General features: G+C 72.3%; 37 protein-coding genes and 1 pseudogene. 14 read left to right on the top strand and 24 right to left on the bottom strand.

The features are described 5' to 3' along the window. Positions 1 to 390 (bottom strand): glutamine synthetase beta-grasp domain-containing protein (locus DMB66_RS18310; protein ID WP_199752462.1); only part of this gene is annotated, 390 nt, incomplete at its 3' end. Between the two features lie 314 nt (positions 391 to 704). Here DMB66_RS18310 and DMB66_RS18305 point away from each other — a divergent pair. Further along, positions 705 to 1,073, top strand: a complete 369-nt coding sequence (locus tag DMB66_RS18305; RefSeq protein ID WP_199752464.1) for an RDD family protein — start codon at positions 705 to 707, stop codon at positions 1,071 to 1,073. Between the two features lie 48 nt (positions 1,074 to 1,121). Here DMB66_RS18305 and DMB66_RS18300 read toward each other — a convergent pair whose 3' ends face one another. Further along, on the bottom strand, positions 1,122 to 1,814 hold the full coding sequence (locus DMB66_RS18300; protein WP_125805304.1) for a pentapeptide repeat-containing protein: 693 nt from the start codon (positions 1,812 to 1,814) through the stop codon (positions 1,122 to 1,124). Between the two features lie 96 nt (positions 1,815 to 1,910). Between DMB66_RS18300 and DMB66_RS18295 the strand changes: the two genes are divergently transcribed. Next, positions 1,911 to 4,994: a BTAD domain-containing putative transcriptional regulator gene (locus tag DMB66_RS18295; protein ID WP_125805303.1), complete on the top strand. Its 3,084-nt coding sequence runs from the start codon at positions 1,911 to 1,913 to the stop codon at positions 4,992 to 4,994. On the opposite strand, the gene DMB66_RS18290 is transcribed toward DMB66_RS18295, so the two are convergent. The 7 genes and pseudogenes from DMB66_RS18290 to DMB66_RS18260 form a co-directional block, all read right to left on the bottom strand. Then, positions 4,925 to 6,166: a glycosyltransferase 87 family protein gene (locus DMB66_RS18290; protein WP_233624665.1), complete on the bottom strand. Its 1,242-nt coding sequence runs from the start codon at positions 6,164 to 6,166 to the stop codon at positions 4,925 to 4,927. The two genes, DMB66_RS18295 and DMB66_RS18290, sit on opposite strands and share 70 nt — an antisense overlap. Further along, the gene (gene mptB / locus DMB66_RS18285) at positions 6,163 to 7,572 is read right to left on the bottom strand and encodes a polyprenol phosphomannose-dependent alpha 1,6 mannosyltransferase MptB (RefSeq protein WP_199752463.1); all 1,410 of its coding nucleotides are present in this window, start codon (positions 7,570 to 7,572) and stop codon (positions 6,163 to 6,165) included. The genes DMB66_RS18290 and mptB (DMB66_RS18285) overlap by 4 nt, the downstream gene beginning before the upstream one ends. Before the next feature lie 32 nt (positions 7,573 to 7,604). After that, positions 7,605 to 9,299, bottom strand: a pseudogene (gene mptB, locus DMB66_RS18280) (polyprenol phosphomannose-dependent alpha 1,6 mannosyltransferase MptB); the annotation flags it as partial. Between the two features lie 42 nt (positions 9,300 to 9,341). Then, on the bottom strand, positions 9,342 to 10,967 hold the full coding sequence (locus tag DMB66_RS18275; protein ID WP_125805301.1) for a hypothetical protein: 1,626 nt from the start codon (positions 10,965 to 10,967) through the stop codon (positions 9,342 to 9,344). Then, entirely contained in the window at positions 10,960 to 13,995 is a 3,036-nt protein-coding gene (locus DMB66_RS18270) for a bifunctional [glutamine synthetase] adenylyltransferase/[glutamine synthetase]-adenylyl-L-tyrosine phosphorylase (RefSeq protein WP_125805300.1), read from the bottom strand. The genes DMB66_RS18275 and DMB66_RS18270 overlap by 8 nt, the downstream gene beginning before the upstream one ends. Then, entirely contained in the window at positions 13,996 to 14,781 is a 786-nt protein-coding gene (locus DMB66_RS18265; RefSeq protein WP_125805299.1) for a type 1 glutamine amidotransferase, read from the bottom strand. 65 nt (positions 14,782 to 14,846) lie between these two features. Next, positions 14,847 to 15,284: an N-acetyltransferase gene (locus DMB66_RS18260; RefSeq protein WP_233624660.1), complete on the bottom strand. Its 438-nt coding sequence runs from the start codon at positions 15,282 to 15,284 to the stop codon at positions 14,847 to 14,849. A gap of 106 nt (positions 15,285 to 15,390) precedes the next feature. On the opposite strand from DMB66_RS18260, the gene DMB66_RS18255 reads away from it, so the two are divergent. Beyond that, entirely contained in the window at positions 15,391 to 16,560 is a 1,170-nt protein-coding gene (locus DMB66_RS18255; protein ID WP_125805297.1) for a low temperature requirement protein A, read from the top strand. Here DMB66_RS18255 and DMB66_RS18250 read toward each other — a convergent pair. From DMB66_RS18250 to DMB66_RS18240, 3 genes are all read right to left on the bottom strand, one after another. Continuing rightward, positions 16,529 to 16,858, bottom strand: coding sequence for a hypothetical protein (locus tag DMB66_RS18250; RefSeq protein ID WP_125805296.1), 330 nt, complete (start codon positions 16,856 to 16,858; stop codon positions 16,529 to 16,531). The genes DMB66_RS18255 and DMB66_RS18250 overlap by 32 nt on opposite strands. 31 nt (positions 16,859 to 16,889) lie before the next feature. Next, positions 16,890 to 17,315 (bottom strand): DUF350 domain-containing protein, encoded by a 426-nt coding sequence (locus tag DMB66_RS18245; RefSeq protein ID WP_125805295.1) that lies wholly within the window; start codon positions 17,313 to 17,315, stop codon positions 16,890 to 16,892. A gap of 83 nt (positions 17,316 to 17,398) precedes the next feature. Further along, the gene (locus tag DMB66_RS18240; protein WP_125805294.1) at positions 17,399 to 18,751 is read right to left on the bottom strand and encodes a glutamine synthetase family protein; all 1,353 of its coding nucleotides are present in this window, start codon (positions 18,749 to 18,751) and stop codon (positions 17,399 to 17,401) included. Positions 18,752 to 18,918: 167 nt separating this feature from the next. Here DMB66_RS18240 and DMB66_RS18235 point away from each other — a divergent pair, with 167 nt between their 5' ends. The 5 genes from DMB66_RS18235 to DMB66_RS18215 all read left to right on the top strand — a co-directional run bounded on the left by DMB66_RS18235 (position 18,919) and on the right by DMB66_RS18215 (position 25,022). Continuing rightward, complete coding sequence (locus DMB66_RS18235) at positions 18,919 to 20,718, top strand: NAD+ synthase (RefSeq protein ID WP_125805293.1); 1,800 nt, start codon at positions 18,919 to 18,921, stop codon at positions 20,716 to 20,718. A 98-nt stretch (positions 20,719 to 20,816) separates the two neighbouring features. Continuing rightward, a complete protein-coding gene (panB, locus tag DMB66_RS18230) occupies positions 20,817 to 21,647 on the top strand; it encodes a 3-methyl-2-oxobutanoate hydroxymethyltransferase (RefSeq protein ID WP_125805292.1) in 831 nt (276 codons plus the stop codon). A 56-nt stretch (positions 21,648 to 21,703) separates the two neighbouring features. Continuing rightward, a complete protein-coding gene (locus tag DMB66_RS18225) occupies positions 21,704 to 22,153 on the top strand; it encodes a VOC family protein (RefSeq protein ID WP_125805291.1) in 450 nt (149 codons plus the stop codon). 105 nt (positions 22,154 to 22,258) lie between these two features. After that, a complete protein-coding gene (locus DMB66_RS18220) occupies positions 22,259 to 22,696 on the top strand; it encodes a hypothetical protein (protein ID WP_125805290.1) in 438 nt (145 codons plus the stop codon). Between the two features lie 52 nt (positions 22,697 to 22,748). Continuing rightward, positions 22,749 to 25,022, top strand: a complete 2,274-nt coding sequence (locus tag DMB66_RS18215) for a tetratricopeptide repeat protein (RefSeq protein WP_125805289.1) — start codon at positions 22,749 to 22,751, stop codon at positions 25,020 to 25,022. 97 nt (positions 25,023 to 25,119) lie between these two features. Here DMB66_RS18215 and DMB66_RS18210 read toward each other — a convergent pair whose 3' ends face one another. From DMB66_RS18210 to DMB66_RS61215, 3 genes are all read right to left on the bottom strand, one after another. Then, positions 25,120 to 26,865 carry a S8 family serine peptidase gene (locus DMB66_RS18210; protein WP_125805288.1) on the bottom strand — a complete coding sequence of 582 codons (1,746 nt, stop codon included), beginning with the start codon at positions 26,863 to 26,865 and terminating at the stop codon, positions 25,120 to 25,122. A gap of 477 nt (positions 26,866 to 27,342) precedes the next feature. Next, entirely contained in the window at positions 27,343 to 28,815 is a 1,473-nt protein-coding gene (locus tag DMB66_RS18205) for an RNB domain-containing ribonuclease (protein WP_125805287.1), read from the bottom strand. 103 nt (positions 28,816 to 28,918) lie between these two features. Continuing rightward, on the bottom strand, positions 28,919 to 29,086 hold the full coding sequence (locus DMB66_RS61215) for a hypothetical protein (protein ID WP_158647267.1): 168 nt from the start codon (positions 29,084 to 29,086) through the stop codon (positions 28,919 to 28,921). Here DMB66_RS61215 and DMB66_RS18200 point away from each other — a divergent pair. Continuing rightward, positions 29,085 to 30,722, top strand: coding sequence for a hypothetical protein (locus DMB66_RS18200; protein ID WP_125805286.1), 1,638 nt, complete (start codon positions 29,085 to 29,087; stop codon positions 30,720 to 30,722). The two genes, DMB66_RS61215 and DMB66_RS18200, sit on opposite strands and share 2 nt — an antisense overlap. Here DMB66_RS18200 and DMB66_RS18195 read toward each other — a convergent pair. Then, positions 30,719 to 30,922, bottom strand: a complete 204-nt coding sequence (locus tag DMB66_RS18195; protein ID WP_125805285.1) for a hypothetical protein — start codon at positions 30,920 to 30,922, stop codon at positions 30,719 to 30,721. The two genes, DMB66_RS18200 and DMB66_RS18195, sit on opposite strands and share 4 nt — an antisense overlap. Positions 30,923 to 31,081: 159 nt before the next feature. Continuing rightward, positions 31,082 to 32,104: an aspartate-semialdehyde dehydrogenase gene (locus DMB66_RS18190; protein WP_125805284.1), complete on the bottom strand. Its 1,023-nt coding sequence runs from the start codon at positions 32,102 to 32,104 to the stop codon at positions 31,082 to 31,084. Between the two features lie 110 nt (positions 32,105 to 32,214). On the opposite strand from DMB66_RS18190, the gene DMB66_RS18185 reads away from it, so the two are divergent. Next, a complete protein-coding gene (locus DMB66_RS18185; RefSeq protein ID WP_125805283.1) occupies positions 32,215 to 33,006 on the top strand; it encodes a class I SAM-dependent methyltransferase in 792 nt (263 codons plus the stop codon). Here the strand turns inward: DMB66_RS18185 and DMB66_RS18180 are convergent. From DMB66_RS18180 to DMB66_RS18165, 4 genes are all read right to left on the bottom strand, one after another. Beyond that, on the bottom strand, positions 33,003 to 33,608 hold the full coding sequence (locus DMB66_RS18180) for a D-alanyl-D-alanine carboxypeptidase family protein (protein ID WP_125805282.1): 606 nt from the start codon (positions 33,606 to 33,608) through the stop codon (positions 33,003 to 33,005). The two genes, DMB66_RS18185 and DMB66_RS18180, sit on opposite strands and share 4 nt — an antisense overlap. A 79-nt stretch (positions 33,609 to 33,687) precedes the next feature. Continuing rightward, the gene (gene ribA, locus DMB66_RS18175; RefSeq protein ID WP_125805281.1) at positions 33,688 to 34,302 is read right to left on the bottom strand and encodes a GTP cyclohydrolase II; all 615 of its coding nucleotides are present in this window, start codon (positions 34,300 to 34,302) and stop codon (positions 33,688 to 33,690) included. A 94-nt stretch (positions 34,303 to 34,396) separates the two neighbouring features. Beyond that, positions 34,397 to 35,542 carry an ABC transporter permease gene (locus DMB66_RS18170; protein WP_125805280.1) on the bottom strand — a complete coding sequence of 382 codons (1,146 nt, stop codon included), beginning with the start codon at positions 35,540 to 35,542 and terminating at the stop codon, positions 34,397 to 34,399. Continuing rightward, entirely contained in the window at positions 35,543 to 36,454 is a 912-nt protein-coding gene (locus DMB66_RS18165) for a LysR family transcriptional regulator (RefSeq protein WP_125805279.1), read from the bottom strand. An 81-nt stretch (positions 36,455 to 36,535) separates the two neighbouring features. Here DMB66_RS18165 and DMB66_RS18160 point away from each other — a divergent pair, with 81 nt between their 5' ends. Then, positions 36,536 to 37,780: an MFS transporter gene (locus DMB66_RS18160; protein ID WP_125805278.1), complete on the top strand. Its 1,245-nt coding sequence runs from the start codon at positions 36,536 to 36,538 to the stop codon at positions 37,778 to 37,780. Positions 37,781 to 37,829: 49 nt separating this feature from the next. Here DMB66_RS18160 and DMB66_RS18155 read toward each other — a convergent pair whose 3' ends face one another. The 3 genes from DMB66_RS18155 to DMB66_RS18145 form a co-directional block, all read right to left on the bottom strand. Continuing rightward, a complete protein-coding gene (locus DMB66_RS18155; RefSeq protein ID WP_125805277.1) occupies positions 37,830 to 38,744 on the bottom strand; it encodes a serine/threonine dehydratase in 915 nt (304 codons plus the stop codon). Positions 38,745 to 38,753: 9 nt separating this feature from the next. Beyond that, a complete protein-coding gene (locus tag DMB66_RS18150; RefSeq protein WP_125805276.1) occupies positions 38,754 to 39,815 on the bottom strand; it encodes a type I glyceraldehyde-3-phosphate dehydrogenase in 1,062 nt (353 codons plus the stop codon). 654 nt (positions 39,816 to 40,469) lie between these two features. Further along, positions 40,470 to 41,105, bottom strand: a complete 636-nt coding sequence (locus tag DMB66_RS18145) for a hypothetical protein (protein ID WP_125805275.1) — start codon at positions 41,103 to 41,105, stop codon at positions 40,470 to 40,472. Positions 41,106 to 41,613: 508 nt separating this feature from the next. On the opposite strand from DMB66_RS18145, the gene DMB66_RS18140 reads away from it, so the two are divergent. The 3 genes from DMB66_RS18140 to DMB66_RS18130 all read left to right on the top strand — a co-directional run bounded on the left by DMB66_RS18140 (position 41,614) and on the right by DMB66_RS18130 (position 43,834). Then, positions 41,614 to 42,792, top strand: a complete 1,179-nt coding sequence (locus tag DMB66_RS18140; RefSeq protein ID WP_125805274.1) for a helix-turn-helix domain-containing protein — start codon at positions 41,614 to 41,616, stop codon at positions 42,790 to 42,792. A 178-nt stretch (positions 42,793 to 42,970) separates the two neighbouring features. Further along, complete coding sequence (locus DMB66_RS18135) at positions 42,971 to 43,186, top strand: DUF397 domain-containing protein (RefSeq protein ID WP_125805273.1); 216 nt, start codon at positions 42,971 to 42,973, stop codon at positions 43,184 to 43,186. Between the two features lie 99 nt (positions 43,187 to 43,285). Next, the gene (locus DMB66_RS18130; protein WP_125805272.1) at positions 43,286 to 43,834 is read left to right on the top strand and encodes a flavoprotein; all 549 of its coding nucleotides are present in this window, start codon (positions 43,286 to 43,288) and stop codon (positions 43,832 to 43,834) included. Positions 43,835 to 44,223: the final 389 nt, after the last annotated feature.

Raw genomic sequence — 44,223 nt, 5'->3', positions numbered from 1 at the left:
GCCGAAGTAGGCCGTGTCCGCGATGCCGCTGGACGCGAGGTAGGTCTCGGCCTTCTTCGCCACGTTGCGCGGGTCGCGCGAGTAGGCCTCCCGCGTGAACGGGTCGTGGATGAAGAAGTTCAGGGCCAGCGTCTTCTGGATCCGGAACGGGTCGACGAAGGCCGTCGTGACGTCCGGCAGCAGCATCATGTCGGACTCGTGGATGGCCTGGAACCCGCGGATCGAGGATCCGTCGAAGGCGAGACCGTCCGTGACCACACTGTCGTCGAACGACTCCACCGGCATGTTGAAGTGCTGCATCACGCCGGGAAGGTCACAGAACCGTACGTCGACGAACTTGACGTCCTCGTCTTTGAGGTATCGCAGGAGTTCCTCGGGATTGGCGAACACACGTCCTCCTGGCACAGGATTTGGAACCGGGCGGCGTGAGCCGCCACGAAGCAAGGCTGGTCGCGACGCTATGGGTCCGGGGTTGCCCAGGCGTATCCCTATTGTTACCGGCGTGTTACGGCGCCACGATTCGCCGACAACTCTGCTTACCCACAACCCCCCGGACCCTACCGCCGGTCGCGGCCCGGCGGGCCAAAATCCGGTCACCGGTACGCCCACAGCAACATCCCAGCGGTCCCACTACTACTCTCGTGGCCGTGGCGACACCCGCGAACGGCTCCCCCACCCCGCCAGAGAAGGCCGAAGCCCTCGATCTGACGGTGCTGCGGCCCGCGAACTTCGGCCGCCGCTTCGCCGCGCTGCTCATCGACTGGGCGCTCTGCCTGATCATCGCGAGCTTCTACGCCGATCCGCGGGTCGTGGCCTGGCCGCCCGTGGTCGTGCTCATTCTGTTCAACGCGCTCTTCATCGGACTGTTCGGACAGACGCTGGGCATGTCGCTGGCCCGGCTCCGGGCGGTGTCCGCGGTCGACGGCGGCGCCATCGGCATCCCGCGGGGCCTGCTGCGCGGGCTCCTGCTGGCCCTCCTCGTCCCGGCGGTCATCATGGACGGCGACCGGCGCGGCCTGCACGACCGCGCGGCCGGCTCGATCGTCGTCGCCCTGCCCCCGCGCACCAGATAGCCCGCACGCGCAAGCCGGCCCGCGCCGAAAGAGCGAGCGGGCGCCGGGTCAGTCCTCCGGGTCGACCTTGATGCCGAGCCCGCCCGCCAGCGTGTAGCTCAGCGCCAGCAGGTCGTCCGGGTGCACGATCGCGCCGCGCCAGCTCGTGATTCCGGCGATCCCGTCCAGCTCGCAGCGCCGGAACCGGGCGCCGTCCATGGTGGCGTGGTGGAACTGGGCGCCGGTCAGGTCGCAGCCGGTGAACCGGGCGCCGCGCAGGTCGGCGTTCGTGAAGTCCGCCCCGGTCAGGTTGCAGCCGGTGAAGTGCACGTTGTCGAAGCCGGTGAAGCGCCAGCCGGACAGGTCGAGCCGGCACTGGGCGAAGGTGACGTCGCCGAGCTTGCCGTCGGTGACGGCGAAGCCGGTCATCCGCGACTCCTCGAAGATCACCCGGCGCAGGGCACCGCCGTCGCTGCGCACGTTCGCCCAGTTCGAGGTCTGCACCAGGCAGTCGGTCATGGTGAGCTGCGCCAGCACCGAGCCGGACAGGTCCGCCCCGCGGAACCGGCACTGGGCGAGCTCCACCGCCTCCGCCTCCCGGCCGGACAGATCGCTACCGGAGAAGCCGAGCGCGTGCAGCGCCGCCTCCGGTTCGAGATCCTGCTGGGCGTCGGCAAGCGAAGCGGGCACCACGGGCTTGCGCGGCTCCCCCGTCCGCCGTGGCGCACTCTGTCGGGTCGGGCTACGGCGGGTGGCAGGCATCCGCCCACCCTAAGGGCAGGCCTCCGGAGCCCTTACCGCGCCCGAAACCGGCCACGCCGGGAAACCCGGTCGCGGCCGGGGAGCAGAATCGACAGCGTGGATATCGCGGTGCTCGGTCCGGTCGAGCTGCGAGCGGGCACCGGTACGACGGTGCCGGTCGCCGGCGCACGCCTGCGTACCGTGCTCATCCTGCTCGCCCTCGACGCCGGCCGCGCCGTCTCCACGGACCGGCTGGTCGACGGGGTCTGGGGTGCCGATCCGCCCGGCAGCGCCGCGGGCGCGCTGCAGGCGCTGGTCTCCCGGCTGCGCCGCGCCGCGCCCGGGCTCGCCATCGCGGTCACCCCGTCCGGCTATCGCCTCGACCTGGAGCGGGACCGGGTGGACGCGCACCGCTTCGCCCGGCTGGTCGCGCAGGGCCACGCCGATGAGGCGCTGGCGCTGTGGCGAGGCCCGACGGAGTTCCCCGACGTGGCGCGCGCGGAGGCCGTACGCCTGGATGAGCTGTGGTTGACCGCCCGGCTGGAGGTTGCCGAGGCCCGGTTGCGGGCCGGCGGCGACGCCGACCTGGTCGGCGAGCTGGAGGCCCTGGTCGCGGGGCATCCGCTGCACGAGCCGCTGGCGGCGCTGCTGATGCGCGCGCTGATCGCGGCCGGCCATCCCGGCCGGGCCCTGACCGTCTTCGAGCGGATCCGCGCCGAGCTGGCCGACGCCCTGGGTGCCGACCCGTCCGCCGAGCTCGCCGCCCTGCACGTGGAGACGCTGCGCGGGCAGCACCGGCGGGCCCGGGGCAACCTGCCCGCCGGGGTGAGCAGCTTCGTCGGCCGCGAGGCCGACCTGCGGGTGGTCCGTGAGCTGGTCGCCGGGCACCGGCTGGTCACCCTGACCGGTCCCGGCGGCAGCGGCAAGACCCGGCTCTCCGTCGAGGCCGGGCAGACCCTCACGGCGCACCACCCGGACGGCGTGTGGCGGGTGGAGCTGGCGCCGATCAGCGATCCGGCCGAGGTGCCGCAGGCGATCATGACGGCGCTGGGGCTGCGCAGCCAGCTCGTGATCAGCCGGCCCGGCGGCGGCCAGGCCGGCGAGTCGGCGCCGCCGCTGACCCGGCTGACGGACGCGCTCGCCGGCAAGGAGCTGCTGCTCATCCTCGACAACTGCGAGCATCTCATCGGCGCCGCGGCCGAGGTCGCCGACGCCGCGCTGCGGAGCGCGCCGGGGCTGCGGCTGCTCGCCACCAGCCGCGAGCCGCTGGGCATTCCCGGCGAGCAGCTGTGGCCGGTCGAGCCGCTCGCGCTGCCGCCGACGGAGGCGCAGGCGGCGAGCTATCCGGCCGTACGCCTGCTGCTGGACCGCGCGAGCGCGGTCCGGCCCGGTTTCGCGCTCGATCCGCGGACCACCGGCCCGGTCGTGGGCATCTGCCGGGCGCTGGACGGCATGCCGCTCGCCATCGAGCTGGCCGCCGCCCGCCTGCGCACGCTGCCGGTCGAGGTGCTGGCGAGCCGCCTGGCCGACCGGTTCCGGCTGCTCACCAACGGCAGCCGCACCGCCCTGCCCCGGCACCAGACGCTGCGGGCGGTCGTGGACTGGAGCTGGGACCTGCTCGACGACGCCGAGCGGGCGCTGTGGCGGCGGTTCGCCGTGTTCCACGGCGGTGCCGACGTGACCGCGGTGGAGCAGGTCTGCGACGCGGACGTCGACCTGCTCGGCGCGCTGGTCGACAAGTCGCTGCTGGTGCTGGCCGGGGACCGCTACCGGATGCTGGAGACCATCCGCGAGTACGGCCTGGAGCGCCTCGCCGAGGCCGGCGAGACCGAGCGGTTGCGGGTCGCGCACGCCCGCTACCTGCTGGCGCTGGCCGACACCGCCGAGCCGGAGCTGCGCCGGGCCGATCAGCTGACCTGGCTGCGCCGGCTCAGCATCGAGCACGACAACCTGCACGCGGCGATCCGGGCGGCGATCGGGGCCGGGGACGCGCGGACCGCGACGGCGCTGACGGCCCGGCTGGGCTGGTACTGGTGGCTGCGCGGGCACCGCGCCGAGGGCTGCGGGCTGGCCCGGGAGGTGCTGACGCTCGGCGGCAAGACGGACCCGGAGGACAAGGCGCTGACGTACGCGTACTCGGCGCTCAACGGGCTTGAGGGTGCCGCGCCGGTCGACGAGGTCAAGGGCTGGTTCCGGGCCGCCGAGCGGGAGGGCGCCGGCCCGGACGCCAAGCATCCGGTGCTGCGGCTGTTGCAGCCGCTCTCGGCGATCTTCCATGAGGGCGGCCAGCTGCGCAGCTTCGACCTGATCGAGCCGCTCTTCGCCGACCCCGATCCGTGGCTGCGGGCCATCGCCAAGTTGATCGTCGCGCAGCTGCGGCTCAACTTCGGGCAGGGCGCCGACGTGGCCCGGGCCGAGCTGCGCGAGGCGCTCGACGGGTTCCGGGACACCGGCGAACGCTGGGGCATCGGCTTCACGCTCAGCGCGCTCGGCGACATGGCCGCGGCCCAGGGCCACTTCCAGGACGCGGTGACCTGGCAGCGGGAGGCGATCGCCCTGGTCCGCGAGGTCGGCATCCGCGAGGACCTGCCGCAGCTGGAGATGAAGCTGGCCCATCAGCTCTGGCTCGCCGGCGACCGGGCCGAGGCGCGCCGGCTGCTCAAGCAGGCCCGGGAGGCGGCCGAGGAGATCGGGCTGTCGGAGATCATGGCGTCGGTCGAGTACGGCTACGCCACGATGGCCCGCGAGGAGGGCGCGCTGGAGGAGGCCCGCGAGCGAATGGCCCGGGCCGCGCAGCTCATCGACAGCTCCCGGTACGCGCCGCAGTTCCGGGCGATGACCCGCTCGACCCAGGCGCTGATCGAGGGTGCCGCCGGAAACCTGCTCGCGGCGCGCGAGCTGCACCAGGGTGCGGTGGAGCTGGCGGCGAGTTCGCAGGACTCGCCGGTGATGGCGCAGGTCCTGGTCGGAGCGGCCGACTATGCGATGCGCGTCGGGGAGCCGGCCCGGGCCGCGCTGCTGCTCGGCGCCGCCGACGCCGTACGTGGCGCGCCGGACCGGTCGATGCCGGACACCGACCGGATCGCGGGGCTGGCCCGCGCCGCCCTGGGCGACGAGTGCTACGAGCAGGCCTACCGCTCGGGCGGCTCGATCACCATGGCGACCGCGCCGGAGGCCACCGGGCTGTCCGGCGAAGCCTGAGCCGGCACGGCCGGCCCGCCCGGGATCCGCGGCCGGCCGTCGGGCACGCCCAGCGGCATCCAGATCAGCAGCGCCAGGCCGCACCAGACGTAGAGGTTGCTGCCGATGAGCGCCAGCGGCGGCCGGGGCCCGTGCTCCCAGGCCCAGGTGAGCCGGGAGGTCAGCAACACGTACACGGCCGCGCCCAGCCACAGCGGCCGGCGATCGCGGTCGGCGGACAGGCCGGCGTCGACGCAGCGGACGATGGCCGGGAGCAGCCACACGCAGTGGTGCACCCAGGTGACCGGGCTGATCAGGCAGCCGAGCAGGCCGGTCAGGGCCAGCGCGCCCAGGTGGTCGGCCAACCGCGCGGCGGCCCGCACCCGCCAGACCCAGAAGGCGAGGGTGGCCAGCACACAGACCAGCCAGACCTTCGATTCGACGGTGTCCAGCGGCAGCCGCGCGAGCATGCCGCGCAGCGACTGGTTGGAAAGGTATTCGAGGTTGCCGACCCGGTTGGTGTCCCACAACGCGGCGGTCCAGAACTCGCGGGACTCGTCCGGATACAGGCCCGCGGCGACCAGCGTCGCGACGGTGGCCGCGGCGATCGACGTGCCGGCCGCCCGCCAGCGCCCGGTGACGAGCAGGTAGAGGATGAAGACGCCGGGGGTCAGCTTGATCGCGGTGGCCAGCCCGATGCCGATGCCGGCCCACTTGCGGCCGCGCGCCACCCCGAAGAGCACATCCCCGGCGACCAGCGCGAGCAGCAGGGTGTTGACCTGCCCGAAGCCGAACGTCTCCCGGACCGGCTCGAAGCACAGGGCGAGCGCCACGGCGACGGCACCGGCCAGCCGCGGCGTCCACCGCGAGCGCCGGATCATCGGCCCGGCCAGCCACCAGGTGACCAGGGCGGTGCTGGCGACCGTCGCCGCGCAGGCGAGCACGAGGACCAGCCAGAACGGCAGAAACGCCATCGGCACCATGACGAGCCCGGCGAACGGCGGATAGGTGAAGCCGTACGGGGTGCCGGGCTGGAGCCAGTCGTAGACCATGCCGTCGTCGCGGAACCAGTACCGGACGGCGCCGGAGTAGACCCTCGAGTCGAAGAAGCCGTGCAGATCGGCCGTCCACCAGAGCACCACGGCGGACAGCAGGGCCGCGAGGGCGGCGATGGTCCAGGCCCGGCGCGTCACGCGAACACCCTACGGTGCCGCAGCCGGCGGACCTGACGGACGGCCAGCACCAGCAGCGCGGCGGTGACGACCAGGGCGCCGGGCACGAGGGTGAACAGGGCCCAGTTGTAGCCGGCCGGCAGGGTGAGGGTGGCCGCGAGCGCGCACAGGCCCAGCACCCACCGCCGTTCCGGACCGGTCGCCGCCAGCACGGCGAGCGGCCAGATCGCATACCAGGGGTGGAACACGGGAGCGCAGAGCACCGTCGCTCCCAGGGCCAGTCCCGCGCCCGGCAGGGCGCCGCCGGCGCGGGCCCGCCACCACAGCACCGGGAGCACGACCACGAGCAGCAGCACGCCGAGGACGCGGGTCACCCCCACGGCGTCCGTGCCGGCGACGAGGTCCACGGTGAGTCCGACGGCGGTCGACGGCGAGGTCCACGCCACCGTGTCACCGCTGCGCAGCAGGCCGGTCACCCAGCCGAGGCCACGCCCGGAGGCCAGGGACACCAGGCCGGCGGCGCCGACGGCCCCGGCCGCGATCAGGGCGGCAGGCCGCCACAGCGCCCGGATCGGCGCGGGCGGCGGGACAGCCGCGAGGACGGCGAACGGCAGCACCACGATCGCGGTCGCCTTGACCGCCACTGCCAGGCCGAGCGCGACGCCGGCCGCGGCCAGCACCACCGCCGACAGCCGCGCCGCGACCGGCACCGCCGGGGACAACCCGTCCGGCCCTGGCTGGGACGACCCGTCCGGCCCTGGCTGGGGCGGACGGCCCGCGACCAGGGCCAGCCCGACCACGAGCAGGCCCACCATCAGCGCGTCGTTGTGGGCGCCGGAGACCAGGTGGATCAGCACGAGCGGGCAGGCGAGCACGGTCCACACCGCCCGCGCCGGGTCGATGCCGGCCCGGCGCGCCAGCACGGGCAGGCCCGCCGCGACCAGGGCGAGGCCGGCCACGGCGATGATCCGCAGTCCGGCGATCACCCCTTGCAGCGAGTGGCCGAGCGCCACGGCCCAGCCCGCCAGCAGCAGGAAAAGCGGACCGTACGGCGCCGGGGAGGTGCGCCAGGTCGTCGACACGGAACCGAGCCACGGGCAGCCGAAACTCTGGACGCCGCCCGCATAGGGATCGCCGCCGGCATGCTGGACAAAACCCTGGCAGGCGTACGAGTAGACGTCCTCACTGCCCAGCGGAAGCATCGGCAGCACCGGAAGCACCCACAGCCCGGCGGTGACCAACGCCCACCGGGTCGACGGCACTCGATGCCGCCCGAACCACCAGGCACACAGCAGCGCCGTCAGGCCGAGCACCCAGCACAGCGGCAGCAGCACACCCTGCCGCCCGGCGAGCATCGTCCCCGGCGTGACCGTGGTCCCCCTGGCGAACGGCGAACCGCCGAGGTAAGCAGCCGCCGCGACCAGCATGCTTCCGGCCAGGCCACCCCATCTGACCACCCTCACCGGGCCGCACCGGCGGGCTCGCGGGTCACCAACTCCGCACCGCGCAGCCAGGTCACGGTGCGGTGCAGGATCCAGCCGATGAGGACGATCATCGCGAACGACATCGGCACGCCGAGCGGCCGGAACACCCCGGTCCCCTCGGGCAGGATCGTGGCCATCGCGAAGACGATCGTCCCGGCCAGCCACCGGGCGCGCGCGGTGCCGACCGCGAACAGCACCAGCGGCCAGAACAGATACCAGGGCTGGGTGATCGGCGCGAAGAAGATCACGGCCAGCAACGCCAGCCCGGCGCCGACCAGCGGATCCCGGTCCCGGAAGCGCCACAGGATGACCAGCAGCGACACCGCCAGCAGCACCAGCGCGACCGCGCGGACCACGGGCACCACCCGCAGGTCGGCGCCGAACCACCGGCCCGCCGCCTCCACGGCCAGCCCGACGGCGGTCGGCGGTGACGACCAGTTCACCGACTCCCCCGCGCCGGAGAGCGCGGTCAGCCAGCCCAGGCCCAGCCCGGAGGCGAACGAGCCGGCCACCAGGACGGCGAGCGCGGCGCCGACAACCGTCCCGCCGCGCCGCAGCAGCCCGCCCCACCCGGCGGCGCGCAGCCCGCCGACGGCCAGCAGCGCCGCGAACGGCAGGACGACCCCGATAGTGATCTTGATGGAGACCGCGAGACCGAGCAGGGCACCCCCGGCGACCAGCACGGCCCAGCTCTTCGACGGCGCGGCCAGCACCTTCTTGGACGGTGCGGCGGGCACTGTTATCGCCGGTTCGGCAGGCACCGTTTTCGACGGTTCGGCGGGCACTGTTATCGCCGGTTCGGCAGGCACCGTTTTCGACGGTTCGGCGGGCACCGTTCTCGACGGTGCGGCGAGCACCGCGAAGCCGGCGACCATGAACGCCACGGTCAGCGCGTCGTTGTGCCCGCCGCCGATCAGGTGCACCGGGACGAGCGGGCAGCAGAGCACCAGCCACAGCGCCCGGTCGGTGGGCGCGCCCACCCGCCGAGCCAGCACGGGCAGGCAGACCGCGATCGCGACGACGCCCAGCACGGCGAGCAGCCGGAAACCCGCGATCGCGGCCGCCTGCGAACCGAACGCCGCGGCCAGTCCCGCCAGGACGAGGAAGACCGGACCGTACGGGGTCGGCGTGTCACGCCAGACCACCGAGACGGAGTCCAGCCAGGGGCAGGGCTGGGCGGAGACACCCACCAGGTACGGGTTGAGACCGGCGTGCACCAGCGCGCCCTGGCAAGCATTCGCGTACATGTCGCGGCTGGCCAGCGGGGGGACGATCAGCATCGGCGCGCTCCACAGCGCGGCCGTCCCCAGGATCCACCGGGTGGAGATCCGCAGCCGGCGCCCGTACCACCAGGCGGTGCACAGCGCCGCGAGCCCCACGACCCACAACAGCAGAATGAGCGGGCCGGCCGGCTCGCGCAGCACGCTCACCACGTTGACGTTGCGCCGGATGTACGGGGCGGCGCCGTAGAGGAAAGCATCGACGGCACAGCAGACAACACCGAAAAAGCCCAACCACCGCAGGAACGCGGGGCGGGCCAGCAGCCCCTGGATCATGACACCGGCCTCGTGGAGACCCCTCGTGACCGTGGCATGCGCGCCAGCGTACCGGGAAGCGTCTCGCCTGCTCACCGCGGCGCGGAAGGCCGAATCTTGTGACGACGCGGCCCCTCGACTGCCGGGCCGGGCCGGGGGCTCATCCCCTGCGGGCCCTCAGCACTTCGGCCCGGGGCGCAGGGAACTGGTCAGCCGATATTCGCCCGGCGTGGTGACCCGCAGCTCGGTCCAGCCGTCCGGCCCGGCGGTCAGGCACGCCGCGGGCCCGGCCAGGCTCAGCCAGCGCGACCAGTGCACCCGGACCAGCACATCCCTGCCCAGCGGGACGCGCACGGTGACGCCGCCGCGGTCGCTGCGCACGAGCTGGGCGGGGGCCGACACCAGCGGCTGCGCCCCGGTGACCTCGTAGAGGCGCCAGGTGTCGTCCCGCCACACCTCCCGCAACTCCGGCACGCCGTTCAGGACCAGGGCGGACTCGCCGCGGGCGTACCGGTCGGGCACCGCCGCCGGGGCGATCGCGACGTAGGAGACGGCGTTGGCGCGCAGCCAGGCGACGTAGTCCTGCGGGGACAGGGCGTCGCGGTAGAAGAGGGCGTTGCGATCGGTGTCGACCTGGCGCTCCCAGCCGCGGGCCAGGGGCACCTGGTCGGCGACGTACACCGACTCCCAGTGGTCCCGCAGCGGCACCACCTCGACCCGGCCCGGCGCCCGGCGGGCGAGCTCCCGCACCAGGGGCTGATGGAACCCGGGGCGGGACTCGGGCGAACCCGCCCGGCCCAGATCGCCGGTGACGACGAACGGCTGCCACCAGAAGACGGCCGCCAGCAGCAGCACCAGGCGGGCGCGGCCGAGCTGGGCGAGGGCGGCGATCACCGGGATCGTGAAGAGCATCGGCAGCCGCAGCGCGTTGGAACCGATCGGGCTGGGCAGATAGAAGGCGCCGAGCAGCAGGACGACGGTAAGCGCGCCGGCGATCCGCACGGCGAGGCACCGCGGCGGAACGACGAGCACGACCAGCACCGCCAGCGCGATATGGATCTTCATGGACTCGGCGGTGAACGGCTGACGGCCGCCGTTGCCGAAGAGCAGGGCCATGGGTGCCAGCGCCAGCACCGGGCCCAGGCAGAGGCTCAACGCCTGCGGCCACCACGGGTCCGGGCGCCAGGACCGGAACCCGGCCCGGACCGGCCCGGTGAGCAGGAGTGCCGCGCCCGCCAGCCCGGCGAAGAGCCCCGCCACCGGGCTGGCCCAGGTGGCAAGGGCACTCAGCACGAACACACCGGCGATCCGCAGCCACCGCCATCCAGGCCCGGACAGCCCCGCGGCCCCCGACCCGGACGGCTCCGTGGCAGCTACGCACAGCGCGGCCAGGGCCAGGGCCAGGCCGACGGCGAACGTGATCCGGCCGCTCGCCAGGTTGGCCGCGAGGACCAGGGCGCCGATCAGCCCGCCCGCCAGCGGTCGCCGCGCGCCCGTCCGCCACAGCAGCCAGCCGAAGGCCACCGAGGCGACCACCGCCGCCACCGCACCGAGGACGCGCATCCCGACCACCGACCCCAGCGGCGCGGTCAGCAGGCTGTATCCGAACTGGCCGACCCCGCCGTACCAGCCGAAGTCGACGGGCGCCCAGCCGTGCTCGGCGAAGAAGTCCGCCCGGGCCTGCTGCGCGGCGAGGTCGGTGCCCATGGCCGGCGCGAGCAGGAACGCGACCGACAGCAGCACGGACACGCCGAGCGTCGGCGCCAGCACCCTCGGGAGCCCGCGCCGGTGCGGCTCAGGCATCGAGGACGCGCTCCATCGCCGCCCGGGACCGCCGGGTGATGCGCAGATAGCGGTCGACGAACTCGCCCGGGTCGCCGCCGCCGAGCAGCTGCACCACCCCGGCCAGCTCGACGCCGTGCCGGGGCAGCTGGTCGGTCGGCCGGCCCCGGACCAGGGTCAGCGCGTTGCGCACCTGGGCGGCCAGCGTCCAGCCCGCGGTCATCGCCGCCGCGTCGACCCGGTCGACCAGCTTGGCCTTCAGCTCGGCCGTCAGCGCCTCGAGGGTGCGGGTCATCCGCAGCTCCGGCAGCGCGTAGGCGTGGCGCAGCTGCAGCAGCTGCACCGCCCATTCGACGTCGGCCAGCCCGCCGCGGCCCAGCTTGGCGTGGGTGTTCGGATCGGCGCCGCGGGGCAGCCGCTCGGTCTCCACCCGCGCCTTGATCCGCCGGATCTCGATGACCTGCTCGCGGGTCAGGCCGCCGCCGGGATAGCGCATCGAGTCGGCGAGCCGCTCGAACTCGCGGCCCAGCCCCACGTCGCCGGCCACGAACCGGGCCCGCAGCAGCGCCTGCGACTCCCACACCTTCGACCAGCGGGCGTAATACTGCGCGTACGCGTTCAGGCTGCGCACCAGCGGGCCCTGGCGGCCCTCCGGTCGCAGGTCGGCATCGACGCCGAGGGCCGGGTCGGGCGCCGGCGCGGCGAGGGTGCGGCGCAGCTCCTCGGCGACGGCGTGCGCCGAGGCACTCGCCTCGCCGTCGGACATGCCCTCGGGCGGGGCGTAGACGAACAGCACGTCGGCGTCGGAGGGGTAGCTCATCTCGTATCCGCCGAGCCGGCCCATGCCGATCACCGCGATGCGCAGTCCCTCCGGGCCGGGATGCACCCGCCGGGCGGCGTGCAGCGCCGCGCCCAGGGTCGCGTCCGTGACGTCGGAGAGCGCGATGCCGATGGCGTGCACGTCGAGCGGGTGCGCCGGGGCCAGCTCCTCGGCCCGGCTCAGGATGTCGGCGCAGGCCAGCCGGAACAGCTCGCGGCGGCGCAGGGCACGGACCGCGGTGATGGCCTTGGTGGCGTCGGGGGTGTCGTCGCGCAGATGCCGGTCGGCGGCCGCGATGAAGCCGTCGAGCAGCACGTCGCGGGGGCGCGGCTGCAGCTCGGCGTCGTCGGCGAGCAGCCGCAGCGCCTCCGGGTCGCGGATCAGCAGGTCGGTCGCATACCGGGAGAGGCTGAGCACGCGGGCGAGCCGGCGGGCGACCGGGCCGCCGTCGCGCAGCAGGCGCAGATACCAGGGGGTGGTGCCCAGTTTCTCCGAGACGTGCCGGTAGTTGAGCAGGCCGCGGTCGGGCTCGGGCGCGTCCGCGAACTCCTGCAGCAGCATCGGCAACAGGGTGCGCTGGATCGCCGCCGTGCGGCTCACCCCGCCGGTGAGCGACTGCAGGTGGCGCAGCGCCGCGACCGGGTCGGCGAAACCGAGGATCTCCAGCCGGCGCCCGGCCGACTCGGGCGTCATCCGCAGCGCCTCGGCCGGCACCCGGGCGACCGCCTCCAGCAGGGGCTGGTAGAGCAGCTTGGCGTGCAGGCGGCGGACGTGCGCCGCGTGCCCGACCCAGTCGGAGCGGAACTCCTGGACGGCATCCCGCCCGGCCACCGCCTTGTAGCCGAGGGCCGCGGCGAGCCAGCGCAGGGCCTTCGGATCGTCGGGCACGGTGTGCGTGCGCCGCAGATTCTGCAGCTGCAGCCGGTGCTCGACGCTGCGGAGGAAGCGGTATCCGCGCAGCAGCGTCTCGCCGTCGTCGCGGCCCACATAGCCGCCCGCGACCAGCGCGCGCAGCGCCGGCAGGGTGCCCGGCTCGCGCAGCGTCTCGTCGATCCGGCCGTGCACGAGCTGCAGCAACTGCACCGCGAACTCGATGTCGCGCAGGCCGCCGGGGCCGCGCTTGATCTCCCGCTCGACCTCGCGGGCCGGCACGTTGTCGATGATCTTGCGGCGCATGTCCCGGACGTCGGCGACCGCCTCGGGCCGCTCGGCGGCGTGCCAGATCAGCGGCGCCAGGTCGTCGAGCCACTCGGCTGCCAGCTCCAGGTCGCCGGCGGCCGGCCGGGCCTTGAGCAGCGCCTGGAACTCCCACGTCCGGGCCCAGCGGCGGTAATACGCCTGGTGGCTGGCCAGGGTGCGGACCAGCGGGCCACGGTTGCCCTCGGGGCGCAGCGCGGCGTCGACAGGCCAGGCGACCTGCCCGCACACCTCGATGAGCCGGGCGGCGACGATCGTGCCGGCGCTGAGATCCTCGTCGCCGGCGGCCACGAAGATGACATCCACGTCGGACACGTAGTTCAGCTCGTTGCCGCCGCACTTGCCCATCGCGACCACGGCGAGCCGTGGCCGGCCGGTGCCGCCGGGCAGCCCGGCGACCGCGATCGCGTACGCCGCCGCGAGGGTCTCGTCGGCCAGGCGGGACAGCGCGACCATGGTCGGCTCCAGGCCCCGGCCGCCGGTCAGGTCGGCGGCGACGATGCGCAGCAGGGCGATCCGGTATGCCGTGCGCAGCAGCGGGACGGTCGGCGGGCCCTCACCCGTCGAGTCACCGAACTCAAGGTGACCCTCGGCGTTCGGCGGCAACCCGGTCTTGCCGGTGGCGAGCACGCGCCACTGGTCGTGGTTGGCGACGAGGTGATCACCGAGCGCGGACGAGGCGCCGAGCACCGCGATCAGCCGGCGGCGCAGCCCGGCGTCGGCGTAGATCGCGTGCAGGACGGCGTCGGCCGCCGGGCTTTCGGTGATCTCCCCGCCGGGGCCGGTCACCGGGCCGCCGTTCACCCGCTGGGCCGCCCGGGCCACCGCGTCGATCATCCGGTGCAGCTGGCGCAGCGCGAGCGTCGGATCCGCGGCCCGGGACAGCGCGTTGATCAGCTCACCCGCGTCGGAGTCGACCGGGGACTGCGACTCGGCGTCCCACAGCCGCAGCCCGCTCGGGCCGAGCAGGTCGGCCGCGCGGACGCCGTTGTCGGCGAAGCCGTACCGGGCCAGCCGGCTGGGCCTGGTCACCTACTGCCCCAGCAGGGGCAGGGTGCGAATGGTGCCGGGATGGGGGATGTCGGCGTCCGGCAGGGTGCCGAGGGCGAGCGCGGCGAACCGGGCCGCGAACGGCTGCCAGACCTCCTCGACGTCGGCGAGGATCTCGGCGGTGGCCGCCACCACCGCCTCGGCGTCGTAACCGAGCTCGTCGAGCGTGGCCACGTCCGTCCGGGTCCAGTCGGCGATCATGTCGGCGTCGCACTCGATGTGGAACTGCAGGGCCCAGGCCCGGTCGCCGAGCCGGAACGCCTGGTGCGGATAGCGCGACGAGGCGGCCAGCAGGACGGCGCCGATGGGCAGCTCGGTGATCTCGTCGCTGTGCCACTGCACCACGTCGGGCAGCAGCGGCACGTATTTGAACAGTGGGTCGCCGTCCGCCGCGTCGCGCCGGCCGACCAGGCCGGGCCCGATCTCCGGCCCGGAGGTGCTGCGCTCGACCAGGCCGCCGTGCGCCGTCGCCAACAACTGGCCGCCGAGGCAGACCCCGAGCGTGGGCACGTGGTGGCGGACCGCCTTGCGCAGCAGCCCCTCGACGGCGGGGAACCAGGGCGCGCCCGGATCGCCGGCGGCGTTCGGATAGGCACTCTGGTCGCCGCCGAGGACGATCAGGGCCACGTGCCCCTCCAGCGTCTCGGGCAGCGGGTCGCCCGCGTGCGGCCGCACGACGGTCAGCTCCAGGCCGGCCTCGGTGAGCCACTCACCCAGCCTGCGGAGGTCGTCGGACGGATCGTTCTCGATTACCAGTGCTGTACCCACGCTCCGAGGCTATCGGGTGGCACCGACATCGGCCTGCGGCCCACCCGTTCTGGTCGCGCCGGTGGCTACGGCTTCGTCCAGCGGGCCACGATCTCGTCGTCGTCGGTCTCCCCGGTCTCGACGAAGCCCAGGGAGGCGTAGAGCGCGCGGGCGACCTCGTTCTCCGGGCGGTAGCTGAGGGCGACGTTCGGGCAGTCCGGCTCGGCCGCGAGCCGGTCCATCAAGGTCCGGACCAGGGCGCGGCCGATCCCGGTGCGCTGGCGGCCGGCGTCCACGACGACACCGCCGATCCACCGGCTGCGGTCGTCATCGATCCCCCACATGCAGAAGCCGACGACCTCGCCGTCCCGCACCGCGGCGAGCGGCTGCCAGACGTCGCCGTAATGGCACAGGCAGAGATAGTGGGTCACGGCGTTGACATATTCCCGCTGGCCGGGGTGCACGGTGAGGGCGGCACAGGCCCGCCAGTTGTCGGCGGTCACGGGTTCCAGAGTGAGATCCACGCGGGCATCATCGCTGACCGCGCCGGTCCGGGCGACCGGAATTCGGCCCGCGGCCGGCCGGCCGCGGCGGTCGTCAGGCCACATCGCCGAGCCCTAGGCTGCGACCATGACTGAGTCCGCAGCCGCCCCACCGGCGGAATCCGGCATCCGGGTGTCGACGTTGGAACTCTTCTTCGACCTCGTCTTCGTCTTCACGGTCACCCAGCTGACCTGGACGCTCGCCGAGGACGTCACCCTGGCCGCACTCGCCGACGTGCTGCTGATGCTCTTCGTGATCTGGTGGATGTATTCGGGCTACGCCTGGCTCACCAACGCCGTCGCCCCGGACAGCTCCACCCGGCGCACCCTGCTGCTGGCCGGGATGGCCGGCTTCCTGGTGATGGCGCTCGCGGTGCCGGAGTCCTTCGGCGAGTACGGCTGGCTCTTCGGGGTCAGCTATCTCGTGGTCAACCTGGTGCACTCCGCGCTGTTCCTGCATGCCGGCGCCGGCTCACGGCAGGCGGCGAAGCAGCTCGCCCCGCTCAACATCCTCGCTGCCGTGCTGGTGCTGGCGGGCGGCCTGCTGCCGGAGCCGTACCGCCACCTGTGCTGGATCGCCGCGCCGCTGGTGCAGATCACGGCCGGCCACGTGCACAACCTCGAGCTGCACCAGATCCGGGCCGGGCACTTCGTGGAGCGGCACGGCCTGGTCATGATCGTCGCGATCGGCGAGTCGATCGTCGCGATCGGGCTGGGCTTCCGCGACGTGCGCCTCGACCAGGGCACCATCCCGGTGGCCGTCCTCGGCCTGTGCATCGCCTACTACCTGTGGTGGATCTACTTCGCCGGCGACGACCAGCGTTCCGAGCACGTCCTGGCCCGCACGACCGATCCGCGGCGGCGAGCACGGCTCGCCGTGGACGGCTGGGGCTACGCGCACTACGTGATGGTGCTCGGCATCGTCGTGCTCGCCGCCGGCATCAAGAAGACCGTCGGGCACGCCTTCGAGCCGCTGCACTGGGGCGAGGCGATCGCGGTCGGCGGCGGGGTCGCGCTCTACCAGGTGGGGCACGCGGCCTTCCTGCTCCGGCTGGGCCTGCAGGGCTGGGCGCATCGCGCGGTGGCCGCGCTGGTGGTGCTCGCCACCATCCCGCTCGGGCACGTCCTGGCGGTCGGCCAGCTCGCCGCGATCCCGCTGATCATGGCGGCGGCCGCGATCATCGAGGACCTGCCGGGCGTACGGCGGGCCGGCGGCAGCACCGCGATCAGCGACTTCGGCCGAACCCCGGGATCATGAAGGCCCCCCCGCTATCCGGCATGTCCAGACGGCCCAACAGCTCGATGATCTGGGCCACGCCGTCGGTGAGCCCATCGATCTTCGCCTCAACCCGGGCGAGCCGATCATCCAACCGGTCGATCTTGTCGTTGTGCTCCGACTGCGTCAGCGCCAGCGCCTGCAGGAGATGATGCTGCGCCCGCGCCGTGCGCTCGATGCTCGACAAGTCACGGTCTTGGCTGGCCCGCAGACCCGCCTCCTGGCCCAGACGTTCCTCCAGCGCCGCCACTCGGCCCGCCAGCTCCTGGAATTCGCTCAAGACGCCTCCCTCCCCAGCCCGCCGCGCGGGGTCAGGCGATGCAGGCGCAGACGATCAGCGCCGCGCCGAAGTGCGAGGCCGCGCTGACCAGGGCCCCGGGGTGCCGCTCCGGGGTGCAGATGACCTCGCCGAGCTTGCCGGGGGTCATCCAGTCGAGCACCAGGAACGCCACGGCCATCACCGCGATGCCGAGCAGGCCGAAGATCACCGTGGAGAGCAGGCCCTCGACGAAGTCGTTGTAGCTCGTGAAGATCGCCGTGAAGACGATCAGCGCGATGCCGACCTGGTTGGCCGCGAGCAGCAGGGCGGCGTTCGGGTTCTTTTCCACCCAGATCAGGTCTCGCAGCTTGCCCGGGGTCAGCAGGTCGATCAGCAGAAAGCCGACTGCCATCAGCCCGATGCCGACCAGGCCGAACACAATGCTGCGCCCGGCACCCTCAAGCAGATCTTCCAGCACGGCTTCTCCCTCGTCACGGCGTCAGAGGGCACCGTATCGGAACTGTGCACGCCGGTGGTCCCCCGCCGGGCCGATTGTGGATATCAGAGCGTACCGAGATACCGCTGGCGCTCGTACGGGGTGACCTCGCGGCGGTATTGCTCCCATTCCTGCCGCTTGTTGCGCAGGAAGAAGTCGAAGACGTGCTCGCCGAGCACCTCGGGGATCAGCTCCGACTTGGCCATCACGTCGATCGCCTCGGCCAGGTTTTCCGGCAGGGCCTCGTAGCCCATCGCCTTGCGCTCGGCCGGCGAGAGCGACCAGACGTCGTCTTCGGCGCCCGGCGGCAGCTCATAGCCCTCCTCGATGCCCTTGAGACCGGCACCGAGCATGACCGCGAAGGCCAGGTACGGGTTGGTCGCCGAGTCGATCGAGCGGACCTCGACGCGGGCCGAATTCGGCTTGCCGAAGGCGGGGACCCGGACCAGCGCGGAACGGTTCAGGGCGCCCCAGCTCACGAACGCCGGCGATTCGGTGATCCGGTCGGGCAGCTGCAGCGGGAACAGCCGCTTGTAGGAGTTGACCCACTGGTTGGTGACCGCGGTGTATTCCCGGGCGTGCACCAGCAGGCCGGCGATGAAGGCGCGGGCCGTCTTGGACAGCTTGAGCGGATCCTCACCGTCGTAGAAGGCGTTGCGCTCGCCCTCGAACAACGACAGATGCGTGTGCATGCCGCTGCCGGGCTGGTCCGTATATGGCTTGGGCATGAACGTCGCGCGCACCCCCTGGGAGAGCGCGACCTCCTTGACCACGTGCCGGAAGGTCATGATGTTGTCGGCGGTGGTCAGCGCGTCCGCATACCGCAGGTCGATCTCCTGCTGGCCGGGGGCGACCTCGTGGTGGCTGAACTCGACCGAGATGCCGATCCGCTCCAGCGCGAGCACGGCCTGGCGGCGGAAGTCGCGGGCGACCGAGTGCGTGGTGTGGTCGAAGTAGCCGCCGCCGTCGACCGGGATCGGCACCGAGCCGTCCAGCGGGCCGTCCTGGACCAGGAAGAACTCGACCTCGGGGTGGGTGTAGAAGGTGAAGCCCTTCTCGGCCGCCTTGGCGAGCATCCGGCGCAGCACGTGCCGCGGGTCGGCCCAGGCGGCGCTGCCGTCGGGCAGCAGGATGTCGCAGAACATCCGGGCGCTCTCGCCGCTGACGCCGCCCTCGAACGGGAAGACCTGGAACGTCGTCGGGTCGGGCATGGCGACCATGTCCGACTCGGAGACCCGGGCGAAGCCCTCGATGGCCGAGCCGTCGATGCCCATGCCCTCCTCGAAGGCGGACTCGAGCTCAGCGGGGGCCACGGACACGCTTTTCAGGGTGCCGAGCACGTCGGTGAACCAAAGCCGGACAAAACGGATGTCGCGCTCTTCGAGCGTACGAAGCACGAACTCCTGCTGTCGGTCCACGTCAACCCCTCGTACTTGCCCGGCGATCAGTCTCTCCCGGTCCCGTTACGCCGAGATTACGCTGACCACGGCCCGGGGGCTGCCCCCGGGTAGGGCCCTGTGTTGATCACAGACGGTACGGCAGGGGACGCCGACATGGGAGGCCGACGCTGGGGAAGAATAACGGCATGCCTTCCTTGCGCGTCGCTCTCGCCCAGGTGAACTCCACCGTCGGGGACATCCCCGGCAACGCCGCCGCCGTCCGGCACTGGTCGCGTGCGGCCGCCGACGCCGGGGCCCACCTCGTCGCCTTCCCCGAGATGATGCTCACCGGCTACCCGATCGAGGACCTGGTCTTCCGGAATTCCTTCGTGGCCGCGTCCCGGGCCGCCCTGCGTACCCTCGCCGCCGACCTGGCCGCGGACGGCCTGGGCGACCTCGCCGTGGTGGTCGGTTACGTCGACGCCGACGGCCCCGCGCCGACCAGTTCCGACGCCGTGCCCGGCAGCGGCCGGCGCGACGCGTCCGCGCTGCTGTTCGGCGGCGGGATCGCCGCCACCTACTTCAAGCACCACCTGCCCAACTACGGCGTCTTCGACGAGGACCGCTACTTCGAGCCGGGCGACTCGCTGACGGTCGTCCGCCTCGGCGGCGTCGACGTGGCGCTCACCGTCTGCGAGGACCTGTGGCAGGCGGGCGGGCCGTTCGCCGCCGCCCGGCGGGCCGGGGTCGGGCTGGTCGTCAACATCAACGCCTCACCGTACGAGCTGAACAAGGACGACATCCGGCTGTCGCTGGTCAAGCGCCGGGCGGCCGAGGCGGGCGCGACGATCGCGTACGTGAACACCGTCGGCGGCCAGGACGAGCTGGTCTTCGACGGCGACTCCATGATCGTGACCGCCGCCGGCGAGCTGCTCACCCGGGCCGGCCAGTTCACCGCCGAGCTGCTGGTCCACGACCTGGACCTGCCGGCGGCGGACGCCACCGCCAACCCGGCCGGGCCGGTCGGCGCGGCCGGCGAGTCGCCGCGGGTCGAGCAGCGCCGCGACGAGGAGATGGCGATCGAACGGTTCGTCGTCGGCGCCGCGCCGCGCCCGCTCACCGACGGCCCGGCGGTCGGCGGCATCGCCGAGCGGGTCACCGACGAGGCCGAGATCTGGTCGGCCCTCACCCTCGGCCTGCACGACTACGTGGAGAAGAACGGCTTCCGCTCGGTCGTGCTCGGCCTGTCCGGCGGCATCGACTCGGCCGTGGTCGCCGCGATCGCCGTCGACGCGCTCGGCCCGCAGCGGGTGGTGGCTGTCTCGATGCCCAGCGGCTATTCCTCCACGCACTCCCGCGACGACGCCGCCGACCTGGCCAAGCGCACCGGCCTGGACTACCGCAGCGAGCCGATCCAGCCGATGGTCGACGCCTTCCTGGCGAACATGTCGCTCTCCGGCCTGGCGGTGGAAAACCTGCAGGCGAGGGTCCGCGGCGTCATCCTGATGGCGCTGTCGAACCAGGAGGGTCACCTGGTGCTGACCACCGGTAACAAGAGCGAGCTGGCGGTCGGCTATTCGACCCTGTACGGCGACTCGGTCGGCGGCTTCAACCCGCTCAAGGACGTGCCGAAGACGATGGTCTGGCGGCTGGCGAAGTGGCGTAACCAGGACGCGGCCCGGCGCGGCGGCGAGCCGCCGATCCCGGAGAACTCGATCGTCAAGCCGCCGAGCGCGGAGCTGCGGCCGGGCCAGGTCGACAGCGACTCGCTGCCCGACTACGAGGTGCTGGACGCGATCCTGGCCGGCTACATCGACGGCGACCAGGGCCGCGAGGATCTCATCGCGGCCGGTCACGACGTCGCGCTGGTGGACAGGGTGCTGCGGATGGTCGACCTGGCCGAGTACAAGCGCCGGCAGTCCGCGCCGGGCACCAAGATCTCCATCAAGGCCTTCGGCCGGGACCGCCGCCTGCCCATCACGAATCGCTTCCGCGAGGGGGTGTGACCGGTTCCACTCAACCCTGACCGGCACCACGCCCCGGGTGCGACGATTCGAAGACACCCGGGGACCGCGCACCGCGGCCTCGAGGGAAGGAGACGAAGATGTCTGAGATCCCCACCCTGTACGGGGGCCCCGCCACCCGCCGGGTCCGCACCCGCGACCTGATCGCGGCCAAGGAGCGCGGCGACCGCTGGGCGATGCTGACCTCCTACGACCAGTACACGGCCTCGATCTTCGACCGGGCCGGCATCCCGGTCCTGCTGATCGGCGACTCCGCGGCCAACAACGTCTTCGGCTACGAGACGACCCTGCCGGTCACCGCGGAGGAGCTGCTCCCCCTGGTGCGCGCGGTGGTCCGGGCCACGAAGACCGCCCTGGTCGTGGGTGACCTGCCCTTCGGCTCGTACGAGGAGGGCCCGACCCAGGCGCTGCGCACGGCCGTCCGGTTCATGAAGGAGGGCGGCGCACACGCCGTCAAGCTCGAGGGCGGCCGCCGCGTCGCCGAGCAGATCCGGGCGATCACCGGCGCCGGCATCCCGGTCATGGCACACGTCGGGTTCACCCCGCAGAGCGAGCACACCCTCGGCGGCTACCGGGTGCAGGGCCGCGGCAGCGACGCCGAGGAGGTCATCGCCGACGCCCGCGCGGTGGCCGAGGCGGGCGCGTTCGCGGTGGTGCTGGAGATGGTGCCCGGCGAGGTGGCGAAGCAGATCACCAAGGAGCTCACCATCCCGACGGTGGGCATCGGCGCGGGCCCGGACACAGACGCGCAGGTGCTGGTCTGGCAGGACATGGCCGGCCTGCGCGAGGGCAAGGCGCCGCGCTTCGTGAAGCGCTACGCCGATCTGTCCGGCATTCTCACCGAGGCGACCCGGCAGTTCGCGGACGAGGTCCGCGGCGGCGAGTTCCCGGCCGAGGAGCACACCTTCTAACCACCGACCAGGGGTACGGGCTCGGGCAAGATCGGGTCAATGGCAGAATTCGTGTCATGTCCGTTCCCGCCCGAGTCAGCCTGGCCACCCTCGGCGTGACCGACGTGGCACGTTCGACCGAGTTCTACGAGTCGCTCGGCTGGCGGCTGTCGCCGGCCTCGGTGCCCGGGGTGGTCAGCTTCTTCCACACGACCGGTGGCCTGCTGTCCCTGGTCTCGACCGACGACATGGCCGCCGACGCGGGCCTGCCGACGCGGGTGTCGCCGCCGAACCCGGCCGCGGACTTCCGCGGCACGATGCTGGCGATCAACGTGGAGAGCCCGGCCGCCGTGGACGAGGCGCTGCGCACGGTGGTCCAGGCGGGCGCCACGCTGGTGAAGGCGGGCGGGGCGGCGGAGTGGGGCGGCTATCTCGGCTACTTCACGGACCCGGACGGCCACCTCTGGGAGATCACCCATAACCCGGGCTGGCCGCTGGACGCGGCGGGCGCGCCCCAGCTTCCCTGATCCGCCGCCTGTCCGACGCTGTCCGACCGCGTCCGGGATGCCGGGCGGTCCGGTCGTCCCGGCCGCCACGATGACCTCCCGACGAGATCGCCCGGAGGACACACCGTGACAGCACCCGCATCCCTGCCGACCGCCTCGTTGTGCGGAATCTGCGGAGGAGGACCGGCCGCGTTCGCCTCCTTTCGCGCGGTGATCGTCATCCTGATCGGCTTCAGCAGCCAGACCCGGGCAGGCTGGTTCTGCCGCGACTGCGGGCTGACGATCTTCCGCGAGCAGCAGAAGTTCTCCCTGGCCGCCGGCTGGTGGGGCATCCCGGCCCTGGTCACGATGATCGCTCTGCTGACGAACGCGAACGAGGTCGACAAGATCAGGCGGCTGCCGGCGCCGCGCCACCCGGCCGAGCCGCCGGCCGGGGCCGGCACCCGATACGGCCGCCCGCTGCGCCCGGGCAAGCCGGTGCCGCACAGCCCGGTCATCGCGATCCCGATCATCCTCTTCGGACTCCTGCTGGTCCTCTGCTGCGGTCCCCGCTTCCTCTACTGACCCGCCGCGCCACTCCTGGCCGGCTGCGCCTCGGGCGGTATTGTGCCGCTCGATGGACGAGACGGCGACGACGGTGACCACCCTCGACGGGCTGGGCCGGCTGCTGCGGGAGCTGCGCCGCCGTCAGGCCCGGCACCACGGCGGGTCGCCGGCCACCTACCGCGACCTGGCCGCCGCCACCGGCTGGTCACACGGCGTCGTCGGCGCCTACCTGTCCGGCCAGGTGCTGCCGCCCACCGACCGCTTCGACGTGCTGATCCGGCTCCTCGGCGCCACCCCGGCCGAGCAGGGCCGGCTCGCCACCGCCCGGGACCGGGTCGAGGAGGGCCGCCGAGCGGTCCTGGCGCCCCCACCGGGACCACGCCAGCTCCCGTCGGCGCTGCCGGCCTTCGCCGGCCGCGCCGAAACCCTGGCCGGCCTGGACCGCTGGCTCGGCCACGCGGGCCACGGCGTGGTGGCCATCTCCGGTACGGCCGGAGTCGGCAAGACGACGCTGGCGATCCACTGGGCGCACCGCCTCACGGACCGTTTCCCGGACGGTCAGCTGCACCTGAACCTGCGTGGATTCGACCCCACCGCCGCCCCGGTGCCGCCTGCCGACGCGGTCCGGGAGGTCCTCGGCGCGCTGGGTGCCGAACCGGCCCGGATCCCGGCCGGCCTGGACGCGCAGGCCGCCCTGTACCGCAGCCTGCTGGCGGGCCGCCGGATGCTGGTGGTTCTCGACAACGCGGCGACCGCCGAGCAGGTCCGGCCGCTGCTGCCGGGAGGCCCGGGCTCGCTGGTCCTGGTGACCAGCCGCGCACAGCTCACCGGCCTGGTCGTGGCCGACGGCGCCCATCCCGTGCCCCTCGACCTGCTGCCGGCCGACGAAGCCCGGTGGCTGCTGACCGCCCGGGTCGGCGCCGACCGGATCACGACCGAACCGCGGGCAAGCGCACGGATCATCGCCGCCTGCGCCCGGCTGCCGCTGGCGCTCGCGGTCGTCGGGGCCCGCCTCGCGGTGCAACCGGCGCTGACGCTGGCGGCGCTCGCCGACGAGCTGGAGCAGGACCGCTTGACCACGCTGGACACCGGAGACCCGGCAGTCGACGTCCGGTCCGTGCTGTCGTGGTCGTACCTGCGGTTGTCACCGGACGCGGCCCGGATCTTCCGGCTGTGCGCGCTGCACCCGGGGCCCGAGATCGGCCTGGCGGCGCTGGCCAGCCTCGCCGGTCAGCCGCCGGCCGAAACCCGGCGGCTGGTCACCGAGCTGGTCCGGGTCAGCCTGGCGGACGAGCCCGGCCCGGGCCGCTACGTGCTGCACGATCTGCTGCGGGCGTACGCGGGAGAACTCGCCGCCGCGACCGACACCCAGGCCGAGCGGGCCCGGTTGCGCGACCACTATCTGCACACCGCGGCCGCCGCGGCGATGCGGCTGCACCCGGCCCGCCGGCCGATCCCGCTGCCGCCGCCGGCGGCCGGGGTGGTCCTGGCGGACGTGAGCGACGCGACCGCGTGGTTTCGCGCGGAGGGCCGCGTCCTGGTAACGGCGGTGCGGGACAGCGCCGACACCGGCGATGACCGGTACGCGTGGCAGCTGGCCTGGACCCTCGCCGACTTTCTCGATCGCGAGGGCCGCTGGCAGGAGTGGTTCGACACTCAGTCGACTGCCGCGGCGGCCGCCGAGCGGCTGGGTGACGAGTCGTGGCAGCTCTTCGCCCACCGCAGCGCCGCCGGTGCGACGATCCGGCTGCGCCGCTTCGGCCTCGGCCGCGAGCTGCTGGAACGCTCCGCACAGCTGGCGGCGGGGACCGGCGATCGGGTGGCCCAGGCACAAGCCGAGAACACCCTGGCCTGGCTGCTGGAACTGGAGGGCGACCCGGCCGCGGCGATCCCGCACGCCCAGCGGGCCGCGGAGCTGTTCGCGGCGGCGGGCGAGCACCGCTTCGCCGCCCGGGCAGTCAGCGGCACCGGCTGGTACGCGGCCCTGACCGGCGACTTCCACCGGGCGCTCGCGATCTGCACGCGGGCCCTGACCCAACAGCGAGAATTGGGCGACTCGGCCGGGCTGGCCGGGACGCTGGACAGCCTCGGCTACATCTGCGACAACCTGGGACAGCACCCGGCGGCGATCAGCTGGTACGGCGAGGCCGTCAGCACGTACCAGCAGGACTCCGACCGCGGGGGCGAGGCCGCCACCCGGGCCCGCCTGGCCACGACGCTGGCGAAAGCAGGCGACGCGTCCGGCGCCCGGACCGAACGAGAACTGGCCCTGGCGATCTTCGACGAGCTCGACCCGGAATCAGCCGCGGCGCTGCGCCGGGAGATGGCGGACGGCAGCTCCTGACGGCGGTCGCTATGATCGCGCCGGCGCGCACGCTGCGCCCTGGGCCGGTCGGCGAATCGGCCCAGCGGTCACGGACCGCTGGGCCGACCGCGTCCGGTCAGCGCTTCCAGGTGCGGGATGCGCTCGCCGCCGCGTTGCCGACCTTGTCGACCGCGCGGACCTGTACCTTCATCTTCTTGCCGTACTTGCTCACCTTGATCTTGAAGGAGTAGGCCGCCGCGGTGTCCTTCGCCACGACCTTGCCGTTGATCAGCAACTCGACTCTGTTGATCCCGCTCGCATCGCTCGCGGACACCTTGACGGTCACCGTCCCCTTGACCTTGGCACCGTTCTTGGGTCCGCTGGTGATCTTCACGGTGGGAGTCTTGTTGTCGGCGATCAGGGTGCGGCTATAGCTCCCCGAGTTGCCGGCCCGGTCGAACACCCGCCATCGCAGGGCCACGGCGCCGTTGGTCTTGCCGCTGGCGTATCTCACCGCGTACGGCGCGGTGGTGTCTCGTCCGATGTACTTGCCGTTGGCGTACAGCGCGGCGTAGGCCACGCCGGTGCCCGTGTCCGAAACGCCGGTCGCGGTGACGGTGACGGCACCCCGGAAGCGGGTGTTGTGCTTGGGGGTGGCGCCGGTGATCTTCGGCGCGACCGTATCCACTGTGGTGATCGAGGTGCCGGCACGGATCTCGCCGAATTCGGTGAAGTCGGTGGTGTTGGTCTGCCGGGCTCCCCTGGTGAGGCTGTAGGCCAGTGCCGAGGCGCTTGCATTCGGGTATTTCGATTTCATCAGCGCGAGTGTCCCGGCGACGAGCGCCGCAGGTGGCCCGGTGCCGCAGAAGAGGTCCTCATATTCGGCTGGGTCGCCCAGAACCATGGCTGTCGTGCAGTACGGCGCGGCGACGTCCACCCATGCCGGCCCGTAGTTGGTCCCCCCGCAGGCAACGCCGATGCAGTAGATGTACGGCTCGCTTTGCGCGTTGGTCCCACCGACGCCGATCACTCCGCCGTACGCCGCCGGGTACAGCGGAATTTTGCTGAGCGTGTTGCCGGCCGGCGCGACCACCAGCGCGCCCTTCCGCTGGGCATACACCACCGCGTCCTGGAGCGGCTGGTTCCGGTTGTCAGCGATGACCCCGATGTAGATGATCTTCACGCCCCGGTCTGCCGCGTACACGATGCCGGCAGCCAGGTCGCTATCGGGGCCGGTACCGTTGGCATCGGTCACCTTGACCGGGAGGATCTTGCACGCCCAACAGACGCCCGCCATGCCGGCCCCGTTGTTGCCCCGGCCGGCGATGAGGGACGCCTCCGAAGTGCCATGGCCACGCGCGTCGGCGGCATCGGCATCGTCGTCGGCGAAGTCCCAGCCCGGCAGCACGGCGCCGGCGAGGTCACCGAGCGCGGTGACCCCGGTGCCCACCACGGCCACCGTCACCGAGGCAGACCCGGTGGTCACGCTCCACGCCTGCGGCACGGTGATCTGCGGGAGTTCGGGCTGGTAGGGATAGTAAGGGTCGTTGGGCGTCACAGCCGCGGCCCGCACCTGCCCGTCCTGCTCCACATATCTGACATTCGGAGCTGACCGCAGCGCGGCGGTCACCCGGGCCTGGTCGGCCCGGGGCACGGTCACCACCTGGGCGCCGACCTTGGCCAGCGACCCGTTGTCCTGCGCGCTCAGGCCGGCGTCCCGCAGGTGCTGGGCCATCGCCGTACGGCTGACCCCCGCCCGGTAGCCGATCACCAAGCGCGCCGGGCCGGTGGCCGGGGCGGCGGGCTCGACGCGGCGGGCCTCGGCCTCCGCGCGACTGCCCGGTTGTGACCCGGCTGCTGCCGCGTCAATCCGGCCGCTCATGTCGTCTCCGTCGTCGGCACGAGCCGGGCCGGGCGCGATCGCGACGGCAGCGAGCACCGTGGACGCCGCCAAACCGGCCGCGATCCGACGAGATGTATTTCTGAGCAAGACCGACCTCCTATAGCCATCGACGGTGCCGAGGCTAGGGGGACGATGACCATCTCGAGGCCAACGTTGGACACCGTTGGACAGCGTGCACGGGGTTGAACCGTTCGGCCAGGTGCCGCCGGTCCTACCCGCCAGATCTCCCGCCGGCCAACGGAATCAGCAGCCGACGGCGAACCGTGAGGTGATGCGCGGGGCTCTCGATCTCGTCGACCTGGGCGCGCTGTCAGGCACATCAGCGGGGCGACCATCGCGCTACGCCCGGAGGTGGCGGACCGCAGCTCCTGAATTGTCGTCGCAAGACTGCACGCACCCGCACTGATGCGAGTCGCCCGCCGCAGCCCTGCGCCCGCGCGGCGGATGCCGAAACGATCAGGTCTGCTCGAAGAGGACCTCCCTGGTGCGCGGGTCGGCCTGGGTCAGGCGGACCTGGATGCGGTCACCGAGCGGGAGCTCGCCCAGGCAGCGAGCCTGCACAGCCGGGTCGTCAATCGCGACCTTGCCGCCCCGGGGACGCCTGTTGCCAGGCTTGCCGCCTCGGGAGGCACCCGGCTCCTGCTCCGGCGCGGGGTCCGGGCGGATCTCGTCGACGTCGAGGACGCCGGCGTCGAAGGTCTCCCCCACCCGGTGGGCGAGCAGGACAGCCTCGGCCAGGGCCACCGCGCCACGGTCGGCGGCGGAGGCCACCCGGTCGGTCGTCGCCATGCATTTCGGCAGGCGGGGCAGCGCCTCGCGCGCCCACTGCGGCACCTCGCGCTCCTCGTGCAGAGCCAGGCAGACCTCGGTCGCGTAGCGATCCGCGAGGCGGCGCAGCGGTGCCGTCACGTGTGCATAGGGCGCGCCCACCCCGCCGTGGCCGGTCTCCGCCGGCCGTTCCTTGTCGAAGGCCGTGTAGCCCGCGCCGCGCAGCAGCTCTGCCGCCTGGTTGAGGAAGGCGGCGCCGCGGGGACTCGCCGGGTCGACCGAGGCCACGACCGCGCCGACGGAGGCCTGGTCGGGCCAGGACACGTCGAGGGAGGCGGCCGCGGCGCGGAGCTTGGTCACCGCCTCGGGGCGGGCCGCCGGCATGGTGCGGAGCAGCCCGATCTCGCCGTCGAGCATGAGCCTGGCCGCGGCCATGCCGGTGAGCAGGGAGATCTGCGCGTTGTGCTCCTCGACGGCCAGCGGCGCACGCAGCACCAGCTGCCAGCCGTCGCCGTGCGGCTCGACCTCCTGCTCGGGCAGCGGCAGGTTGACCGCGCCGCGGTCGGCGGCGCGGCGGGCCAGCAGCTTGCCCAGCTCGGGCAGCAACGCGATCGGATCGGGGGCGGCACCGGCGTCGACGGCACCCTGCAGGCCGACGTAGTCGAGCTTGGCCCGGCTGCGCACCCGCGCGCGCTCCAGGGCGATGCCGACGAGCTCGCCGTCGGCGTCCAGGTCGATGGTCCACAGCACGGCGGCGCGGTCGACGTCGGGCAGCAGGCTCACCACGCCCTCGCTGAGCACCGGCGGGTGCAGCGGGACCTTGCCGTCCGGGAAATAGATCGTCTGGCCGCGCACCCAGGTCTCGGCCTCGAGCGCGCCACCCGGCCGCACATAGGAGGCGACGTCGGCGATGGCATAACGCACCCGGTAGCCACCGCCCGTGCGGCGGGTCAGCTCCATCGCCTGGTCGAGGTCACGGGAGGTGGCCGGATCAACGGTGACGAAAGGGATGTCGGTGCGGTCGGCGAGCGGCAACGCGGTGCCCGCCGCGGCCTGCTGCGCCTCTCGCATCGCGTCAGGCGGGAACTCGGCAGGTAGATCGAGCTCGCGGCGCAGCACGGAGAAGTCGATGCGTGGCGCCCACACCCGTTTGATCGGCACGGGTCATTCCTACCAGGCCGCACCGACATTTCCGCGGCCCGGCGTGACACGCACAAGGGCCGCGCCGAACACGGCGCGGCCCTTACGTCCCGGTTCCCCGGGGTCAGCGCTTCGCGGTGGCCCGGCGCGGCGAACCGGCGGCGGTAGGGACGCGGCCGTTGCCGGCGGCGGTGGAGACGCGACTGTTCCCGGCGGCGGTGGCCTTGCGGGCGGCGGCGGGCGTGGCGGCACTCTTGACCCGGCCGGCGTTCGTGGCCGAGGTCTTGGTCATGCCGGCGGGCTTGGCGTTGGCAGCCTTGCCGGTCCCGGTCCCGGTCCCGGTCCCGGTCCCGGTCGCCCGCACGTTGGCGGCGGCCGCGTTGCCGGTACTGCGTGCGGCGGTCTTCGCGGCGGTCCGTTTAGCGGCGGCTTCCTTCGCGGCGGTCCCCTTCGCAGCGATCCCCTTCGCAGCCACCGCCGAGGAGTTGGCCGCGTCGGCGGACTTCACGACACCGGCCTTGACCGCGGCCGGAGCCTGCTCCGCCGCGGACTTCGCCTTACCAGCGATGGACTTCGCGGTGGTCGACTTGGCTGCCGCCTTCGTCGCCGCGGACTTGGCGATCGTCGCCTTACCAGCGACAGATTTCGCGACGGGCTTCGTCGCGGCAGACCTGGATACCGTCGCCTTACCAGCGACAGGCTTCGCGGCGGCCTTCGCCGCGGCAGACCTGATTGCCGTCGCCTTACCAGCGACAGGCTTCGCGACGGCCTTCGCCGCGGCAGACCTGGATACCGTCGCCTTACCAGCGACAGGCTTCGCGACGACGGGCTTGACCGCGGTCCTCGCGGCAGCGGACTTGGCCTCTGCCTTCGCCGCGGCGGAAATGGCCGCCGCCTTCGTCACCGCGGACTTGACCGCCGCCTTCGTCGCCGCGGACTTCGCCGTCGTCGAGCGAGCCGAGGCAGAGCCCGCAGCCATCGGGCGAGCCGAGGCCGAGTTGGCAGCCGTCGAGCGAGCCGGGGCCGACTTGGCAGCCGCCGGACGAGCCGAGGCCGACTTAGCAGCCGCCGGACGAGCCGATGCCGACTTGGCAGCCGCCGGCTTGGCGCCAGCCGACCTGGCCGAGCCCGACCGGGCGGTGCCCGACGTCGCCGCAGCCGACCTGGCGGCGATGGGCTTGGCGGCACTAGACCTGGTAGTGGATTTGGCAGCGGAACGCGCGGCCGAAGAGGCGGCACCACGGGTCGCGGCCGGCTTCGCCGGGGTCTTCTTGACCGCGACCGTGCTCGCGGAAGCCTTCTTCGCCATGCCGCCCTTGGCCGAGCCGGCCACCTTCGCGGATGCGGGCTTGGCGGCAGACCGCGCAGTGGCCGACTTGGTAACAGGCACCTTCTTCGCGGCAGCACCGGACTTGACCGCGGCGAGAGGCTTGGCAGCGGTGCCGACAGACTTGGTCGTGCCACCGGACTTGGCAGCGGCAACCGGCTTCCCGGAGGTCGTGGCAGTCGCGGTCTTAGCGGTCGCGGTCTTAGCGGTCGCGGTCTTGGCAGTCGCGGTCTTGGCTGTCGCGGTGTCGGCGGACCGCGCGGTCACAGTCCGAACCGCGGCCGACGTCGCGGCAGCGGTCCGCTTGGGAGCGGCAGAAGCCTTGGCAGCGGCAGAAGCCTTGGCAGCGGCAGAAGCCTTGGCAGCGGCAGAAGCCTTGGCAGCGGCAGAAATCTTGGCAGCGGTAGAAGTAGCGGTAGAAGCTTTCGTAGCGACCGGGGACGCGGCGACCCGCGCGCTTCTGGCGCCGGTCGTGGCGGCCCGGGTCGGGGCCTTCTTGGGCACGGCCATGGGGAAGTTCCTCCTTGCGAATGACTGCGGGCTCGTCTCCGCCTGGAGACTGCAGGATTCCGGCTTGGACACAGGGGTCGAGCCGGCCTAGCTGACCTCCCCGGTCCAGCGGGCATCCTCGGCGTCCCACGTCGCATTGCGTTTCTCGACGGTCTCGAGCGCCCGCGTGGCGTCGTCAGCGGAGGCGTACGGGCCGAGCCGGTACTGAGCAGGACATACGTCGTCCCCAGCCTCGACCCGGTTGTGGCGGAGGCACCAGAAGTAGCCGCCGCCGGGCCCACTGTCGTTCATGCAATCACTGTGCACCTCAAACCGGCCATGCGCTACCGATTCAGGCAAAAAGCCCGTTTTTTCCATAGTGGAATGTCGGAAAGACCCCCCGAAGGAACGACAAAGCCCGCCTCACCCAAGGGCGAGGCGGGCCGACGGAACCCCAACGGCAGGCGGGACTCAGAGCGCCGCAGCCACCAGCTCGGCCACCTGGACCGCGTTGAGAGCCGCGCCCTTGCGCAGGTTGTCGCTGGAGAGGAAGAGCGCGAGACCGTTGTCGACCGTCTCGTCGGCGCGGATCCGGCCGACGAACGTCGGGTCCCGGCCGGCCGCCTGCAGCGGCGTCGGCACGTCCGACAGCTCCACACCGGGGGCGGCAGCCAGCAGCTCGCGCGCGCGCTCCGGCGTGATCGCCCGGGCGAACCGCGCGTTCACCTGCAGCGAGTGGCCGGTGAAGACCGGGACGCGGACGCAGGTGCCGGAGACCTTCAGCCCGGGGATGCCCAGGATCTTGCGGCTCTCGTTGCGGAGCTTCTGCTCCTCGTCGGTCTCGCCGAGGCCGTCGTCGACGATCGAGCCGGCCAGCGGCAGGACGTTGAACGCGATCGGCCGGGTGAACGAGCGCGGCGCCGGGAACTCGACCGCGCTGCCGTCGAAGGCCAGCTCGGCGGCCCGGTCCGCGACCTTCTTGATCTGCTCGTCGAGCTCGGCGACGCCGGCCAGCCCGGCGCCGGAGACCGCCTGGTACGTCGTGGCGACCAGCGCGACCAGCTCGGCCTCGTCGTGCAGCGGGCGCAACACCGGCATCGCGGCCATCGTCGTGCAGTTCGGGTTGGCGATGATGCCCTTGGGGCGCCGTGCGATGGCGTCCGGGTTCACCTCCGCCACCACGAGCGGGACGTCCGGGTCCATCCGGTACGCCGACGAGTTGTCGATCACCACGGCGCCCGCCTCGGCGACCTTCGGGGCGTACTCCTTCGAGCTGGCCTTGCCCGCCGAGAACAGGACTATGTCCAGCCCGCGGTAGTCGGCCGTGGCCGCGTCCTCGACGGTCACTTCGCCGTCGCCCCAGGACAGGGCGCGCCCGGCGGAACGCGCGGAGGCGAAGAGCCGGAGCTGGTCAACGGGGAACTGGCGCTCGGCCAGGATGCGGCGCATGACGCCACCGACCTGCCCCGTCGCCCCTACGATGCCGATCCTCATGGCCACAAAACTACGGCCTACCAGCCACCGCGCGAAATCAGGTATTCGACATCGTCCCATATAGCAGGAAGATGCTCCCGATATGCGAGACGCGGCCGTAGCTTCGGTGCATGGCTGCTGTCTACACCCACGGGCATCACGAGTCGGTCCTGCGCTCGCACCGCTGGCGCACCGCAGAAAATTCGGCGGCATATCTGCTGCCACGGCTGAAATCCGGCGACACCCTGCTGGACATCGGCTGCGGCCCCGGCACCCTCACCGCGGACCTCGCGACGCGGATCACACCCGGGCGGGTCACCGCCCTCGAGACCACCGGGCAGGCGCTGGATCTGGCCCGGGCCGAGATCGGCCGGCGCGGGCTGAGCACCGTCGACTTCGCCGTCGGCGACGTGCACGCGCTCGACTTCGCCGACGACACCTTCGACGTCGTGCACGCCCACCAGGTGCTCCAGCACGTGGGGGATCCGGTCACCGCGCTGCGCGAGATGCGGCGGGTGACCAAGCCGGGCGGGGTGATCGCGGTACGCGACAGCGACTACGCCGCGTTCGCCTGGTTCCCCCGGCTGCCGGAGCTGGACGAGTGGCTGGACCTGTACCGGCGCATCGCCCGTGGCAACGGCGGCGAGCCCGACGCCGGACGCCGGCTGCTCTCCTGGGCCCATGCCGCCGGCCTGACCGATGCGATCGCGACGTCGAGCACGTGGTGCTTCGCGACGCCCGAGGACCGCCAGTGGTGGGGCGGCATGTGGGCCGACCGCATCCTCAAGTCCGACCTGGCGCGACAAGCACGGGAGGAAGGCGCGGACATCCAAAAGATCTCCGAGGCCTGGCAGGCGTGGGCCGCCCACCCCGACGGCTGGATATCCCTGCTACACGGCGAGCTGATCTACACAAAGGGCTAGACGGACTTCGGTTTGTAGGCCCAGTGCCACGGCTCGCGCGGCGTGTTCTCCACGAAGCCGTACTTCTCGCCGTTGGCGCGCACCCACGCCTGCGCCTTGTTGTTCAGGTCGAGGTCGGTGGCCATGCCCCAGCCGTGCTCGCTGGTGCCGGGCTTGGCCGCCAGCCCGCCCTGCGAGTAGAGGCCCTTGCGGCGAGCGACGTCGACCTGCTCGTCGAACGAGCGGTACGAGTCGGTGATCCCGATCGTCACGCCCTGCGCCTTGGCGTCGGAGATCATCCGGTTCAGCGACTCGGCCGCCGGCGCCCAGAGCTTGTGGTTGGTGTTGCCCACCTTCTCCAGCGCGTTCGCCGGGATCTTGCCGTTGCCGTAGCCGACCAGCTCGGTCGGGATGCCCTTGCTGTTCAGCGAGTACGACTTCGCCACGCCCGCGGACGACTGGGTTCCCATGGCGTCCGCGAGCGCGGTGGCGAAGCTGCCGGCCGGCGCCGAGGTGCCCGACGCGGCCGACGCTGTCCTCGTCGCCGTGGCCTGCTGGGTCTGCATCGCGATCATCCGGCTCTGGATATCGGCGATGCGGCTGTTGACGGCCTCGATCCCCACAGCGATACACCTCCGTGCTCGACGGCATGTCGCACTACCGTTCGGCGCAACGGAAAAATGACTGAGCGGAAACCCGAAGTCAGACAGCCAGCGGCAGGTCGATGGTGTGCGCGGTGTGCGCGACCTTGGCCTGTAGGTAGCGCACGTTGGCGTCCGAGGCGTGCACCTTGGTCGGCACCACGGTGCGCACATCGACCCCGTACGAGCGCAGCTGCGAGGGTTTGTCCGGGTTGTTGGTGAGCAGGTCGACCGCGCCGACGCCCAGCGCGGAGAGCATCTGCGCCGCGGCGGTGTAGTCCCGCTCGTCGTCGGCGTGCCCGAGCGCCCGGTTCGCCTCGTACGTGTCCATGCCCAGGTCCTGCAGCGCGTACGCGTCGAGCTTGGCGTAGAGCCCGATGCCGCGACCCTCCTGGCGCAGGTACAGCAGGAAGCCGCCGACGCCGGCGATGCGCTCGACGGCCTCACGTAACTGCGGGCCGCAGTCGCAGCGCTCGGAGCCGAACACGTCACCGGTGAGGCACTCGGAGTGTGGGCGCACGAGCGGCACCTCCGCGCCGAAGGCGTCGCCGAGGGCGAGCGCGAGGTGCTCCTTGCCGTCGGCGAGGCCGTCGAAGGTGATGACCTCGGCCGTCGTGGCGTACCCGTCCGCGAACTTCAGCGGCACGGCGACCCGGCTGCGAATACCCAAAGACATGAGACCCTGCTCCCTAAGCACTTGACGCTTCAAGTACGGGATTGACCATACGCCGCACTTGTTAAAGGAACCACGAGCCATACGTCACAACGGATCAAGAAATTGCCGGGGGAATCGGGACGGGCTCGCGGTGCTCGTTGCCCTCGATGCGGTCCTTCAGCTCCAGATCGACCCCGCTGGTGCGGTCCGCGCGGTTCGGCAACAGGTTCGTGACCAGCACGAGGAGGCACCCGCACCCGGCGTAGAGGGCCAGCACGAGCAGGTGCCGGCCGATCGGTCCGGCCGGAAAATAAAGATTGTCGCGGACCGCCTGCACGCCGGCGCCGGTCGGCAGGTTCTCGCCGAGGTAGCGGCCGAACGTGGGGAGGAACTCCGGCAGGATGCTCGCGCCCGAGATGACGGTGCCCACGGTGAAGTAGAGGGCGCCGAGGAGCGCGCCGGCCGGGCCGAACAGGGCCACCGCGCCGGCGGTCGAGCCGGTGACGGCCAGCGACATCAGCGCGAAGATGCCGAACATCTCCGCGAGGTCGGCGTCGGCGCCGACCCCGAACCAGGTCATCGACCAGAGCACCACGGCGGCCGAGCCCAGCGCGTACACGATCAGGGTGCTGAGGTGGCCCAGCGCGCGCTTCCAGGAGCGCCGGGTGCGCGGGATCAGCCGGCCCAGGCCGATCGAGGCGATGGTGCCGCCGAGGGCGAGCGCCTGGGTGAGGAAGCCGAGCGAGGCGCCGTTGACGTCGTCGGCGGGCAGCGGCACCACGTCGGTGACGGCCGGGGCCGCGGCGATCGCCTCGGCCCGCGCGACGGAGATCGTGTCGCCCTGCTCGGCCAGCGCCGCGAGCTGCTGGGCGTTCTGCTGACCGACGACCGAGGTGTAGGTGCCGCGCAGCAGGCCGGCGGCGGCCTGCCCGGCGGCGGAGGCGAGGTAGAGATGCGGCTGCGCGGCGCTCGCGTCGACCCCGCCGTACACCTCTCGGCTCTCGATCCCCGACCGCAGATCCGCGACGTCGGCGTAGTCACTCACCGCGAAGACCCCGTCGCGCTCCAGCAGATCGACGATCGCCGCCCGCTTGGCGGCGGGCGCGATCAGGCCCACCGGTACGTCGTGCGGGGTGGCCTTGTGCCCCATCCCGAGGTAGTACGCGGTCAGCGCGAGCTGCACCGCCACCCCGACGAGGCAGACCACCAGGGCGAACCGGCGGAACTGACGAACCGACTGAATATGGTGGTCTTCGGGCACTCAACCAGCATCGCGGAGATCGCCGGGCGGGCGCAGGTGATCGTCGATCATGGTGAGCAGCGCCCGCGCGGCCGCGCTGGGCGCGCGGACCGCCGAGGTGGCGATCCCGAGCGGCCAGTCCAGGTCCGCCTCCGCGACGGGCAACACCACCAGATCCACTTCATCCGGTACGGCGAAGCGCGGCAGGATCGCGACGCCGAGCCCGTGCCGGACGAAGCCGGCCCCGGTGCTGATGTCGATGACCTCCAGCGACACCTGCCGGTCCACGCCGGCCGCCGCGAAGGCCCGGTCGATCACCGTACGGTTGCCGTAGCCGATCGGGAAGTCCACGAACCGCTCGTCCGCGAGATCGGCGATCCGCACCGCCGGCGCGGCCGCGAGCCGGTGCCCGGCCGGCACCACCAGCTCCATCGGCAACCGGAGCAACTGCCGAAGGTGGACACCGGCCGGCGGGCGGCCGGGCACGGAGACCAGGGCCAAGTCGAGGCTGCCGTCGGTCAGCGCGTCCACCAGGCCCGCGGAGCCCCGGGTCGAGACCGTCAGTCGCAGGGTGACGCCCGGGTGGGTCCGGTGGAAGCGGCCCAGCAGCGCGGGCAGGTCGACGAGGCCGATCGCGGTCAGCGTGCCGATCCGCAGGGTGCCCCGCAACCCGCCGCTGACCTCGTCCACCGCGTCGCGGGCCGCCCGCGCGGCGTCGAGCGCGGCCCGGGCCCGGGGCAGCAGTGCGGCGCCGGCGTCGGTGAGCGCGACCCGCTTGGAGGTGCGTTCCAGCAGCGGCGCGCCCAGTTCGTGCTCGAGCGCCTTGATCGCGGCGGAGACCCCGGACTGCACCACGTGCAGGCGGGCGGCGGCCCGGGTGAAGCTGCCCTCCTCGGCGACGGCGACGAAGTAGGCGAGGTGACGGAACTCCATGCCCCAACTATCGCATTCGGTGATAGTTGCCAGCACAATCCTTCGTTGCACATGATGCTTGGGCCGACGCAGGCTCGTGGCATGACCGTTACCGCCGTACCCCAGTCACCGGAGACCCGGCGCGGCTCCGCCCGCCACGGCACCGGATTCTGGCTGATCGCCGCCGTCTTCGCGATCTCGATGGCGTTCTCCACGGTGCCCACCCCGCTCTACCCGATCTACCAGCGGCAGGACGGCTTCACCCCGTTCACCGTGACGGTCGTCTTCGCCGTCTACGCCGTCGGCGTCGTCACCAGCCTGCTGCTGGCCGGCCACGTCTCCGACTGGGTCGGCCGCAAGCGGGTGCTGCTGCCCGCGCTCGGCCTCGAAGCCGTCGCCGCGGTGCTCTTCGTCGTCTGGCCGGCCCTGCCCGGCTTGCTGATCGCCCGGTTCGTCACCGGCCTCGGCGTCGGCATGATCACCGCTACCGCCACGGCGTACCTGTTGGAGCTGCACGCCATGCACCGGCCGCACGCCGGGCGTGGCCGCTTCGAGCTGATCTCCGCCGCGGCGAACCTGGGCGGGCTGGGCACCGGCACCCTGGTGGCCGGGGCGCTGGCGCAGTTCGTCGACGCTCCGCTGCGTACCCCGTATCTGGTCTTCCTGGTCCTGCTCGCGCTCGGCGCGGTCGCCGTCGCGGCCACGCCCGAGACGGTCGTCGCGCCCGCCGTCACTCCCCGCTACCGCCCGCAGCGGATCCGCGTCGCCGCGGCCGACCGGGCCGGCTACGCTGTCGCCGCCGCCGGCGCGTTCGCGGGTTTCGCCGTCTTCGGCCTGTTCACCTCGCTGGCGCCCAGCTTCGTCGCCGGCTCGCTGCACCACCCCGGACGGCTGCTCGCGGGCATCGTGGTGTTCCTCGTCTTCGGCGCCGCGGCCGCCGCCCAGGCCGGGTCCAACCTGCTCAGCCCCGCCCGGCGGTTCCCCGCGGGCCTGGCCGCCGAGGCCGCCGGCCTGGTCGTGCTCGGCGCCGGGATGCACCTGTCCTCGCTGGCGCTCTTCCTCGTCGGCGGCGCGGTCGCCGGCGGCGGCGCGGGCCTGCTCTTCAAGTCCGCGGTCGGCGCCGTCGCCGCGATGGCCGCCCCCGCGGTCCGCGGCGAGGCCCTCGCCGGCCTGTTCCTGGTCGCCTACCTCGGCCTGATCGGCCCGGCGCTGGGCCTGGGCATCGCGACCCACTATCTGCCCGCGACCACGGCGATGCTCTGGTTCAGCGGCTTCCTGCTGGCCCTGCTGGGCGCGACAGCCCTCGCCGACCGGGCCGCCCGCGCCCAGGGGGCTGGCGGATCATGACGGCCTGCGGCGCGGTCCAGCTTCCGCCAGACACCCCTGGCGGCCCCGCTCAGGCAAGATCGGCGGGGTTCGTGTTCGCGCCGCAGAGCAGCACCACGACCCGTTCCCCCGGCTCCGGCACGTAGGCGCCCGAGGCCAGCGCGGCCTGGGCGGCGGCGGTGCCGTGCTCGACGACGATCCGGTAGTCCTCCCACAACTGCCGCCGGGCCTCCACGATCGCCTGGTCGGCCACCAGCACGGACGGCAGTTTCGCCGCGGCCGCCGTCTCGTAGGCGATCGTCCCGGCCCGCCGCGCACCCAGCGAATCCGCCGCGACCCCGGAGACCGCGACGTCCACCGGGCCGCCCGCCTCGATCGCCGCGTGCAGGGCGGCGGAGGTGACCGGCTCGACCGCGACGACCCGGGCACGCTCCCGCAGGGCGGCGGCCACGCCGGCGATCAGGCCGCCCCCGCCGACCGCGACCAGCACCGTGTCGAAGCCGTCCGGGAGCTGGTCGATCAGCTCCAGCCCGAGGGTGCCGTTGCCGGCCACCATGTCCGGGTCGTCGTAGGCGTGGCAGAACAGCGCCCCGGTCACCTCGGCCTGCACGACCGCGGCCGCGTACGCCTCCGCATACTCGGTGCCGACCTGGGCCACCCGGGCACCGAGCTTGGCCAGCTTGGCGACCTTGACCGGCGGGGCGTTGACCGGCACGTAGATCTCGGCGGGCACGCCCAGCTCGCGGGCCGCGTACGCCGCCGCGAGCCCCGCGTTGCCGCCGGAGGCCGCGATGACGCCCGCGGCCGGCAGCCCGCGCTCGGCCTCGGCCAGGATCTTGTTGAACATGCCCCGGGTCTTGAAGGACCCCGCGTGCTGCAGAAACTCGAGCTTGAGCAGCGCCGGCCCGTCGCTGAGCACCGGCGTGCGCCGGATTCGCCCGGCGACCCGGCGGGCCGCCGCCTCGACCTCGCTGGTGGTAATCACCGATCAGTTCTACACGACGCCGGACCGGTACGGCGCGCCCACCGGTACGGCCTCACGTTCCCCCACGAGGCGCGCCAGATCCAGCAGGCGGTGCGCGAATCCCCACTCGTTGTCGAACCAGCCGCGCACCTGCACGCCGCCGTCGGCGCTGGTCTGGGTGCCCGACGGGTCGAACAGGCAGGACGCCGGGTTGTCCCGCACGTCCACCGACACGGTGGGATCGGGGTCATAGTCCAGCACCCCGCCCAGGAAGCCCGCCGCGGCGTCGGCCATCGCCCGGTTGACCTCGTTGCGGCTGACCGGGCGGTCGGTGAAACCGGTCAGCTCGGCCAGCGACCCGATCGGGGTCGGCACGCAGTAGTAGCTGTACCGCACCTTGCCGAGCTGCGGCAGCGCGACGCTCAGCAGGTCACCGGCGACGTGGTTGTGCGGAATGATGCTGCCGTGCACCGCCCGGCCCAGCCGCGGGTCGTCCCGGGACGAGCCGGTCATGGCGTCCTGCGCCTTCTGCCAGCTCTGGATCGCCAGCACCACCGAGGTGTGCACCGAGCGCAGCCCGAAGCGCTCCAGCAGGACCTTGGCCATCACCGCCAGCGCGTTCACGCCGCAGGAGGCGGGCGAGATGATGTCGTGCCGCATGGGGTCGTAGCGCTGATGGTTGGCGCCGAAGATCAGCACCGCGTCCGGGTCGTCCGCCGAGGCGCTGATCACGACCTTGCGGGCGCCGCCCCCGATGATGTGGTCGCGGGCGCTCGCGCCGTTGCGGAACCGTCCGGTGGCCTCGATGACCACGTCGACCCCGGCTTCCGCCCAGGGGATGCGACCCGGCTGCGACTCGTTGAACGCCCAGATCGGCTGGCTGTTGACGATGAGCCGGCCGGGAGCGGCGACCACCGTTCCGGGGAATCTTCCGCGCACGCTGTCGCGTTTGAGGCCGTACGCCAAACGGTCCACCGGGGCGATGTCGTTAATGGCTGCGACGGTGATTCCCAGCTCCGCCGAAGCACCGACAATGCGCATCAGGCTGCGGCCGATCCGACCGAAACCGTTGATGCCGATCGCGACACTCACCAAGGACTCCCTATGGCCGGGTTGCTCGACGGATGCACCGGGGAGCGACCTCCTGGAAGCGTACCCAGCAAGCACTCGCCGTTACACTGTAGACACTATGAGTGTGCAAGTTGCACGTCAACCCGGGGCGGGGTCACGGCGAAACACGCAAGTCAGGCACCCCACCTGCCGATGGGCGAGGGAGTATACGGACCGGCGAATCCTTTCTGGACACTGCCCACCACCTGTAGTTTTGCGGAGCCGAGCCGGCGTCGGGGGCGACTCGGCCACCGGCAGCCGAGTAGTTTGCCCCGTCCGACGCCCGCGGCGGGCGGCCTCGCGGCCCGGTCACCCGGTGTATAACCCCACATCGGATCGTTCCCGACGAATCGGCACTTGCGCCGCTATACTGAACGCCACCCACCCGGCGGCGTATTGCCGAGCAATTCGAGCCCGATTCCGATCATCCGCAATTTCGATGGTCGACGGCCGCTTTGACCATTAAAACCCGTCCTCGGAGACGGCCACGACAAACGATTCCAAGCGGATCGCAATTCGCCATCCAACGCCGCCCGGCAAGCCGCGCCGAGCACTTCGGGAAACGATTGTTCGACTGATCTCGGGCCGGTCGGCAGTCCACCCGCCGCGCCGCGGCTCGGCTCGGTCCAGACCCGGTCAGTTACCACCGCCACAGCCGCCGCCACAGCCGCTGAAGCCGTCGTTCCCGGAGAAGCCGTCAACGGGGGGCGGGGGACGCCTGAGCCTCCACGTGCCGCTGCCGGGAGCCTTGCCGGATCCGCCGAGATGCTGCAGGCAGATGGTGCCCTTGAGCTCGTAGCAGATGCCGCGGCCACCGCAGTCGGCCAGATAGTGCCGCCCGCCCGCAACGGCGAGTTCCTGGTCCACGCGGAAGAGCACCGGCAGCGGCCGCACGCCGGCAAGCTCATCCTGCTGCGCGTACCGGAAGGTGGCCTGCAGGGCTCCCGGCCGACCATCGGCAGTCGTCGCCGGCTCCGGCGCGCGCGGCGGAACCCGCCCGAGCGCCGCACAGAACTCCGCATACTCCCGGGTCTGCAATACGAACTCGCGCCAGAAGTCGTCGACGATCACGGAAGGCATGGCAAGCCGCGCTTTGGGATGCCGGACGCCGAGCCGGAACCATTGCCGGGCGGCAGCCTCGACCGACCGAATGCCGTCGACGGTCAGTTCGCCGTGTTGCTGAACGAACCGCTGCCGGACGCTTCCGGGGAACTGGTAGTCGTCCACGGCGGCGAGCCGCCGACCGTTCTGCCGTAGTCCAAAGGTGGCCATGTACTCAGCGTGCGATCCCGTCACCGCAGCGTCAACACATAGCCCACTTCTGACACCACTCCCCCGGTCCGCCGGCCGCCCGGTCACCGTCGACTAACGTGATCGCCCCCGGCGTAGGCCGAACGTGGCAGAATGCGAACCGCGTCTTCCCATTTCAGAGGCCATCTGTGACGGTTGCGGCGATCCGTCGTCGCGCCTCCTTCACACGATCATGACTGCACCCGTCGTCCCACGAGACATCGACGCCTGGCGGGCGCGACCGACGATGATCCGGCTGCGAGACAGACCGGAAACGCGGTCGGCGTCCTGGCCCCCGGGCCATCGACTCCCGCGCGTCCCGGCGCGATCTGCCCGGCCGGGACCTGCGCCATCACCGACACGGCACGCCCGGCACCGGCGTCGGCGCCGAGACCGTTGTCGTCAACCGCCCGGCCGCTGCCGCCGCCGATTCTGACCGACATTCCTCACCGAGGTCACTGCGCTGCGCAGTCGTCGCGAGGGGGCGCTGATGAACGACGACGAGGGCATAGGCACCAGAATCCGGCGGTACCGCCGCTATCGCGGGATGAGTCTGGATCAGGCGGCCGGGCTGGCCGGCATCAGCAAGCCGTACCTGTCCCGGCTGGAGCGCGGGGAACGCTCGGCCGACTCGCGGTCCCTGCTGAACCGGATCTCGTCCGCGTTACAGGTGCCCGTGCCGGACCTGACCGGCCAGCCGTACGCCGTGCGCGGCCGGGCGCTCGCGGACACCCGGGCCGGGGTGAACGAGACCCGGCTCGCGCTGCTCGACCCGAGTGGGCCACTCCGGTCCGAGCAGGAGATCGCCGCCGTCGTCGACGGCCTCGACCTGCTGATGAACTCCTGCGACCTGGCCCGTCAGGCGCGGGTCATCCCGGACCTGCTGCGCTGGACTCAGCAGAGCGCCCTGACCCTGGGCACGACGGCGGCGTACGAGCGAGCCGTCATCGCCTCCTACGCCGCGATGTTCCTGATGCGCAACCTCGGCGAATTCGACCTGGCCTGGATGGCCGCCGAGCAGATGCGGGCGGCCGCGGAGAAGATCGGCAACCCGGCGACGCTCGGCTTCGTGGCGTACGCGCAGGCACACGCGCTGGCGGCGGCGGGCGCGCTGCGCCGGGCCCAGGCGGTGGCGCTGGCAGCGCAGGCGATGCACGCGGCCGGAGCGGAAGGGCTGGCCGCCCGCGGCTCCTGCCTGCTGGTGGCCGCCTCGACCAGCGCCACCCTGGGCGACGTCGACGACGCCCGAACCATGGTGGCGGACGCGGAGCGGCTGGCCGAACGGCTCGACGAGCCGGCCCTGATCGCCCGGCACGCCTCCTTCGCCACCTGGAACGTGACCATGCACCGGGTGTCGATCGAGGTCGAGGGCGGCAACCCCGCGGCGGCCCTCGACGCGGCCCGACCGCTCACCGAGAAGCCGGTACGCCACCACGAGCGGATGTCCTACCTCTGGGTGGACGTCGGCCGGGCCTTCAAGCAGCTGGACCGCCGCCCGGAGGCGATCGAGGCGTTCCGGCGCGCCGAGCGATCCGCCCCGTTGCGGGTCCGGCTCAGCCCCGTCGTCCGCAACAACGTCCGCGAACTGCTCGACAAGGGCCACCGGCGGACGGACGGCGCCGACCTGCGCGGCCTGGCCGAGCGGTGCGGCGTTCTCACCCAGTCCTAGCCGGGGTTGCCAAACAGGCAACTTTTCGGCCGCCGCGCGGACCCAAGCTGGGAACACCAGCACGGCATCGACCTTCGTCGGGCCGGCGGCTCTCCCGGAACCGACGAACCGGGCGAGCGAAAGCGTCGGCGCAGATGGCGTGCGATCCGTCAGTCCAACATCGGATGGAGAACTGACCATGAATACGACTCAGGCGAACGCTGCCCAGTGGAAGAAGAGCAGCCGCAGCAACGGCAACGGCGGCAACAACTGCGTCGAGGTGGCGCTGCTCGACGACGGCGCCGCGGTCCGGCACAGCAAGGACCCGGCCGGCCCGGTGCTCGTCTTCACGCACGCGGAGTGGGCCGCGTTCGTGGGCGGCACCAAGGACGGCGAGTTCGACATCGACGGCTGATCGCCGACCGGCATCACTGACACGATCATGGAGGAGCGGCGGCCATCCGGAGGCCGCCGCCTCACTCATCGCCGCCGGTGACCACCCAGGAGACCCGACATGACCTCGGCAGGGCCTGTGCTCTACGCCGTCATCTGCGGCGTCAGCAACGCCGCGAGCAGCTACGATTTCATCGCCGACGTCATCGCCGACGGCTGGCGGGTGTGCGTGATCACCACCCCGATGGGCGCCCGGTTCGTCGACACGGCACACCTGGCCGACCTCACCGGCCACCCGGTCCGATCGACGTACAAGAACCCCACCGACCCGGACATCCTCCCCCCGGCCGACGCGTACGTGGTCGCCCCGGCCAGCTTCAACACGGTCAACAAACTGGCCAACGGCATCAGCGACACCCTCGCCGTCGGCATCGTCTGCGAGGCGATCGGCAACCGCCAACCGATCATCGTCGCCCCATGGATGAACCGAGCCCTGGCCAACTACAGCGCCTACGCCCGCAGCATCCGCAGCCTGCAGGCCGACGGCGTCCGCGTCGTGCTCACCGACCAGACCAAACCGGGCGGCTCCCGCTGCGACGCGGGCGGCTCGTTCCCATGGACCGACGTGCTCGCCGAGGTCCGAAAAATCCCGGACGACCTCTCCAGCTGACGAGCTCGCCCTGTGGTTGATCTTGCCCCTGCCTCATGGGGCGCGCGCAGCCGACCCTCTCGGGGTTGACGGACGGAAGCTGCACGATAACCGAGCGTCATAGCTTGATCCGAGCTGCTCGGCAACGGAAAGCAATGAACAGATTGACAAATCATCTGTCAAGGACGGCCGCCGTCTCGCAAGTTTCGAGTTGCATCCCCGCAAGGAAGGAGATCATCATCACGCTACGTGTTGGCAGATTGATAGATCATCTGTTCAAGTTGACAGAAGTTCTGTCAACCGCCACGCTGGGTACATGCTGTTCCGTGCGCCCAGCCTCGACCCGGACGACCTTCGAGTCATCGAAGAAATCAACCAACTACGCCGCGAGCTGCGCATCTACCTCCACG

This window comes from Actinoplanes sp. ATCC 53533 (genome assembly GCF_003947245.1).
Note: the sequence above shows the minus strand (reverse complement) of the source record. Positions and strands in the feature narration are given on the sequence as shown.

Bases quoted from the DNA above. Each gene is read 5' to 3' on its own strand.
- DMB66_RS18300 (WP_125805304.1), bottom strand. From the start codon at position 1,814: ATGCCTGCCACCCGCCGTAGCCCGACCCGACAGAGTGCGCCACGGCGG.
- mptB (WP_199752463.1), bottom strand. From the start codon at position 7,572: ATGCTGGTCGCGGCGGCTGCTTACCTCGGCGGTTCGCCGTTCGCCAGG.
- DMB66_RS18275 (WP_125805301.1), bottom strand. From the start codon at position 10,967: ATGCCTGAGCCGCACCGGCGCGGGCTCCCGAGGGTGCTGGCGCCGACG.
- DMB66_RS18255 (WP_125805297.1), top strand. From the start codon at position 15,391: ATGACTGAGTCCGCAGCCGCCCCACCGGCGGAATCCGGCATCCGGGTG.
- DMB66_RS18235 (WP_125805293.1), top strand. From the start codon at position 18,919: ATGCCTTCCTTGCGCGTCGCTCTCGCCCAGGTGAACTCCACCGTCGGG.
- panB (WP_125805292.1), top strand. From the start codon at position 20,817: ATGTCTGAGATCCCCACCCTGTACGGGGGCCCCGCCACCCGCCGGGTC.
- DMB66_RS18225 (WP_125805291.1), top strand. From the start codon at position 21,704: ATGTCCGTTCCCGCCCGAGTCAGCCTGGCCACCCTCGGCGTGACCGAC.
- DMB66_RS18215 (WP_125805289.1), top strand. From the start codon at position 22,749: ATGGACGAGACGGCGACGACGGTGACCACCCTCGACGGGCTGGGCCGG.
- DMB66_RS18210 (WP_125805288.1), bottom strand. From the start codon at position 26,865: ATGAGCGGCCGGATTGACGCGGCAGCAGCCGGGTCACAACCGGGCAGT.
- DMB66_RS18200 (WP_125805286.1), top strand. From the start codon at position 29,085: ATGCCGGCGGGCTTGGCGTTGGCAGCCTTGCCGGTCCCGGTCCCGGTC.
- DMB66_RS61215 (WP_158647267.1), bottom strand. From the start codon at position 29,086: ATGACCAAGACCTCGGCCACGAACGCCGGCCGGGTCAAGAGTGCCGCC.
- DMB66_RS18195 (WP_125805285.1), bottom strand. From the start codon at position 30,922: ATGAACGACAGTGGGCCCGGCGGCGGCTACTTCTGGTGCCTCCGCCAC.
- DMB66_RS18190 (WP_125805284.1), bottom strand. From the start codon at position 32,104: ATGAGGATCGGCATCGTAGGGGCGACGGGGCAGGTCGGTGGCGTCATG.
- DMB66_RS18185 (WP_125805283.1), top strand. From the start codon at position 32,215: ATGGCTGCTGTCTACACCCACGGGCATCACGAGTCGGTCCTGCGCTCG.
- ribA (WP_125805281.1), bottom strand. From the start codon at position 34,302: ATGTCTTTGGGTATTCGCAGCCGGGTCGCCGTGCCGCTGAAGTTCGCG.
- DMB66_RS18165 (WP_125805279.1), bottom strand. From the start codon at position 36,454: ATGGAGTTCCGTCACCTCGCCTACTTCGTCGCCGTCGCCGAGGAGGGC.
- DMB66_RS18160 (WP_125805278.1), top strand. From the start codon at position 36,536: ATGACCGTTACCGCCGTACCCCAGTCACCGGAGACCCGGCGCGGCTCC.
- DMB66_RS18145 (WP_125805275.1), bottom strand. From the start codon at position 41,105: ATGGCCACCTTTGGACTACGGCAGAACGGTCGGCGGCTCGCCGCCGTG.
- DMB66_RS18140 (WP_125805274.1), top strand. From the start codon at position 41,614: ATGAACGACGACGAGGGCATAGGCACCAGAATCCGGCGGTACCGCCGC.
- DMB66_RS18135 (WP_125805273.1), top strand. From the start codon at position 42,971: ATGAATACGACTCAGGCGAACGCTGCCCAGTGGAAGAAGAGCAGCCGC.
- DMB66_RS18130 (WP_125805272.1), top strand. From the start codon at position 43,286: ATGACCTCGGCAGGGCCTGTGCTCTACGCCGTCATCTGCGGCGTCAGC.